General features: G+C 65.7%; 53 protein-coding genes, 1 tRNA gene and 2 pseudogenes. 37 read left to right on the plus strand and 19 right to left on the minus strand.

Going from position 1 to position 56813, the window contains the following annotated elements; all coding sequences use genetic code 11:
• Window positions 1-149: 149 nt before the first annotated feature.
• From AC3A3W_RS13030 to AC3A3W_RS13040, 3 genes are all read right to left on the minus strand, one after another.
• Window positions 150-1829: a formate--tetrahydrofolate ligase gene (locus AC3A3W_RS13030; RefSeq protein WP_487443402.1), complete on the minus strand. Its 1680-nt coding sequence runs from the start codon at window positions 1827-1829 to the stop codon at window positions 150-152.
• A gap of 37 nt (window positions 1830-1866) precedes the next feature.
• A complete protein-coding gene (gene mshA, locus AC3A3W_RS13035) occupies window positions 1867-3144 on the minus strand; it encodes a D-inositol-3-phosphate glycosyltransferase (protein ID WP_487443404.1) in 1278 nt (425 codons plus the stop codon).
• Window positions 3145-3373: 229 nt separating this feature from the next.
• Complete coding sequence (locus tag AC3A3W_RS13040; RefSeq protein WP_487443406.1) at window positions 3374-4246, minus strand: SDR family oxidoreductase; 873 nt, start codon at window positions 4244-4246, stop codon at window positions 3374-3376.
• Window positions 4247-4346: 100 nt separating this feature from the next.
• On the opposite strand from AC3A3W_RS13040, the gene AC3A3W_RS13045 reads away from it, so the two are divergent.
• Entirely contained in the window at window positions 4347-4748 is a 402-nt protein-coding gene (locus AC3A3W_RS13045) for a winged helix-turn-helix transcriptional regulator (protein ID WP_487443407.1), read from the plus strand.
• Here AC3A3W_RS13045 and AC3A3W_RS13050 read toward each other — a convergent pair.
• A complete protein-coding gene (locus AC3A3W_RS13050) occupies window positions 4745-6223 on the minus strand; it encodes a family 4 glycosyl hydrolase (RefSeq protein ID WP_487443409.1) in 1479 nt (492 codons plus the stop codon). The two genes, AC3A3W_RS13045 and AC3A3W_RS13050, sit on opposite strands and share 4 nt — an antisense overlap.
• A gap of 132 nt (window positions 6224-6355) precedes the next feature.
• Between AC3A3W_RS13050 and AC3A3W_RS13055 the strand changes: the two genes are divergently transcribed.
• From AC3A3W_RS13055 to AC3A3W_RS13085, 7 genes are all read left to right on the plus strand, one after another.
• Window positions 6356-7450 carry a PfkB family carbohydrate kinase gene (locus AC3A3W_RS13055; RefSeq protein ID WP_487443410.1) on the plus strand — a complete coding sequence of 365 codons (1095 nt, stop codon included), beginning with the start codon at window positions 6356-6358 and terminating at the stop codon, window positions 7448-7450.
• An 83-nt stretch (window positions 7451-7533) separates the two neighbouring features.
• Window positions 7534-8784, plus strand: a complete 1251-nt coding sequence (gene alr, locus AC3A3W_RS13060) for an alanine racemase (protein WP_487443412.1) — start codon at window positions 7534-7536, stop codon at window positions 8782-8784.
• Window positions 8781-9374 (plus strand): tRNA (adenosine(37)-N6)-threonylcarbamoyltransferase complex ATPase subunit type 1 TsaE, encoded by a 594-nt coding sequence (gene tsaE, locus AC3A3W_RS13065; protein ID WP_487443414.1) that lies wholly within the window; start codon window positions 8781-8783, stop codon window positions 9372-9374. Before alr ends, tsaE begins: the two co-directional genes overlap by 4 nt.
• A complete protein-coding gene (gene tsaB / locus AC3A3W_RS13070) occupies window positions 9374-10045 on the plus strand; it encodes a tRNA (adenosine(37)-N6)-threonylcarbamoyltransferase complex dimerization subunit type 1 TsaB (protein ID WP_487443416.1) in 672 nt (223 codons plus the stop codon). Before tsaE ends, tsaB begins: the two co-directional genes overlap by 1 nt.
• A 53-nt stretch (window positions 10046-10098) precedes the next feature.
• Window positions 10099-10623 carry a ribosomal protein S18-alanine N-acetyltransferase gene (rimI, locus tag AC3A3W_RS13075; protein ID WP_487443553.1) on the plus strand — a complete coding sequence of 175 codons (525 nt, stop codon included), beginning with the start codon at window positions 10099-10101 and terminating at the stop codon, window positions 10621-10623.
• Window positions 10620-11738: a tRNA (adenosine(37)-N6)-threonylcarbamoyltransferase complex transferase subunit TsaD gene (gene tsaD / locus AC3A3W_RS13080; RefSeq protein ID WP_487443418.1), complete on the plus strand. Its 1119-nt coding sequence runs from the start codon at window positions 10620-10622 to the stop codon at window positions 11736-11738. Before rimI ends, tsaD begins: the two co-directional genes overlap by 4 nt.
• 44 nt (window positions 11739-11782) lie before the next feature.
• A complete protein-coding gene (locus AC3A3W_RS13085) occupies window positions 11783-12457 on the plus strand; it encodes a VOC family protein (protein ID WP_487443420.1) in 675 nt (224 codons plus the stop codon).
• 40 nt (window positions 12458-12497) lie between these two features.
• Here the strand turns inward: AC3A3W_RS13085 and AC3A3W_RS13090 are convergent, their stop codons facing one another.
• Window positions 12498-13649: a glutamate--cysteine ligase gene (locus tag AC3A3W_RS13090; protein WP_487443422.1), complete on the minus strand. Its 1152-nt coding sequence runs from the start codon at window positions 13647-13649 to the stop codon at window positions 12498-12500.
• A 135-nt stretch (window positions 13650-13784) separates the two neighbouring features.
• Complete coding sequence (locus AC3A3W_RS13095) at window positions 13785-14102, minus strand: hypothetical protein (protein ID WP_487443424.1); 318 nt, start codon at window positions 14100-14102, stop codon at window positions 13785-13787.
• On the opposite strand from AC3A3W_RS13095, the gene AC3A3W_RS13100 reads away from it, so the two are divergent.
• Together AC3A3W_RS13100 and AC3A3W_RS13105 are read left to right on the plus strand one after the other, a co-directional pair.
• On the plus strand, window positions 14101-15537 hold the full coding sequence (locus AC3A3W_RS13100; RefSeq protein ID WP_487443426.1) for a glycoside hydrolase family 3 N-terminal domain-containing protein: 1437 nt from the start codon (window positions 14101-14103) through the stop codon (window positions 15535-15537). The two genes, AC3A3W_RS13095 and AC3A3W_RS13100, sit on opposite strands and share 2 nt — an antisense overlap.
• Before the next feature lie 76 nt (window positions 15538-15613).
• A complete protein-coding gene (locus AC3A3W_RS13105) occupies window positions 15614-16432 on the plus strand; it encodes a shikimate 5-dehydrogenase (RefSeq protein WP_487443427.1) in 819 nt (272 codons plus the stop codon).
• Between the two features lie 22 nt (window positions 16433-16454).
• On the opposite strand, the gene AC3A3W_RS13110 is transcribed toward AC3A3W_RS13105, so the two are convergent.
• A complete protein-coding gene (locus AC3A3W_RS13110) occupies window positions 16455-17684 on the minus strand; it encodes a THUMP-like domain-containing protein (RefSeq protein ID WP_487443429.1) in 1230 nt (409 codons plus the stop codon).
• Between the two features lie 53 nt (window positions 17685-17737).
• On the opposite strand from AC3A3W_RS13110, the gene AC3A3W_RS13115 reads away from it, so the two are divergent.
• The 14 genes from AC3A3W_RS13115 to AC3A3W_RS13180 all read left to right on the plus strand — a co-directional run bounded on the left by AC3A3W_RS13115 (window position 17738) and on the right by AC3A3W_RS13180 (window position 37399).
• Complete coding sequence (locus tag AC3A3W_RS13115; protein WP_487443431.1) at window positions 17738-18139, plus strand: hypothetical protein; 402 nt, start codon at window positions 17738-17740, stop codon at window positions 18137-18139.
• A gap of 255 nt (window positions 18140-18394) precedes the next feature.
• Entirely contained in the window at window positions 18395-18691 is a 297-nt protein-coding gene (gene groES / locus AC3A3W_RS13120; protein ID WP_205655517.1) for a co-chaperone GroES, read from the plus strand.
• Between the two features lie 87 nt (window positions 18692-18778).
• Window positions 18779-20389 (plus strand): chaperonin GroEL, encoded by a 1611-nt coding sequence (gene groL, locus AC3A3W_RS13125; RefSeq protein WP_487443433.1) that lies wholly within the window; start codon window positions 18779-18781, stop codon window positions 20387-20389.
• Between the two features lie 143 nt (window positions 20390-20532).
• Window positions 20533-22632 (plus strand): acyltransferase family protein, encoded by a 2100-nt coding sequence (locus AC3A3W_RS13130; RefSeq protein WP_487443435.1) that lies wholly within the window; start codon window positions 20533-20535, stop codon window positions 22630-22632.
• A 201-nt stretch (window positions 22633-22833) separates the two neighbouring features.
• Complete coding sequence (gene guaB, locus AC3A3W_RS13135) at window positions 22834-24345, plus strand: IMP dehydrogenase (protein ID WP_487443437.1); 1512 nt, start codon at window positions 22834-22836, stop codon at window positions 24343-24345.
• Between the two features lie 105 nt (window positions 24346-24450).
• Window positions 24451-26325: an ABC transporter ATP-binding protein gene (locus tag AC3A3W_RS13140; protein WP_487443439.1), complete on the plus strand. Its 1875-nt coding sequence runs from the start codon at window positions 24451-24453 to the stop codon at window positions 26323-26325.
• Window positions 26322-27458: a GuaB3 family IMP dehydrogenase-related protein gene (locus AC3A3W_RS13145; RefSeq protein ID WP_487443441.1), complete on the plus strand. Its 1137-nt coding sequence runs from the start codon at window positions 26322-26324 to the stop codon at window positions 27456-27458. Before AC3A3W_RS13140 ends, AC3A3W_RS13145 begins: the two co-directional genes overlap by 4 nt.
• A 90-nt stretch (window positions 27459-27548) precedes the next feature.
• Window positions 27549-29300, plus strand: a complete 1752-nt coding sequence (locus AC3A3W_RS13150; RefSeq protein ID WP_487443442.1) for a glycerol-3-phosphate dehydrogenase/oxidase — start codon at window positions 27549-27551, stop codon at window positions 29298-29300.
• A 50-nt stretch (window positions 29301-29350) separates the two neighbouring features.
• On the plus strand, window positions 29351-29839 hold the full coding sequence (locus AC3A3W_RS13155; RefSeq protein ID WP_487443444.1) for a PTS sugar transporter subunit IIA: 489 nt from the start codon (window positions 29351-29353) through the stop codon (window positions 29837-29839).
• 84 nt (window positions 29840-29923) lie between these two features.
• Window positions 29924-30766, plus strand: a complete 843-nt coding sequence (locus tag AC3A3W_RS13160) for an SURF1 family protein (protein ID WP_487443446.1) — start codon at window positions 29924-29926, stop codon at window positions 30764-30766.
• Complete coding sequence (locus AC3A3W_RS13165; RefSeq protein ID WP_487443448.1) at window positions 30763-31266, plus strand: DUF3817 domain-containing protein; 504 nt, start codon at window positions 30763-30765, stop codon at window positions 31264-31266. The genes AC3A3W_RS13160 and AC3A3W_RS13165 overlap by 4 nt, the downstream gene beginning before the upstream one ends.
• Window positions 31267-31341: 75 nt before the next feature.
• Window positions 31342-32931: a glutamine-hydrolyzing GMP synthase gene (gene guaA, locus AC3A3W_RS13170; protein WP_487443450.1), complete on the plus strand. Its 1590-nt coding sequence runs from the start codon at window positions 31342-31344 to the stop codon at window positions 32929-32931.
• Window positions 32932-33089: 158 nt separating this feature from the next.
• Window positions 33090-37181: an AAA family ATPase gene (locus AC3A3W_RS13175; protein ID WP_487443452.1), complete on the plus strand. Its 4092-nt coding sequence runs from the start codon at window positions 33090-33092 to the stop codon at window positions 37179-37181.
• Complete coding sequence (locus AC3A3W_RS13180; RefSeq protein WP_487443454.1) at window positions 37178-37399, plus strand: hypothetical protein; 222 nt, start codon at window positions 37178-37180, stop codon at window positions 37397-37399. The genes AC3A3W_RS13175 and AC3A3W_RS13180 overlap by 4 nt, the downstream gene beginning before the upstream one ends.
• Before the next feature lie 18 nt (window positions 37400-37417).
• On the opposite strand, the gene cpaB is transcribed toward AC3A3W_RS13180, so the two are convergent.
• The 3 genes from cpaB to AC3A3W_RS13195 all read right to left on the minus strand — a co-directional run bounded on the left by cpaB (window position 37418) and on the right by AC3A3W_RS13195 (window position 39316).
• Window positions 37418-38158, minus strand: coding sequence for a Flp pilus assembly protein CpaB (gene cpaB / locus AC3A3W_RS13185; protein ID WP_487443456.1), 741 nt, complete (start codon window positions 38156-38158; stop codon window positions 37418-37420).
• A gap of 130 nt (window positions 38159-38288) precedes the next feature.
• The gene (locus tag AC3A3W_RS13190) at window positions 38289-38555 is read right to left on the minus strand and encodes an FmdB family zinc ribbon protein (protein ID WP_205655504.1); all 267 of its coding nucleotides are present in this window, start codon (window positions 38553-38555) and stop codon (window positions 38289-38291) included.
• A 149-nt stretch (window positions 38556-38704) separates the two neighbouring features.
• A complete protein-coding gene (locus AC3A3W_RS13195) occupies window positions 38705-39316 on the minus strand; it encodes a 5-formyltetrahydrofolate cyclo-ligase (RefSeq protein ID WP_487443458.1) in 612 nt (203 codons plus the stop codon).
• A gap of 89 nt (window positions 39317-39405) precedes the next feature.
• Between AC3A3W_RS13195 and galU the strand changes: the two genes are divergently transcribed.
• The 6 genes from galU (at window position 39406) to AC3A3W_RS13225 (ending at window position 43548) form a co-directional block, all read left to right on the plus strand.
• Window positions 39406-40311, plus strand: a complete 906-nt coding sequence (gene galU / locus AC3A3W_RS13200) for a UTP--glucose-1-phosphate uridylyltransferase GalU (RefSeq protein WP_487443460.1) — start codon at window positions 39406-39408, stop codon at window positions 40309-40311.
• Between the two features lie 6 nt (window positions 40312-40317).
• Window positions 40318-40938: a GNAT family N-acetyltransferase gene (locus tag AC3A3W_RS13205; protein WP_487443462.1), complete on the plus strand. Its 621-nt coding sequence runs from the start codon at window positions 40318-40320 to the stop codon at window positions 40936-40938.
• 313 nt (window positions 40939-41251) lie between these two features.
• Complete coding sequence (locus AC3A3W_RS13210) at window positions 41252-42049, plus strand: hypothetical protein (protein WP_487443463.1); 798 nt, start codon at window positions 41252-41254, stop codon at window positions 42047-42049.
• 33 nt (window positions 42050-42082) lie between these two features.
• Complete coding sequence (locus tag AC3A3W_RS13215) at window positions 42083-42883, plus strand: SDR family oxidoreductase (protein WP_487443465.1); 801 nt, start codon at window positions 42083-42085, stop codon at window positions 42881-42883.
• A 45-nt stretch (window positions 42884-42928) separates the two neighbouring features.
• A tRNA-Ala gene (locus AC3A3W_RS13220) sits at window positions 42929-43001 on the plus strand.
• A gap of 238 nt (window positions 43002-43239) precedes the next feature.
• Window positions 43240-43548 carry a hypothetical protein gene (locus tag AC3A3W_RS13225; protein WP_487443467.1) on the plus strand — a complete coding sequence of 103 codons (309 nt, stop codon included), beginning with the start codon at window positions 43240-43242 and terminating at the stop codon, window positions 43546-43548.
• Window positions 43549-43553: 5 nt separating this feature from the next.
• Here AC3A3W_RS13225 and AC3A3W_RS13230 read toward each other — a convergent pair whose 3' ends face one another.
• The 4 genes and pseudogenes from AC3A3W_RS13230 to AC3A3W_RS13245 all read right to left on the minus strand — a co-directional run bounded on the left by AC3A3W_RS13230 (window position 43554) and on the right by AC3A3W_RS13245 (window position 45411).
• Entirely contained in the window at window positions 43554-44345 is a 792-nt protein-coding gene (locus AC3A3W_RS13230) for a hypothetical protein (protein WP_487443469.1), read from the minus strand.
• Window positions 44346-44448: 103 nt separating this feature from the next.
• Window positions 44449-44754: pseudogene (locus AC3A3W_RS13235) on the minus strand (ATP-binding protein); the annotation flags it as partial.
• Between the two features lie 30 nt (window positions 44755-44784).
• Window positions 44785-45228 carry a hypothetical protein gene (locus AC3A3W_RS13240; RefSeq protein ID WP_487443471.1) on the minus strand — a complete coding sequence of 148 codons (444 nt, stop codon included), beginning with the start codon at window positions 45226-45228 and terminating at the stop codon, window positions 44785-44787.
• Complete coding sequence (locus AC3A3W_RS13245; RefSeq protein WP_487443473.1) at window positions 45229-45411, minus strand: hypothetical protein; 183 nt, start codon at window positions 45409-45411, stop codon at window positions 45229-45231.
• A gap of 638 nt (window positions 45412-46049) precedes the next feature.
• On the opposite strand from AC3A3W_RS13245, the gene AC3A3W_RS13250 reads away from it, so the two are divergent.
• Complete coding sequence (locus AC3A3W_RS13250; RefSeq protein ID WP_487443475.1) at window positions 46050-46406, plus strand: hypothetical protein; 357 nt, start codon at window positions 46050-46052, stop codon at window positions 46404-46406.
• 114 nt (window positions 46407-46520) lie between these two features.
• Here AC3A3W_RS13250 and AC3A3W_RS13255 read toward each other — a convergent pair whose 3' ends face one another.
• Window positions 46521-47390 carry a DUF2637 domain-containing protein gene (locus tag AC3A3W_RS13255; protein WP_487443477.1) on the minus strand — a complete coding sequence of 290 codons (870 nt, stop codon included), beginning with the start codon at window positions 47388-47390 and terminating at the stop codon, window positions 46521-46523.
• A gap of 107 nt (window positions 47391-47497) precedes the next feature.
• Between AC3A3W_RS13255 and AC3A3W_RS13260 the strand changes: the two genes are divergently transcribed.
• Complete coding sequence (locus AC3A3W_RS13260) at window positions 47498-47821, plus strand: hypothetical protein (RefSeq protein WP_487443479.1); 324 nt, start codon at window positions 47498-47500, stop codon at window positions 47819-47821.
• Window positions 47822-48178: 357 nt separating this feature from the next.
• Window positions 48179-48493 carry a helix-turn-helix transcriptional regulator gene (locus tag AC3A3W_RS13265; protein WP_487443481.1) on the plus strand — a complete coding sequence of 105 codons (315 nt, stop codon included), beginning with the start codon at window positions 48179-48181 and terminating at the stop codon, window positions 48491-48493.
• Between the two features lie 280 nt (window positions 48494-48773).
• On the opposite strand, the gene AC3A3W_RS13270 is transcribed toward AC3A3W_RS13265, so the two are convergent.
• From AC3A3W_RS13270 to AC3A3W_RS13285, 4 genes and pseudogenes are all read right to left on the minus strand, one after another.
• Window positions 48774-49109 carry a leucine-rich repeat domain-containing protein gene (locus tag AC3A3W_RS13270; RefSeq protein WP_487443482.1) on the minus strand — a complete coding sequence of 112 codons (336 nt, stop codon included), beginning with the start codon at window positions 49107-49109 and terminating at the stop codon, window positions 48774-48776.
• Window positions 49110-49156: 47 nt separating this feature from the next.
• On the minus strand, window positions 49157-49519 hold the full coding sequence (locus AC3A3W_RS13275) for a hypothetical protein (RefSeq protein WP_487443484.1): 363 nt from the start codon (window positions 49517-49519) through the stop codon (window positions 49157-49159).
• 139 nt (window positions 49520-49658) lie between these two features.
• Window positions 49659-49943, minus strand: coding sequence for a hypothetical protein (locus AC3A3W_RS13280; RefSeq protein WP_487443486.1), 285 nt, complete (start codon window positions 49941-49943; stop codon window positions 49659-49661).
• 148 nt (window positions 49944-50091) lie between these two features.
• Window positions 50092-50321 (minus strand): annotated as a pseudogene (locus AC3A3W_RS13285) (transposase); the annotation flags it as partial.
• 301 nt (window positions 50322-50622) lie between these two features.
• Here AC3A3W_RS13285 and AC3A3W_RS13290 point away from each other — a divergent pair.
• The 4 genes from AC3A3W_RS13290 (at window position 50623) to AC3A3W_RS13305 (ending at window position 55728) form a co-directional block, all read left to right on the plus strand.
• A complete protein-coding gene (locus AC3A3W_RS13290; RefSeq protein ID WP_487443488.1) occupies window positions 50623-53553 on the plus strand; it encodes a Clp protease N-terminal domain-containing protein in 2931 nt (976 codons plus the stop codon).
• 193 nt (window positions 53554-53746) lie between these two features.
• Complete coding sequence (locus AC3A3W_RS13295; RefSeq protein ID WP_487443490.1) at window positions 53747-54028, plus strand: hypothetical protein; 282 nt, start codon at window positions 53747-53749, stop codon at window positions 54026-54028.
• Between the two features lie 708 nt (window positions 54029-54736).
• Window positions 54737-55039: a hypothetical protein gene (locus tag AC3A3W_RS13300; protein WP_487443492.1), complete on the plus strand. Its 303-nt coding sequence runs from the start codon at window positions 54737-54739 to the stop codon at window positions 55037-55039.
• Entirely contained in the window at window positions 55039-55728 is a 690-nt protein-coding gene (locus AC3A3W_RS13305) for a GIY-YIG nuclease family protein (protein ID WP_487443493.1), read from the plus strand. The genes AC3A3W_RS13300 and AC3A3W_RS13305 overlap by 1 nt, the downstream gene beginning before the upstream one ends.
• Window positions 55729-56813: the final 1085 nt, after the last annotated feature.

The following is a 56813-nucleotide window of genomic DNA, read 5'->3' on the forward strand; positions in this document are numbered from 1 at the left end:
GGCGGCGGGGAGTGAGGGAGGGTTGGGGGAAGGGCGGCGGGAGGTGAGGGAGGGTTGGGGGAAGGGCGGCGGGGAGTGAGGGAGGGTTGGGGGAAGGCGGCGGGGAGTGAGGGAGGGTTGGGGGAAGGGCGGCGGGAAGTGAGGGAGGGTCAGAAGAGGCCCACCGGGTTGCCGTCGTCGTCGACGTCCATGCGCATAGCGGCCGGAACGGCCGGCAGGCCGGGCATGGTCATCACGGCGCCGGTCAGGGCCACGATGAAGCCCGCTCCGGTCTTGGGGATGAGGTCGCGCACGTGGATGGTGAAGCCCTTGGGCGCGCCCAGCCGCGAGGCGTCGTCCGTGAACGAGTACTGGGTCTTGGCCATGCAGACCGGCATCCCGGACCAGCCGTTCTTCTCAATATCCGCTAGCCGCCTCAGCGCCGGCACGGAGAAGTCGACGCCGTCCGCGCCATAGATTTCCTGCACAATCATCCGGATCTTGTCCTCCACAGCCAGCTCCAGCGGATACAGGTGCCGGAACGAGCCAGGTCCGGCCACCGCTGCCGCCACCTTGGCCGCCAGTTCGTCGCCGCCGTCGCCCCCGCCGCCGCGGCCCCAGACATCCGCCGCCGCGGCCTGGATGCCTTCGCCGGCGCACCAGTCCAGGAGCCAGTCGAGTTCCTCCTGCGTGTCGGAGGAAAACCTGTTGATGGCCACCACGGGGGTGACGCCGAACTTCTCCACATTCCGGACATGCCGGCGCAGGTTGGCCACGCCGGCCGCCAGTGCCTCCACATTCGGCTCCTGGAGCCGGTCCTTGGCCACCCCGCCGTGCATCTTGAGGGCCCGCACCGTGGCCACCACGACGACGGCGGAGGGCGCCACATCCGCGACGCGGGCCTTGATGTCCATGAACTTCTCGGCGCCGAGATCAGCACCGAAGCCTGCTTCCGTCACCACGATGTCAGCCAGCCTGCGCGCGGTCTGGGTGGCGATGAGCGAGTTGCAGCCGTGGGCAATGTTGGCGAAGGGGCCACCATGAACCAGTGCCGGGGTCCCCGCGATGGTCTGCACCAGGTTGGGCCTGATGGCCTCCTTCAGCAGCAGGGTCAGTGCGCCCTGCACGCCCAGGTCCGCAACCGTGACGGGCGTCCGGTCGTAGGTGTATCCGAAGGTGATGCGGCCCAGCCGTTCGCGCAGATCCGCCACGCCCGAAGCGAGGCAGAACACCGCCATGATCTCCGACGCCACGGTGATGTCGAACCCGTCCTGGCGCGGGATGCCCTGGGTGGGGCCGCCAAGCCCGATCACCACTTCCCGGAGCGCGCGGTCATTCATGTCCAGTACCCGCTTGAACGTCATGCGGCGCGGGTCGATGTTCAGCTCGTTGCCCTGGTAGATGTGGTTGTCCACCAGTGCCATGAGGGCGTTGTTGGCCGACGTCACGGCGTGGAAGTCGCCTGTGAAGTGCAGGTTGATCTCATCCATGGGCACCACCTGGGAGTATCCGCCGCCCGTGGCCCCTCCCTTCATGCCCAGGATCGGGCCGAGCGACGGCTCACGCAGTGCGATCATCACCTTGTGGCCGGCCTTGGCCAGCGAATCGGCGAGCCCCACGGTCGTGGTGGATTTTCCCTCGCCTGCGGGCGTGGGCGACATCGCCGAGACCAGAACCACCTTCCCCGAGGGTGGCCCGGCAGACAGCTTCGCCGGATCGATCTTCGCCTTGTAGCGGCCGTAGGGTTCCACCGCCTCGGCATCAATACCGGCGGCGGACGCGATTTCCTCGATGGGACGCAGCACGGCGTTGCGGGCTATCGCGAGGTCACTCAAGGGGCTGTCAGACATCGTTGTCCTCCATCGTTGGGGCTAAAACCGAGTGCGCTCAGCCGGTGAGCCGTGGGGCATAGCCGGCTGGCAGCTTCCGGCCGGCCGCGAATTCCTCGACGGCGGCGTGGTAGCTTTCCAGCGTAATGGCCGCCGTGCGCTGCCATCCGGAGCTCTGTGCATGGACGGCCGCCGCACGGCCCATGTCCTCCCTCGTGGCGGGATCGTCGTAGAGGGCTTCGAGCGCGTCGGCCCAGTCGGCAGCGCGGTGGCCATCCACGAGCAGCCCGGTGCGGTTGTCGTAGATGGCACGGGAAAGGCCGCCCACCCTGGTTGCCACCACCGGCGTGCCGCAGGCCTGGGCCTCCAGCGCCACGAGACCGAAGGATTCACTGTACGAGGGCATTACGACGACGTCGGCCGCGCGGAACCAGGCGGCAAGCTCAGACGGGGAGACCGGCGGATGGTGCGTGACGACGTCGTCCAGTCCCGCGGCGGTGACCAGCGACTTCAGGTTGAAGTCTTTCGCGCCGCTCAGTGCTCCCAGAATGGTGAGCTTCAGGTCGATGTCCGGACGGCGTTCACGGAGCAGCGCCGCCGCCTTCACCAGGATCTGCGGGCCCTTGAGGCGCTGGATCCGGCCGGCAAACAGCAGATGGAACGTGCCGGGGCGGACGCCGCGCTGGGAGCGGGCGCGGCTGCGGAAGGCGGGGGTGAAGACGGAGAGGTCGACGCCCGGGGGAGCGGCGTCGATGTGGTCGAAGTCGGCGTTGTAGTGCGACACGAGTTCGGCGGCTTCCGTGGTGGTGTTGGCGATGAGCCTCGTTGCCCCGTCGACGATGTGGTGCTCGCCCAGTTCGCGCCGGCGCGGTTCGGGCTTTTCCCCGGACTGCAGCAGGAGGTTCTTGACCTTGGCCATCGTGTGCATGGTGTGGACCAGCGGCACGCCCCACAGTGTGGACAGCTCAAGCCCGGCCACACCGGACACCCAGTAATGGGAATGGATGATGTCGTAGCGCCCGTGGGGCTGGCGCTCGCGGATTCGCTCGATTTCGGCGACCATGCTGTGCAGCAGTTCCGGCAGCTCCTCCTTCGGCAGCTTCCGCGGCGGCCCGGCCAAGACGTTGTGGACGCACACGCCGGGGTCCGGATGTTCGACGGCGGGCTGGCGGGCGTCCGTGGACCGGGTGAAGATTTCCACTTCCACCCCGTTTTCGGCGAGGGCGGAGGCCAGGCCCCGGATGTATACATTCATGCCGCCGGCATCACCGGAACCGGGCTGTTCCATCGGAGAGGTGTGCAGGGACAGGAAGGCCACACGCTTGATCGCGGTCATGGCTCTCCTCTCGGTCTACGCGAACGCATCCTTCCCGGCGCCACAGCGGCGCCCAACCGGGAACTGCATCCGGTAAAACACTACTCCTCAGGCGCCCTCGCCTTCATGGCTCCCGCTCTGTCGCCAACGTGCGGCGACACACCGACGCCCTTACAGGCAACGAAGCCCTGACAGGCAACGGGACCCCGGCAGGGGCCCCGTTGCCTTGTCTGGTCTCACGCGCCTGGTCTCACGCGCCGAGCTGGTTGCGCACCGCAGCCTGCACGGCTTCGCGCATCGGAGTAACGGGTCGGCCGATGAGCCGGCTGAGGTCGCCGCTGGTCACGAGCAGGTCGCCCCGGGCGATGCCGAGGTCGCTGTCCGCCAGAATGGCCGCGTAGGCCTCCGGCAGGCCTGCGTCCACGAGCACCTGGGTGTACTGTTCCGCTGGCAGGTCCTGGTACACCACCGGCTGGCCGGCGGCTGCGCTGACTTCGCCGGCCAGCTCGGACAGCGTGAACGGCACGTCGCCGCCGAGTTCGTAGACCTTCCCTTCCTGGCCCTCGCTGAGCAGCACGGCCGCGGCAGCCTCGGCGTAATCTGCGCGGGCGGCGGCACTGACACGGCCGTCGCCGGCACTGCCCAGGACGGCCCCGTGCTGGAGCTGAACGGAGAGCTGATCGGTGTAGTTCTCCAGATACCAGCCGTTGCGGAGCAAGGCGAAGGGGACGCCGGAATCGCGGAGCACGTCTTCCGTGGCCTGGTGTTCCGCGGCCAACTGCATGGCGGTGCTGTCGGCGTTGGCGACGCTGGTGTAGGCGATCAGGCTGACACCGGCGTCTTTGGCGGCCTTGATGGCGTTCCGGTGCTGGGAGAGCCGCTGGCCCACCTCACTGCCGGAAACCAGCAGGACCTTCTCGGCGCCCGCGAACGCCTGGCGCAGGGAACCGGCGTCGTCATAGTCGATCCGGCGCACCTGGACGCCGCGCTCGGCGAGATCGGCGATCTTGGCCAGATCGCGGCCGCCCGCGACGATTTGCCCGGCGGGAACATTGCGGCTGAGGAGGGCTTCGACGACGAGACGGCCGAACTGGCCGGTGGCTCCGGTGATCACGATGGTCATGGTGGTCCTTTCACGGGTGGATGACTGTCACCTGTGCCAACATCACCGCATGCCGGTTACTTCCCGAAAGAGAGTACGCACTTTAAGGTAAGGTACTGGTATGAAAGTAAGTATCCCGGAGGCGGCGCCTGTTTTCCCGTTTGCGGACGGGATCTTTCCCGCGGGATGCCCCAGCAGAATCGTTCTGGACCACGTCACCAGCAAATGGGGCGTCCTGATCCTGGTGGCACTGTCCGAGGGGCCGCAGCGCTGGAGTGAACTGCGCCGGCGGGCCGAGGGCATCAGCGAGAAAATGCTGGCTCAGACGTTGAAGACCCTGGAAGCGGACGGGTTTGTGCGCCGCGAGGCGCAGCCGATCATTCCTCCCCGCGTCGATTACAGCCTGACCGTCAGCGGCCAGGAGCTGGCCGCGCTGCTGCTGCCGCTGGTCTCCTGGATCGCGGGGCACGCTGACACCATCGTCGGGCGGTCAGCGCGGAAAGCGGCCGGCGCAGCGGACTAGGCTCGCCCCCGCCAAAGCCCCGCGAGGAAGGGGAATACGGCCTCGTATCCGGACAGCAGCTGGACCGCGAGCTGCGCAGACCCCACCAGCGGGTGTTCGGCAAAGGCCTCCAGCGCGGCCCGGCGGTCGCCGTGGCTGGCCGCCCGGACGGCCAGCAGCTCCACGCGTTTCACGCGCTGCATGAGCTCCAACTGCGGCGCGGCGGGCAGGTCCTGCGGGATGGGTACAGCGCCCGCGGCGGTCACCGTGCAGGGAACTTCGACGACGGCGTCCGCCGGCAGCCCCGGAATCGCCGGCTCAGCACCGCGCTCCCCGGTAACGCCCTCCCGGGCACCGGCCGCGTTCCGTGTGTTGAGGATGAGCTGGCTGCCGCCCGCACCGGCCGGGGAGTCCGCTGCTCCGCCTGTGAGCGCCCGCATTACCGCCAGCGCCACCTGCTCGTAGCCGCCGCCGGCCAGGTCCTCGGCATCGCGTGCCTCGTCGCCGGTGCGGGCTTCGGCCAGATAGCCCTCCTCCCGGGCCCGGCGGGCGGCGTCCCACAAGTCAAAGGCGGCGGGTCCGGCTGCGGCGAGCCTGGGATACAGCTCGGACTGTTGGCCGTGGATGGACTCGCCGCGGGTGGCGTCCATGGCCCGCATGGCCGAGGCCGCCCGCGCCGTCTCGTAGTAGTAGAACAGGTATTCGTTGGGCAGGACCCCGCGTTCCTGCAGGAACGGCTGGGGAAACAGCCGGCCTTCCTCAAACCCCGCCAGCGCGCCGGGGTCCGCCAGCAGGTCCGGGAGAAGGTCGCGGCCGCCGGACTCAAGGCGGTACAGCCAGCCGAGGTGGTTCAGGCCGTAGTAGCCCACGCCGTCGAGCCTTCCGGCCGGCAGCGGCGCACCGGCCGCCCGGGCGGCGCGGTGGACGAGCGCGCTGGCGGAATCGCAGATGCCAATGACCTTCCGTCCCAGTACGGGCACCAGCGCCTCGGTGACCATGCCCGCCGGGTTCGTGAAGTTGACCAGCCAGGCGTCCGGGCAGAGCGTCCGCATCGACCGTGCCAGCTCCAGCATGGCGGGGATGGATCGCAGCGCATACGAGATGCCGCCCGCCCCGGTGGTTTCCTGGCCCAGCAGCCCCAGATCCTGGGCCACGCGTTCGTCGGCTATCCGCCCTGCGGTCCCGCCCGGCCTGATGGCCGCGAACACCACGTCGGTGCCGGTGAGCGCCTCGCGGAGCGACGTGGTTGCGGTGACGGCCGGGGGAGGCCCGACGGCGGCGCTGCGGTCCGGCGCGGAGCGCGCCGTGGGCATGGACCGCGCCGTGGCCTGCTGGATGGGCATGGAGCGCAGCACCGCGGTGATGGCCCCGAGGCGGCCGGGATCGACGTCGAACAGCACCAGTTCCCTGACCAGCCCGGCATAGGGTCCGGCGCAGAGCGCCCGGTACACAAGGGGAACCCGGAATCCGCCGCCACCGGCAATCATGAGCCGCATGGAAGGGAGTCTATCCGGGAACGCGGTCCGGCCACCCCGGGCGCCGATGGCGTGACAGCCCGTTTCCGGCACGTCCGGTACCCCCAGATTTCGGGGTTCCCACCCCAAGGCACACGGCGTAGTGTGCCGAACATGGATGCGATTCCCGCAGGCCGCTTCGATCCGCTCGCCGCCGTCCGAACTCCGACGGCCGGTGGCTTCGACTTGCTGCTGGCCGGCACCGTGTTCCAGGACATCATTTTCACGGGGCTGCCGCACGCGCCGCAGCCCGGGACCGAAATCTGGAGCGAGGGGATGGGAAGCTGCCCCGGCGGCGTGGCGAACCAGGCCATCGCAGCGGCCCGGCTGGGGCTGCGGACCGGGCTGGCGGCTGCCTTCGGCGACGACGGCTACGGGGACTACAACTGGAAGATCCTCGCCGGGCAGGAGCATGTTGACCTCTCCCTGTCCCGGCGCGTCGCGGGCTGGCATTCCCCGGTGACTGTTTCCCTCAGCGTGGACCACGACCGCTCCATGGTGACCCACGGCCATCCCGCTCCCGTGACGCCGTCCGAACTGATCGGGCAGCAGCCGCCCCCCGCGCTGGCGGCGGTGGCGGACCTGGGCCACGAACTGGAACCGTGGGCGCTCGCGGCCCACTCCGACGGCGTGAAACTCTTCGGCGATGTGGGCTGGGACCCCAGCGGCGAGTGGTCCCAGACGCGCCTGGACAACCTGCAGTACTTCTATGCCTTCATGCCCAACCAGCGTGAGGCCATGGCCTTCACCGGCAAGGAGAATCCGTGGGCCGCGCTGTACTCGCTGGCGGACCGTGTGCCCGTGGCCGTGGTGACCCTCGGACAACAGGGAGCCATGGCCGTCGACTCGGAGACCGGCGAGGAGGAATGGGTGCCGTCGCTGCCGGTGACCGCGTACGACCCCACCGGGGCCGGGGACTGCTTTGGCGCGGCGTTCGTGGTCGGCTGCCTGGCAGGGTGGCCGCTGGGGGACAGGCTGCGCTTTGCCAACCTGTGCGCCGCGCTCGCCGTGCAGGAAGTGGGGGGCTCGCTCGCGGCGCCGGGCTGGGGCGACATCGCCGACTGGTGGAAACGGGCCAACGCCCGGCCGGAACGCCGCGGCAGCCAGTGGCTGCGGCGCTATGCGTTCCTGTCAGACATCGTTCGGGACGTGCCCCCGGAAGCCCAGAGGCGGGCGGCCGCCACGATCGCGCATCTGTCCGACGCCTAACCGGTTCGGCACCCGACCGGCACGGCACCCCACCGCCCGGCCGGAATTATCCGGCCCCGGACGCCAGCACTAGAATCACTAGGGTGACATACCCCGCAGCAACAGGTGACCTCCCCCCGGCAGCAGGGCCGGTGCCGCCCCTTTCGCAGGAACGGACCTCCCAAGAACGGTCCTCCCAGGAGCGGACTTCCCAGGAACGGTCCGCCATCGTGGACCTCGAAGCCATCCGCCACAACGTCCGGAGGCTGGCGGCTGCCGCATCTCCGGCGCAGGTCATGGCTGTGGTCAAAGCGGACGCGTACGGGCACGGTGCTGTTCCGGTGGCGCGGGCGGCCCTCGAAGCGGGGGCCAGCTGGCTGGGCGTCGCCCACATTTCCGAGGCGCTGGCCCTCCGTGCGGCCGGCATCGACGCACCGCTGCTCGCCTGGCTGCACACCCCCGAGAGCAACTTCGGCGCGGCGGTGGCCGCCGGCGTCGACATCGGATGCTCGGGATGGGAGCTGGAACGGATCGTGGCCGCTGCCCGGGAGCAGGAGCGGCCCGCGCGCGTGCACCTCAAAGTGGACACGGGCCTCGGCCGGAACGGCGCCCCCGTGGACGTGTGGGACCGCCTCGTGGGCGAAGCCGTGGAATACCAGGACCAGGGACTGCTGCGCGTGGTGGGCATCTTCTCGCACCTCGCCGTGGCCGATGAACCCGAACGGCCGGAAACCGACGACCAGCTCGCGGCCTTCCGCGAAGTCCTGGCCATCGCCGAGGACGCCGGGGTGGACCCGGAAGTCCGGCACCTGGCGAACACCCCGGCCACGCTGTCCCGGCCGGACACCCACTTTGACCTCGTCCGTGTGGGCATAGGCATCTACGGCCTCTCACCCTTCGAGGGGCAGTCGTCCGCGGAACTGGGGCTCCGCCCGGCGATGACCTTGCGCACCGTGGTGTCCCACTGCAAGGACGTCCCGTCGGGCCAGGGCGTTTCCTATGGCTTCAACTACCACACCTCGGGCGCCAGCACGCTGGGACTCATACCCCTCGGCTATGCGGACGGAATTCCCCGCGTTGCCACCGGCGGCCCGGTCCGGGTGGAGGGCGTGACCTACCCGGTGGTGGGCAGGATCGCCATGGACCAGATGGTCATCGACCTCGGCCCGCGGCACGTCTCCGAGGGCGGCCACAGTGTCCTGGGGGCCGAGGCTCAGCTCTTCGGCGACGGTGCCGACGGCGGCCCCACCGCCGACGACTGGGCACGCGCCGCCGGCACCATCAACTACGAGATCGTCACGCGGATCAGCCCCCGCGTGCCCCGCATGTTCATCAACGAAACGCCGGCGCCGTGAGCCTGCCGGCAGCCACGGACGCACCCCACTGGGTCCAGGCTTTGACAGTCACGACGGCGGAGCAGACCCATGCGCTCGGCGCGGCGCTCGCTGAGGTGCTTCGGGCTGGGGACCTGCTGGTCCTCACCGGCGAACTGGGCGCCGGCAAGACGACGTTCACCCAAGGCCTGGGGGAGGGGCTGGGCGTGCGGGAGGGCATCATTTCGCCCACGTTCGTGCTCGTCAGGATCCATCCCAACCTTCCCGACGGCCCGCGTCCCGGCGGTCCCGACCTGGTCCACGTGGATGCCTACCGGCTGGGATCGGCGTCGGAAATCGATGACATCGACCTTGAAAACACCCTGGACTCATCCGTCACCGTGGTGGAGTGGGGGCGCGACCGCGTGGAACACCTGAGTGACAGCCGTCTTGAGGTGGAACTGCACCGCTCCACCGGAAACGGGGCAGTCGGCGGAACGCTGGAGACAGATGGTGTCCTGGACTTCGATGCCGAGGACGACGACGAGCCCCGCACCATCATCATCCGCGGCTTCGGCCCGCGCTGGGCTGACCAGCCGGCCCTGAACCTGGCATCCGAAGGGACCCCCTGATGCTTATCCTTGCGATCGATACCTCCGCCGTGGCGAGTGCTGCGCTGGTTTCCGACGATGCGCTTGAAGGCGTGGTGGGCAGCTTCTCCACCGAAGACACGCGCAGCCACGCCGAGGTCCTTGCCCCGGGCATCGAGAAGCTGCTGGCCGACGCCGACGTCACGGGTGCCGACATTGACGCCATCGTCGTCGGCGTCGGGCCGGGGCCGTTCACCGGGCTCCGCTCCGGGATTGCCACGGCCAGGACCCTTGCCTTTGCCTGGGGGAAGCCGCTGCACGGGCTGATGAGCCTGGATGCCGTCGCCTTGGAAGTGGCTGAGTCCACGGAGGCCCCGCGGGAGTTCCTCGTGGCGACCGACGCCCGGCGCAAAGAGGTGTACTGGGCCCGGTACACGCTGCAGGAGGGCCAGCTTCCCCAGCTCGTGGACGGGCCGCACGTTGGCTTCGCCGCCGATCTTCCCGACCTCCCCGCCTACGGTGCCGGCGCCGGCCTCTACGCGGATGTCCTGCGGGCCGACCCGGACTTCAGCGCGGAGCAGCCGGATGCGCTGTACCTGGGGCAGTTCGCCCTGGTGCGCCTGGCGGGGGGAGGGGAACTTCTTGACTCCACGCCCCTCTACCTCCGTGAATCCGATGCGCAGGTCCCCGGTCCCCGGAAGCGCGCCCTGTGAGCGGCCTGTCCGGAGCGGGCACGCTGATCGGCCCGGGCATATCGGTGCGGGACATGGTGGCGGCCGACATTCCGGCTGTCCATGAGCTCGAAGTGCGGCTCTTCCCCGTGGACGCCTGGCCACTGCAGATGTTCGTGAGCGAATTGGCGCAGCCCGAGACCCGCCGCTACCTCGTCGCAGAGGCGCCCGGCGGCATCATCGGCTACGCGGGCGTGATGTGCATCGAGCCGGTCGCGGACGTCCAGACCATCGCCGTCGTCCCCGAGTATGAAGGCAGGGGCATCGGAACCGCGCTGCTCACGGAACTCATCAGCGAGGCCCGGCGGCGCGGCGCAGCCGATGTGCTGCTGGAGGTGCGGGCCGACAACCCCCGTGCCCAGCAGCTCTACCGCCGGTTCGGATTCGAGCAGATCCACGTCCGGCGCAAGTACTACCGCGACGGCGTCGACGCCCTGATCATGCGGCTCGAGCTCGCCGATGTCTTCGGGGTGCACCAGGACATCGTGCAAGAGGACGCGGGACAACCCGGCGCCGGGCAGCACGGCCAGACCACACCCACGGAGGAAGACCAGCAATGAACCGTTCCCAGCCGCTTGTGCTCGGCATCGAGTCATCCTGCGACGAGACCGGCGTCGGGATCGTCCGGGGAACGGACCTCCTGACCAACACCGTGTCCTCCTCGATGGACGAACACGTCAGGTTTGGCGGCGTCATCCCGGAGATTGCCTCCCGTGCACACCTCGATGCGTTCGTGCCGACGCTGCAGGCAGCGCTCACGGAGGCCGACGTGACCCTGGACGACATCGACGCCATCGCCGTCACGTCCGGTCCGGGGCTGGCCGGAGCCCTGATGGTGGGCGTGTGCGCGGCGAAGGCCCTGGCCGTGGCCACGGGGAAGCCGCTGTACGCCATCAACCACCTCGTGGCCCACGTGGGCGTCGGGCTGCTGGATGCACGAGCCGAGAACCTCCTGCCCGAGAACCTTGGCGCGCTGCTGGTCTCCGGCGGCCACACCGAAATCCTGCGGATCCGGCGCATCACCGACGACGTCGAGATGCTCGGTTCGACCATTGACGACGCCGCCGGGGAAGCCTACGACAAAGTGGCACGGATCCTTGGCCTGGGCTATCCCGGCGGTCCGGCCATTGACCGGCTGGCCCGTGAGGGCAACGCCAAGGCGATCCGCTTCCCGCGGGGACTCACCCAGCCCAAGTACATGGGCACCGCGGAGGAGCCCGGCCCGCACCGCTACGACTGGTCCTTCAGCGGGTTGAAAACCGCCGTGGCCCGTTGCGTGGAGCAGTTCGAGGCGCAGGGCGAAGCCGTCCCCGTGGCGGACATCGCGGCGGCATTCCAGGAGGCCGTGGTGGACGTCATCACGTCCAAGGCGGTCCTTGCGTGCCGGGAGCAGGGCATCACCAACGTCCTGCTGGGAGGCGGCGTGGCGGCCAATTCGCGGCTTCGCCAGCTTACGGAACAGCGCTGCTCCGCCGCGGGCATCACGCTGCACGTCCCTCCGCTGGATCTCTGCACGGACAACGGGGCGATGGTGGCAGCACTCGGCGCGCAGCTGGTCATGGCGGGGATCGAGCCCAGCGGCATCTCCTTTGCCCCTGATTCGTCCATGCCCGTGACCACCGTGTCAGCGCCGGCGCCGGCGCCGGAGCCGGTCAGGACGGCTGCCCGGGCCTAGCAAGCGGACTCAGCCGGGAGACGGAACAAGCGTACGGTTGAGTCGTGAACGCCGTTATCGATCACCTGGTCATCGCCGCCGATTCGCTGGAACAGGGCGCAGCCTGGTGCGCGGCAACGTTTGGCGTTCAGCCTTCCGGTGGCGGCAAGCACCCGTTGATGGGTACTCACAACCGGGTGATGGCCATCAGCAGCGAGAGCTTCCCCGACTGCTACCTCGAGGTCATCGCGATCGATCCCGATGCGCCGGCGCCGGGGAGGCCGCGCTGGTTCGGGCTCGACCACCCCGAGGTGCGCGAGGCTGTCCGCGAATCACCTCGGCTGGTGCACGCAGTGGCGCGTACGCGCAAGATCGAGATGCTGCGCCGGGACCTTGCCAACTTCGCCCTCAACCCTGGCACCTTGCTGGCCGTGCAACGCGACACGCCTTACGGACTGTTGAAGTGGCGAATCACAGTCCGCGACGACGGCCGCACTGAATGCGCAGGCGCGCTGCCCAGCTTGATCGAAGGGCAACATCCGTGTGCCCACATGCCCCTCACTGATGTGGCGCTGCAGGGCCTGATGCTGCGCGGCGTTCCGACCCAGGCGGTCAACGTGCTGAAGCTTCCGGCCGTTCACACGAGCCCGATCGAGGCTGTGCAGAACGCACCGCTCACCGCGACGCTGGAATCGCCGCGTGGCCGTGTTGTGCTCGATGCGTGGCACTTCGGAGGCTGAACAGTGCTGAAGCGGCAGAGGGCGGGCCGGTAGATACGGCCTAAGCTGTGGGGCCGTTCCGCATCTGCTTCACCAGGTCCAGCACTACGGCCTGGAGGTTTCCGCCGTTTTCGGCGGCCACACGGCGCTGGCGCTGGTACCCCGCCCCGCGGCTGATGATTTTCTCGACGTCGGCCAGCTCATCCGGGCAGCCGAGCTTGGCGGCGATGGGCTCGAGCCGGTTCAGCGTTTCGAGCACGTGGTCCGTGACCAATTGCTCGTTGCCTTGCGCGTCCAGGATGATGATGGCCTCCATCCCGTACCGGGCGGCGCGCCACTTGTTTTCCTGGACGTGCCACGGCGGCATCGTGGGAATGCTGCCGCCGTTGTCCAGCGTGGTGGAGAATTCGTGGACCAGGCACTGGGTGAGCGCGGCCACGGCGCCCACCTCCTCCAGCGTCGCCAGCCCGTCACAGATGCGCATCTCGATGGTGCCCAGGTTCGGCACGGGCCGGATGTCCCAGCGGATCTCGGAGAGCGTGTCGATCACGCCCGTGGTGAACATGTCCTGGACGTAGGATTCGTATTCCTCCCAGGTGCGGAACTGGAAGGGCAACCCGGCCGTGGGCAGCTGCTGGAACATGAGGGCGCGCTGGGAGGCGTAGCCGGTGTCTTCGCCGCCCCAGAACGGGCTCGAGGCGGACAGCGCCTGGAAGTGCGGGAAATAGTTGACCAGGCCGTCCAGCACCGGGAGCACCTTGTCCCGCCGGTCGAGCCCCACATGGACGTGGACGCCATATATCACCATCTGACGGCCCCACCACTGGGTGCGGTCAATCAGCTTGGCGTACCGTTCCTTGTCCGTGACGGTCTGCAGCTGCGGAGGGCTGAAGGGGTGGCTGCCGGCGGAGAAGACCTCAACGCCCATCGGGTCCGTGACTTCGCGGACGGCGGCGAGGGACCTGTTCAGGTCCTCCTTCGCCTCGGCGGCGGTTTCGCAGATCCCGGTGACAAGCTCCACCGTGTTCAGCAGCAGTTCCTGCTTGATGTGCGGGTGTTCGTCGTCCTCGTTCAGCTCCGGGTGCTTCGCGGCCACGCCACGCAGGACCTGGTTCGCCACGGAGGCCAGTTCACCGGTTTGCGCATCAACCAGCGCGAGCTCCCATTCCACACCAAGAGTTGATTGCCGGGATGAAGCGAAATCAATCTTCATGCGTTCCTCTCGCTGTTCTGCTGTCCGGGTGCTGGCCGTTTCTGGCAGAACGGCTGGCAGGTGAACGGTCTTTCAAGTCTAGTGCAGGGGTACCATCGGGATGATGGCCTGGCTACATAGAGCGCGTGACAGTTTTCACACAACGGCTTCCGCCAACCCCGCCAATAACCGACCCAAGAACAGGCACGCCATGGCTGCGGCAGCCCTGGCCGTGCTGTTCGCGTCGGCATCCTGTACGCCCCCGCCGCCGCCCTCTGCACCGGAGACGTCCGGTTCGGCCGCGACGCCCAGTCCGCCGGCAACCCCCAGTCCCAGGCAACAGCGGTCGACGGCGGTGCCCCCGGCGCCGGCGGCAACCCCGCCGAAGACTGCGGCCGAGAAGGGCGCTGCGCCCCTGGGGTGGGGGCCGCAGCAGCGCGACCAGGATGCGGCGGCCGCAGCCGTGAAGAGCATGACGCTAAGCGAGAAAGCCGGGCAGGTGCTCCTGCCGTTCTACACAGGCCTGCGCCACGAAGCCCAGGCGGCCACCGTGGAGCGGCTGCATCTTGCGGGCTCCATCATCATGGGCGACAACGTCCCCCGCAATGCCGCCGGCCTCGTGGACGTCCACGGCATGGCGGCCGCCACAAAGAGGCTGGGGGAGGCCTCCCGGTCCGGCGGCAGGACATGGACCGGCCTGATTGCCGTGGACCAGGAAGGGGGAATGGTGTCCAGGCTGGGCGCCCCGCTCACCCGATGGCCGGCGCCCATGAGCTACGGGGCAGCCCGGAGCGTGCCGCTGGCAACCGATGCGGGCAAGGCCTTGGCCGGGGAACTCGCCGCCCTCGGGTTCACCGTGGACTTCGCTCCGACCGCCGACACCACCCTTGGCCCGGCCGACCCCACCATCGGCGCCCGTTCCATGTCCTCCGACCCTGCGGCGGCCGGAAACCTGAGTGTCGGCTTCTCCCGCGGCATGCTGGCGGCCGGGGTGCTGTCCTCCGTCAAGCATTTTCCCGGGCATGGTTCCGTGACCGTCGACTCCCACAAGGACCTGCCGGTCCAGAACGCCACGGCGGCGCAGCTCAAGGCCCGGGACTGGAGGCCCTTCCAGGCTGCCATCGCGGCGGGCTCACCGATGATCATGACCGGACACATCGCTGTCCCCGCCCTTGAACCGGGCGTCCCGGCGTCCCTGTCCAAAGCAAGCTATGCAGCGCTGCGGGGCATGGGGTTCAAAGGAGTAGCCGTCACGGACGCCCTGAACATGAAGGCCGTGAGCGCCCGGTATCCCCGGGGCACCGAGGCCCCGGCGGCACTTGCCGCCGGCGCGGACCTCCTGCTGATGCCAGCCGACGTCAACGCGGCCCACGCTGCCATCGTCAACGCCGTTGCTGCCGGAAAGCTGCCGCTGCCCCGGCTGGAGGAAGCTGCCCGCCGCGTAGTGACGATGATGATCTGGCGCGCCCGTACTGACACCCGGCAGCACCGGGCTGCCCCGGGCAGTGCGGAGACCCTTTCGGCCAAGGTATCGGCCGCTGCGGTGACCGTTCTTTCCGGCCCGTGCCGGGGGCCGCTAGTGCCGGGCCGCCTCCGCCTGTCAGGCGGCACGGCCCTGGACCGGGCGTACTTTGCCGCTGCCGCGAGGGACGCGGGCATCACGCTCGGTGCGGGCCCGCTGGTGAGCCTCATCGGCTACGGTGGCGCTCCGGCGGGAGGAGACATCGCCGTGGCCCTCGATGCGCCCTGGCCGCTGGCCCGCTCATCCGCGCCCACGAAGGTGGCACTATTCGGACGGACGCCGGGGGCCTTCAAAGCGCTGCTGGCCGTGCTGGCCGGCAAGGCGACAGCCCCCGGCAAGCTGCCGGCCGCCGTCGGGCCTTTCCGCCCGGGCTCCGGCTGCCGCTGAGGCCCGCTGAGGGCCAACATTCGGGTGATTCCTTCAAAGTCCCGCCCGCCGGGCCGAATGCCCCTTTAATGGAGGGGTGCCGATTCTGAATAAAGACATGACCCTGTGCATCTCGCTCTCGGCCCGGCCGAGCAACAACGGGACCCGCTTCCACAACTACCTGTATGACCAGCTCGGACTGAACTGGATCTACAAAGCCTTCGCGCCGACCGACCTCGCCCAGGCAATCGCCGGCGTCCGCGGCCTCGGCATCAGGGGCTGCGCCGTCTCCATGCCCTACAAGGAAGACGTGATCGCCCTCGTCGACGCCATGGACCCGTCAGCGAAGGCCATCGACTCGGTGAACACCATCGTGAACGACGACGGCCGCCTCACCGCCTACAACACCGATTACACGGCGATCGAGCAGCTGCTGGAACGCAACGCCGTTCCCAATGGGTCCTCCGTGCTGCTCAGGGGCGCGGGCGGCATGGCGAAGGCCACGGCGGCCGCACTGAGGGACGCTGGCTTCAAGGACGTCACCATCCTTGCCCGGAACGAGGCCTCCGGCCGTGCGCGCGCAGACCTCTACGGATTTGAGTGGCGTGCCGAGCTCGGAGATGCCACGGCCGACATGATCATCAATGTCACGCCGATTGGCATGGCAGGGGGCGCCGAAGCCGAGTCACTGGCCTTCCCCCTGGCCGCCGTCGACGCCGCGAAGGTGGTGTTCGACGTCGTGGCCCTGCCGCCGGAGACACCGCTGATCAAGGCCGGCCGGGCGGCCGGCAAGCAGGTCATCACGGGCGCGGAAGTGGCCACCATCCAGGCGCTGGAGCAGTTCGTGCTGTACACCGGCATCCGCCCCACCGACCAGCAGGTGCGGGACGCCGAGGCGTTCGTTCGCGCCCAGTAGCCCCGCAGGTCCAGCGAACTGGCTAGACCGGCTCCACCGAGACAGCCACCCGCTCGTCACCGATTCTGGTGAGGACCAGGGTGGCTGTTTTCTTGCCGGCCTTCTTCCCGCTGCCTTTGCCCGCCGGGAGGAGCTGTTTCCGCAGCTCCTCGGGAGTGACGGACGTGCCGCGCTTCTTGATGTCCAGCACGCCGATGCCGTTCTCCTTCACCCAGGCCTTGAGCCCCTTCACGCTGTAGGGCATGACCTCCAGGACTTTGTAAGCCCGGGCGAAGGGCGTGTCCACGGCGTCCGGCGCGCAGATGTAGGCGATGTGCTCGTCCACGAGGTGCCCGCCCAGCTGCAGGGCAAGGTCAGCCACGAGGCCCGCGCGGATCACGGCGCCGTCGGGCTCGTAGATGTAGCCCTCGACCGGGCCCACGGGCGCAACCGGGCCGCCGTCGAAATCCTCCGCGCTGGTGAGCTCCGCAGCCCCCTGGGGACCGAGCAGCAGGGCGGCCCTCCGGATCCCCGGCCGGGCAACCGCGTTGAACCAGAGCGTTACCTCGGTGACGTCGCCGCCCACCGAAACCCACTGGGCCTCGCAGCCGGCAGGGATGGAATCATGCGGCATGCCCGGCCCCATCTTGACGCCCACCGCGTGCCCGGAGGCCGCGAGCGATTCGACGAAGGACAGCGGCGGCGAAAAGGCCTCCGGATCCCAGATCCTCTTGGTCCCGGAGGTGGAGGTGGTGCGGCGGGCCGGATCCAGCCACACGCCGTCGGCGTCACCGAGGGCAACAGACGTGGCGTCCGAATGCACCACCGTGGCGTGCGGAAACGGAATGAGGTTGATGGTGGCGCACGCGGCCGTGGTTTCGTCGACCTCCACGGCCGTCACATCGATATCCAGGGACGCCAGGGCCATGGAATCCGCTCCGAGACCGCAGCCGAGGTCGGCCACGTGGCGGATACCCGCCTGGGCGAAGCGCTGGGCATGCCTGGCCGCCACATTAAGCCGGGTTGCCTGTTCGAGGCCGGCCTGGGTGAACAGCATCTGGCGGGCGAATTCGCCGAACTTGGCTTCGGCCTTGGTGCGCAGCCTGGACTGGGTGAGGACCGCGGACACCAGGGCGGGGGAGTGACCCTGCTTCCGAAGGCGTGCATTGAGCGTGAAGGACTGGTCCTCGCGGTACGGACCCAGCGAGGCCAGCAACTGCCATCCTTCTTCGGTGAGGAGCTGGGCGATCTGGTCCTGCGGTGCGTCAGACATGCCCTCAAGCCTAGTGGAGGGCCAGGAGGGCGCTTGCCGATAGGGTGGACTGAATGGACGCCAGCGCAACTCCCAGCCCAGATCACCCTGCCCGCAACCCTGGCGGCGCCGCCCGGTATGCCCACCTGGCCCGGTACGCGCGTCCGGCCCTGATTGCCGGAGTGGCTGTCGCCATCGTCTGCCTCCTGCTGCTCGTGGTCATCTTCCTGCTGAACTCCTTCAACTCCACCGTCTACTCGGTGGGCGGCAAGAACATCAACGACGCAACCGATGAAGCCCGGCAGATCCGGGAGCTGTATTCCGGCGTACGCATCGGAGGCGTGGTGTTCCTGGCCGCCTCGGCGCTGACGGCCGCCGCGGCCGCCGTCGTGCTCGTCCGCCAGCGTAAGAATTCGCCCCAAAGCGACGACGACGGCGGTGAGGACGTCGGGTTCGATGCCCTCACCGGGCGGTGATTGATGCCCTCACCGGGCGGTGATATCCGTCTTACCGGCGCTCCGGCAAATGTTCACCGGAGATGAACTTCTGGCACTCGCCTTGACCGAGTGCTAATCCCTTACATAGAGTCATCGTTAGCACTCTCCCTAGGAGGGTGCTAACACATGAAGAACTGCCAGCCTGGCTGCTGCCGGCACCGCGACGACGGTTTGCACGCTGAGGCGCAACAGTTTTCCAGTCCACAAATTTGCTGACGAAAAGGAGAGGTCCGAGTGTCGGTCTCTATTAAGCCTCTTGAGGATCGTATTGTTGTCCGCCCGCTCGAAGCCGAGCAGACCACGGCTTCTGGCCTGGTTATCCCGGACTCCGCGCAGGAGAAGCCCCAGGAAGGCGAAGTTGTTGCAGTTGGCCCCGGCCGCTTCGATGACAACGGCAACCGCGTTCCGGTCGACGTAACCATCGGCGACGTCGTCATCTACTCCAAGTACGGCGGAACTGAAGTCAAGACCGGCGGCGAAGAGTACCTCGTGCTGTCTGCCCGCGACGTTCTGGCGATCGTCGTTAAGTAACTCTTTGGATCCCCGCGCCGCCGATCTTGTCTGATTCACGTCAGGCCGGTCGGCAGCGCGGGGTTTCTGTCTTGAAAGGACAAAACCATGGCAAAGCAGCTTGCGTTCAACGACGCTGCCCGCCGGTCTCTTGAAGCCGGCATCGACAAGCTCGCCAACACGGTCAAGGTGACGCTTGGTCCCCGCGGCCGCAACGTCGTGCTGGACAAGAAGTGGGGCGCCCCCACCATCACCAACGACGGCGTCACCATCGCCCGTGAAGTGGAACTGGACGACCCCTACGAAAACCTTGGCGCCCAGCTGGCCAAGGAAGTAGCCACCAAGACCAACGACGTCGCCGGCGACGGCACCACCACCGCCACCGTGCTCGCACAGGCCCTGGTCAAGGAAGGCCTGCGCAACGTTGCTGCAGGTGCCGCTCCGGGCCAGATCAAGCGCGGCATCGAGGTTTCCGTTGAAGCCGTTGCAGCCCGCCTGCTCGAGAACGCCCGCCCCGTCGAGGGCACCCAGGTGGCCAACGTGGCAGCAATCTCCGCGCAGAGCGACGAGGTCGGCGAGCTGCTGGCCGAAGCGTTCGGCAAGGTCGGCAAGGATGGTGTGATCACCATCGAGGAGTCCTCCACGACGCAGACCGAGCTGGTCCTCACCGAGGGCATGCAGTTCGACAAGGGCTACCTGTCCCCGTACTTCGTCACCGACGCGGAGCGCCAGGAGGCCGTCCTCGAGGACGCCCTGATCCTGATCAACCAGGGCAAGATCTCTGCAGTCCAGGAATTCCTGCCGCTGCTGGAAAAGGCGCTGCAGAGCTCCAAGCCGCTGTTCATCATTGCCGAGGACATCGAGGGCGAGGCCCTGTCCACGCTGATCGTCAACCGCATCCGCGGCACCCTGAACGTCGTTGCCGTCAAGGCTCCGGGCTTCGGTGACCGCCGCAAGGCCATGCTGCAGGACATTGCCACCCTCACCGGTGCGCAGGTTGTCTCCCCGGAGCTGGGCCTGAGCCTGGACACCGTTGGCCTGGAAGTGCTGGGCACCGCCCGCCGCATCACGGTCACCAAGGACAACACAACCATCGTTGACGGCGCCGGTTCGGCCGAGGACGTCGCGGCACGGGTTGCCCAGCTGCGTGCCGAGCTGACCCGCACCGATTCCGACTGGGACAAGGAAAAGCTGCAGGAACGCCTGGCCAAGCTGGCCGGCGGCATCGGCGTGATCAAGGTCGGCGCTGCCACCGAGGTTGAGCTGAAGGAAAAGAAGCACCGCATCGAAGATGCCGTGTCCTCCACCCGCGCCGCCCTCGAAGAAGGCATCGTGGCCGGCGGCGGTTCCGCGCTGATCCACGCCCTGAAGGCGCTCGACGAGGACCCCGCTGTTACCGCCCTCGAGGGTGACGCAGCAGCTGCCGTGGGCATCGTCCGCCGCGCGCTGGTCCAGCCGCTGCGCTGGATTGCCCAGAACGCCGGATTCGACGGCTACGTGGTCACCGCCAAGGTCGCCGAGCTCGAAACCAACAACGGCTTCAACGCCAAGTCCGGCGAGTACGAGGACCTGATCGCAGCGGGCGTCATCGACCCCGTCAAGGTCACCCGTGCTGCCCTGCGCAACGCGGCCTCCATCGCTGCGCTGGTTCTCACCACCGAGACCCTTGTTGTTGAGAAGCCCGCCGAGGAAGACGAGCACGCAGGCCACAGCCACTAGGCTGCAGCCATCCTGCACGTCCTGAAGGGGCGGTCCAGCGCTTGCTGGGCCGCCCTTTTTGCATGTCCACACAGGCGTGCCGGTTTGGCCCTGAAGATCACGAAACGGTAACATGGATGTTTTGTGCCGCCGGTCTTGAGGGGATGTTTGTGCCAGTAGCGAGAACGACGGGCCAGCGGGGCAGCGGCTCACGCCATCATGCCGGTGAGGTTACGCGGTCCGCCCAGGTCAAGGCCAAACAGGGTTACCGTCCCGAGGTCCAGGGGCTCCGGGCCCTCGCCGTGCTTATGGTGGTCACCTACCATGTCTGGCTGGGACGCGTCTCCGGCGGCGTGGACATCTTCCTGCTGATCTCCGCGTTCCTGCTCACGCTGTCCTTTGTCCGCAAAGTGGAAAACGGCAGGCCGCTGCGCCTGGTGAGCCACTGGCTGCACCTCTTCAAACGGCTGATTCCGGCCGCCGTCGTCGTAATTCTCGGAGTCCTGGCGGGCACCTGGCTGGTCATCCCGCAGAGCCGCTGGCCGGACGTCCTCAACGAGGCCTGGGCGTCGCTGCTCTACCGGCAGAACTGGCTGCTCGCGGACACCGCGGTGGACTACTACGCCCAGGACCACGCGGGCGCCAGTCCGCTGCAGCACTTCTGGTCCCTGTCCATCCAAGGCCAGGTGTTCATTCTGTGGCCGCTCATCTTCGCCGGGGCCGCCCTCGTGTTGCGGCTGCTCCGGCGCCGCCGGGAAATCAGTTACCGGCTGGTGCTGCTGGTGGCCTTCACCGGCCTCTTCATCGCCTCCCTCGTCTTCTCCATCGAGCAGACGGCCACGAACCAGGCCTACGCCTACTTCGATACCCGGACCCGGCTCTGGGAATTCGCACTGGGATCGCTGCTGGCGCTGTCCCTGCCGTACCTGAAGCCCGGCAAGACGGTGCGCGTGATCCTGGGCTGGGCCGGGCTGGCGGCCATGATCTCCTGCGGCCTGGTCCTGACCGTGGACCGGTCCTTTCCCGGCTTCATCGCACTGTGGCCCACGCTGGCCGCCGCGGCCATCATCATCGCGGGGCAAAGCGGCAGCCGGTTCGGCGTGGACCGGGTCCTGAGCTCCAGGCCGCTGGTTGCCCTCGGCGACAACTCCTACGCGCTCTACCTCTGGCACTGGCCCATCCTCGTCCTGGCCCTTGCAGGAACCGGAATCGAGAAGCCCAACCTCGTGCAGGGCCTGGCCATCGTGGCTGCGTCCGTGGTCCTTGCCGTGCTCACCACCCGCTTCGTGGAAAAGCCGCTGCGGGAGTGGCACTGGCCGCAGCTGCGGGCCTGGCGGACCGCCGTCGTCATCGTTGCCTGCGGCGCCCTGCTGGCCGGCCCCGTGGCCGTCTGGCAGACCAGGCTGACGGCAGAGGAGGCTGCTGCCGCCGCGCAACCGCGCGAACTGACGCCGGGTGCGGCCGCCCTGGCGCCCGAAAATGCCGGCAAACCCACCCCGGAGGCCACGGTCATTCCGGCCCCCGCGGCCATGAAAAACGAATGGGCCGACATCGACGGCCTGTGCACGGACGGCAACGTCCCCACCGACCCGCTCCTTTCTGGCTGCCTTCAGAACAGCAGGCCGGAGCATGTGAAGAAGCGGATCGTGGTGCTGGGGGATTCCCACGCCCAGCAGTACATGGCCGCTCTGGGACCGATCGCGCGGGACCACGGCTGGGAAGTGGTCACCCTGCTGAAGGGCAACTGCCGGTTCGGCGCGGAATCGCCGGAGCGGGATGCCGAGTGCAACGCGTTCAACCGGGCCAGCGCCGCCTACGTGATGGAACACAAGCCGGACGCCGTGTTCACGGTGGCGTCGCTGACCCACAAGGAGGCGCCCTTCGAAACCGACGTGCCCGGCTACGTGGACGGCATCAAGCCCTTCACGGACGCCGGGATGGACGTGGTGGGCATCCGGGACAACCCCCGCTTCGCCATCAACATGCCGGAATGCGTCCAGAAGTTCGGCGCCGAATCGGCGGAGTGCAACCCCCCGCTCGCCGAATCCCTCGCGGCGTCGTCACCGCTGGACGCCTACCGGGGCAAGGTGGACGGGCTTCACCTGATGGACATGAGCGACTTCATCTGCGCCGACGGAACGTGCCCCGCGGTGGTCGGCAACGTCTACGTCTACAAGGATGACAACCACCTCACCAAGACGTACGTGCAGTCCATGATCCCGATGTTTGAGAAGCGGCTGCTCGCCGCGACCGGCTGGAAATAGCCGGCTCGGTGCCACCGGCGTGTGCCACCGGCGTCGGCCGCCGCGTGCCATTGCTCACAAAGCCGTTCCGGAATATGGGGATCGCCGCGGAGGTTCTAGAATTTATTCAATACTTCTGCACAGGCCAGTCCCGTAATGACGGGCTGGTCATCGGCTGCAACCCCTACCCGTGACCCCACAACCAAGGTAAGAGGCGCACTCATGACCCAGCCCGAACACGATCCGTTCGGTTTCATCGGCCTGACCTACGACGACGTCCTGCTGCTTCCCGGCCACACCGACGTCATCCCGTCCGACGCCGACACGTCATCGCGGATCTCCAAGCGGATTACGGTGGAGACCCCGCTATTGTCAGCCGCGATGGACACTGTCACGGAGTCCCGCATGGCCATCGCCATGGCCCGCCAGGGCGGCCTGGGCGTGGTGCACCGCAACCTGTCCATCGACGACCAGGCCGACCAGGTGGACCGCGTCAAGCGCAGCGAGTCGGGCATGATCACCAACCCGCTGACCATCCGCCCCGAGGCCACGCTGCAGGAGCTCGACGAGCTCTGCTCCCAGTACCGCGTTTCCGGCCTGCCGGTGGTCGACGACGGCAACCGCCTTCTCGGCATTGTCACCAACCGCGACACCCGCTTCGTGCCCGAATCGGACTTCCCAATCCGCCTGGTCAGCGACGTCATGACGAAGATGCCGCTGGTCACCGGCCACGTGGGGATCAGCCGCGATGAGGCTTCGCACAAGCTGGCCACCAACAAGATCGAGAAGCTGCCGCTCGTTGACGAGCAGGGCCGGCTCAAGGGCCTCATCACCACCAAGGACTTCACCAAAGCCGAGCAGTACCCGCTGGCCACGAAGGACGACGAAGGCCGGCTGCGCGTCGGTGCGGCCATCGGCTTCTTCGGTGACGGCTGGGAACGCGCCATGAAGCTCGTCGACGCCGGCGTGGACGCCCTTTTCGTCGACACTGCCAACGGCCACTCCCAGGGCGTGCTGGACATGATCCGCCGCCTCAAGTCAGACCCGGTCGCGGCGCACGTGGACATCATCGGCGGCCAGGCCGCCACCCGGGAAGGCGCCCAGGCGCTCATCGACGCCGGAGCCGACGGCATCAAGGTGGGCGTTGGCCCGGGCTCCATCTGCACCACCCGTGTGGTGGCCGGTGTGGGCGTGCCCCAGATCACCGCGATCTACGAGTCCGCCAAGGCGGCCATCCCGGCCGGCGTTCCGCTGATCGCCGACGGCGGCCTGCAGTATTCGGGCGACATCGGCAAGGCGCTGGTCGCCGGTGCCGACACCGTGATGCTCGGATCCTTGCTGGCAGGCTGCGACGAGTCTCCGGGCGAGCTGATCTTCGTCAACGGCAAGCAGTTCAAGAGCTACCGCGGCATGGGCTCGCTGGGCGCCATGCAGTCCCGCGGCAAGAACACGTCGTACTCCAAGGACCGCTACTTCCAGGCTGACGTCTCCGGTGACGACAAGCTCATCCCCGAGGGCATCGAAGGCCGCGTGGCCTACCGCGGGCCCCTGGCCTCCGTCGCCTACCAGCTGGTGGGCGGGCTCCGCCAGACCATGTTCTACGTGGGCTCCCCGACCATTCCGGAACTGAAGGCCCGCGGCAAGTTCGTCCGGATCACGCCGGCAGGGCTGAAGGAATCCCACCCGCACGACATCCAGATGACCGTCGAGGCACCGAACTACGGCTCGCGCTGATCCCTGCCTGCGGTTGAGCCTGTCGAAACCGGCCGGTGGTTGAGCCTGTCGAAACCTGGATTTCGGCAAGCTCAATCACCGGGGCTGCCGGACTAGGCTGATGCCATGTCCGCACCACGCCATCCCCCCGAGCTGAACCCCAAACGGGACGCCCGGCGCAAGCTTGCTGTGAGGCCGTACGCCCGCGCGGTGGCGCAGGTGCTGCGTGTCAGTTTCCGGGCCTCGCCCGCCGCTGTCGTGATGAAAGTCGCGGGCTCGCTGATTTCCGCGACGCTGCCGCTTGTCACAACGTACTTCGCAGCCCTCACCACCACCGCTTTGGCCGCGGCGTATTCCGGCGACGCCGCCGCAGGCCAGCAGGCCGTCGTGTATGTGATCATCACGGCGGCCCTGGGCCTGTTTTGGGGCGGCTTCAGCAGCGTGGACCGCTACATCCAGCAACTGATGAGTTTCAAAGTGGGCGCGATCGTGGGCGACCTCATGTATGAGCGCTTCCTCGCCCTGGAATTCTGGCGCTACGACGACAAAGAAACCGTGGACCTCTACGACCGCGCCAAGAGGTTCTCGGATTCGTATGCCCGGGTCCTGGACCGGATTGCCGCGATCTTCACACAGCTGGTCTCGGTAATCCTGGCCGTCGGCGCCCTCCTGCTGGTCAGCTGGTGGATCGCCGTGATCGTCTTGGTCGCCATCGTGCCCAGCGTCTACCTGCAGTTCAAACTCTCCCGCGAACAGATTGCGCACTGGAACACGCAGGTGGATTCCCGCCGCCAGCGCAGGATGATCGAAACCAACCTCCTGCGCCCGCAGCACATCGCCGAAATGCGGCTGTACGGGATCGTGGGCTACCTCATGGAGCTGCGCTCCCGGCTCCGGGACGCCGACGAGAAGAGGCGGCTGGATTTCCAGAAGCGCTACATCCCGAAGCAGCTGGCAGCGGACGCCCTGCAGTACGGCGCGGAGGTGGTGTCCCTGATCTGGGTGGTCGGCCAGATCATCGCGCGGGCCCAGCCGGTGGGGCAGTTCCTTTACGTGCAGCAGATCGTCAGCCGTGCGCTGTCCACGGCCAACAGCCTGGTCTCCTCGCTGAGCTCCATCGACGAGGACCTCGCCAACCTCAAGGACTATGAGCTGTTCATGGCGCTGCCGGTGCACTCCGACCATTCGCCGCCGCTCCTCACCGCGCCGGGAACCGTTGAACTGCGCGATATCCGGTTCACCTACACGGGCAGCGAACTGGAGGTCATCAAGGGCATCTCCCTGACGATCAAGGAGGGGCAACACATCGCGATCGTCGGGGAAAACGGCGCCGGCAAGTCCACCCTGATCAGGATCCTGGCCGGGCTTTACCGGCCCGATTCGGGACAGGTGCTGCTCGACGGCGTTGACCTCGCCGCCGTCGACGTCACCTCGTGGCACCGCCACCTGGCGGTGCTCAGCCAGGAGTTCCTGAAGTATGAATTTGCCACCGCAGCGGAGAACATCTTCTTCGGCGACGTTGACTCACCCCGCGACGATGCCCGGATCCGCCGGGCCGCTTCGGACGCCGAAGCGCTCGACTTCATCAACAAGCTTCCCAACGGCCTGGACAACCACGTCAGCAACTGGATGGAGGATCCGCGGGGGCGGAAGGGCAGCGGCCTCTCCGGCGGGCAGTGGCAGCGGCTGGCCATGGCACGCAACTTCTACCGGAACGCCTCGTTCATGGTGATGGACGAGCCGACCTCCGCGATTGACGCACTGGCCGAGCACCGCATCTTCACCCGGCTCTTCGCGGACCGGAGCAGCACCATCATTGCCATCAGCCACCGCCTTGCCACGATCGAGAAAGCGGACATCGTCTACATGCTGGAGGACGGCCGGCTCGTGGAGCAGGGCACGCACAAGGAGCTCGTGGCGCTGCGCGGCCGCTACTTCAGGATGTTCGAATCGCAGCTGGAGCCAGGGAGTCCGCAGCGGTCAAGTAAAGTGGTCACGTGACTTACGAGATTGAGATTGGCCGTGGCAAGCGTGGGCGTCGTGCCTACTCCCTGGATGACATCGCGATCGTCCCCAACCGTCGTACGCGTGACCCCAAGGACGTTTCCGTCTCGTGGCAGATCGATGCCTACCAGTTCGACATGCCGGTCATCGCCGCGCCGATGGACTCCGCGATGTCGCCCGCGACGGCAATCGCCTTGGGCCGGCTTGGCGGCTTGGGAGTCCTGGACCTCGAAGGGCTCTGGACCCGGTACGAGGACCCGCAGTCGGTGCTGGACCAGATCGCTGTGCTCGACGACGAAACGAACAGCCCGGCCGTCACGCGGAAGATGCAGGAGCTCTACCAGGCACCCATCCAGCCTGACCTGATCACGTCCCGGCTGGCTGAAATCCGCGCCGCCGGCGTCACGGTCGCCGGATCCCTGACGCCGCAGCGCACACAGGAACACTACAAGACCGTGGTGGCGGCCGGCGTCGACATCTTTGTCATCCGCGGCACCACGGTTTCCGCCGAGCATGTGTCAAAGGACCACGAACCGCTGAACCTCAAGCAGTTCATCTACGAGCTCGACGTGCCCGTCATCGTCGGCGGTGCCGCGGGCTACACCCCGGCCCTGCACCTCATGCGCACGGGCGCCGCCGGCGTCCTGGTCGGCTTCGGCGGCGGCGCCACCTCGACCACGCGCCGTGCCCTGGGTATCCACTCGCCGATGGCATCCGCCATTTCCGACGTCACCGCCGCTCGCCGCGACTACATGGACGAATCCGGCGGCCGGTACGTGCACGTTATCGCCGACGGCGGCATGGGCGCCTCGGGCGACATCGTCAAGGCGATCGCGATGGGCGCCGACGCCGTCATGCTGGGCACCGCACTGGCCCGCGCCGACGAAGCACCGGGCAAGGGCTGGCACTGGGGCCAGGAGGCCCACCACCTGGAATCGCCCCGCGGCGACCGCGTCAACGTCGGCACGGTAGGTCCCCTGGAGGAGGTCCTTTTCGGCCCCGGCCACCACACCAACGGCACGTCGAACCTGATCGGAGCGCTGCGCCGCTCGATGGCGACCACCGGCTACTCGGACCTCAAGGAGTTCCAGCGGGTCGACGTCGTCGTGTCGCCCTACGCGGGGAACTGACGCCTCCGCCCTCCTCCCGTGCCCTGCCCATCGGCAGAGGTAGCAAGTAGTCTGGTGAACTACGACGTTCGATGAGGTTGGAGGCGCATCATGACCAGTTTCGCCGGCGGTTCGCCCGCGTCCAGGGGAGCCTTGGGGCCGGAGGCCCGGGAAGCTTCGCTCGAGGCCCTCAAGGCCACCACCCAGCCTGGCAAGGAACTCGACATCCTCATCGTCGGCGGCGGAATCGTCGGCTGCGGCGCGGCGCTCGATGCTGTCACACGGGGGCTCAGCGTTGGCATCGTGGAAGCCAACGACTGGGCGGCAGGCACGTCGTCCCGCTCCTCCAAGCTCATTCACGGCGGGCTCCGGTACCTGGAGATGCTGGACTTTGGGCTCGTCAAGGAAGCGCTGCAGGAACGCGGGCTGCTCCTTTCGGAGCTGGCGCCCCACCTCGCCCGCCCGGTGCCGTTCCTCTATCCGCTGACTAAGCCGTTCTTCGAGCGGCCATACATCGGCGCGGGCATTGCCCTCTACGACGCCATGTCCATCTCCGGCGGCCACAAGCGCGGCGTCCCGTTCCACAAGCACCTGACGCGGCGCGGCACCCTGCGGGCGGCGCCCAGCCTCAAGGACGACGCCTTCGTGGGCTCCATCCGGTACTACGACGGGCAGGTGGACGACGCCAGGTACGTGGCCAACCTCGTCCGCACCGCCGCCCACTATGGGGCCCACGCCGTCAACCAGATGGCCGTCGTCGACTTCCTCCGCGAAGGCGAACGCGTGGTGGGCGCCAAGGTGGTCAACCACGAAGACGGCTCCAGCTTCAAGATCCGGGCCAAGCAGGTCATTAACGCCACCGGCGTCTGGACGGACGAAACCCAGGCCATGGTCACGGAGCGCGGCCAGCTCAAGGTCCGCGCCTCCAAGGGCATCCACCTGGTGGTCCCGCGGGACCGCTTCCAGTCAACCGTCGGACTCATCCTGCGTACGGAGAAGTCCGTGCTGTTCGTCATCCCGTGGGGGCGGCACTGGATCATCGGCACCACGGATACCGACTGGCACCTGGACAAGGCCCACCCTGCGGCGTCCAGCAAGGACATCGACTACCTGCTCGAGCACGTCAATTCCGTCCTCAAGCGCCCCCTGACCCGCGAGGACGTGGAGGGTGTCTACGCGGGCCTCAGGCCGCTGCTGGCTGGGGAGAACGACTCCACCGCCAAGCTGTCCCGCGAGCACGTGGTGGCCCATCCGGTGCCCGGTCTTGTCGTGGTGGCCGGCGGCAAGTGGACCACCTACCGGGTCATGGCCAAAGACGCGGTGGACGAGGCCACGCGGAGCATGGACGAACGTGTGCCGCCGAGCTGCACGGAAACCATCCCGCTCCTGGGCGCCAGCGGATTCAAGGCGGCATGGAACCGCCGCAACAGGACCGCCGAGGAGACCGGCGTCCATGTGGCGAGGGTGGAGCACCTGCTCAACCGGTACGGGGCCATGACGCCGGAAGTGCTGGCACTCATCCACGACAACCCGGAGCTCGCGGAGCCCCTGCCCGGAGCCGACGACTACCTGCAGGCCGAGGCCGTCTACGCGGCAAGCCACGAAGGTGCCCGGCATGTGCAGGACGTGCTGACCCGACGGACCCGCATTTCCATCGAGTCCTGGGACCGTGGTGTTTCCGCCGCCCCGGTAGTCGCTAAACTTATGGGAGAAATTCTTGGCTGGAGCGATGCGCAGCGGGAAAGCGAAATCAAGCACTACCTCGCGCGGGTGGAAGCCGAAAGACTCAGCCAGCAGCAGCCGGACGACGAGTCGGCAGACGCCGCACGCCTGGGCGTAGAGGACATCGTGCCGCTGCGCTGAGATCGCCATTCGCCGCGCAAGTGGCCCGCGCCACACTGAAGGGACACGACTTGGCGGAAGCACTGGACCGTTACGACGCTGAGCTCACCACACCGGACATGGTGATTCTGGAGATGGACGCGACGGACAAGCTGGATGCGTCAAAGCAGCTTGCCCGCAAACTTTACGACGCCGGCCGGATCTCCGACCTTGAAGGCTTCCTCCAGCACGTCAACGCCCGTGAGCACCAGCTCGCCACCGGGCTGCCCGGGGGAGTGGGCCTGCCCCACGCCCGCAGCGAATTCGTGTCGCGGACGTCCATCGCCGTCGGCATTACCAAATACGGAAAGGCCCTCGACTTCGGCGCCACCGACGGTCCGGCCAACGTGGTGCTGCTCATTGCCACGCCCGCGAGCTCGTTCTCCGACCACCTGGAAGTGCTGGCCACCCTGGCGCGGTCCCTCTCCAAGGAATCCTTCCGGGACTCGCTGCGCAGGGCCTACGACGCCGAAGTGATCGCGGAGCTGATCAACTCGAGCCTGGTTTTCTTCGACCACTAACGGTTTGGCGCCGGCCCTTTGGTGTCGAGGCCGCCGCCACCAGCCGTTTCGTTGTTCTACACGGAGACGAAGTACGGTTAAGGGGTGTGGAAAACAGCCCTCCAGCCCCGGTGGATCGCAGGCCTGGTCTTTGCGATCGTCGTCTCCGGTGTCTTTGTGCTGCTCAGCCAGTGGCAGTTCGGCCGATCCACGCAGCCCGAAGTGCCGGTCAGTCCGACCACCGAGGAAGTCAAGGACCTCACGGGGCTGCTGCAGCCCGGGGAATTCTTCCGCGGCTCCGTCGCCGACCAGATGGTCACCGCCACGGGCAGCTACGACGCCGCCAAGCAGGTGATCATTCCGGGCCGGCTCAAGAGCGGGAAGACGGGCTACTGGGTGGTGTCGGCCTTCGCCGTCGACGGCGCCCCCGTGCTCAAGGGCGCGGCAGTTTCCCCGAAAACCTGGATCCCGGTGGCGCGCGGGTGGGTCGCCGACCCCGCTGAAGCCGAGGATCCGCCGTCGGGCACCATCCGCCTGACCGGACGGCTCCTGCCGTCCGAGGCGCCGGTGCCGGGCACGGCCCCCGCTCCGGGACAGGCCTCCGCCGTCTCCGTGGCCGAGCTCATCAACGTCTGGAACGTCAGCAGCTACCCGGCCTTTGTTTCCGCGACAACCGAGATTTCCGGAACGTCCGACGTCGGGGCTGCCGCCGCCGCGGGGGGCCTGGAGCCGCTCAACATCGGCGCACAGCCTCCGCCCGCCAAGGTCAACTGGCTCAACCTTTTCTATTCCGTGGAATGGATTGTCTTCGCGGGTTTTGCCCTCTTCGTCTGGTGGCGGCTGGTCAAGGACGATTACCAGCGGAGCCTCGAGGAGCATGAGGACAGCGGCCATGCCGGACCGGAACCCACCCAACCAAATGAGATCCAACAAAAGGTACAGCCATGATTGAACCCAAGCCTGCCGTCCAGCCGCAGCCGTCGAACTCAGCGGGAGCGAAGAAGCGGCGCTTCGGCGGCACGCAGGCGCAGATCCGCTCTGCCCTGAAGTTTTACAAGGTCATGGCCTACCTCACCGGTGCCATGCTCCTGCTGCTCTGCGCTGAACTGGTGGCACGCTACGGCTTTGGTCAGTACCTTTTCGCCGGCGGAACCAACGCCGTGACCGGCCAGCCGTTCGGGTTCGGGTTTGCCGACGCCGAACCCAAGGGCGTGCTCGGCGGCGTGAACCTGTCCGTGGCAGTGCTGATCGTCCACGGCTGGATGTACGTCGTGTACCTCATGTCCAACTTCCGGCTGTGGACGCTGATGCGCTGGCCGTTCGTCAAGATGATCCTGCTGGCGCTCGGCGGCGTGGTGCCGTTCCTGTCCTTCATCGTGGAGAAGAAGTTCCACGCCGAGGTGGAGGCCGAACTCGCAGCGAACCCGGAAGCGGCGAGCCGCTACTAGGCAGTTGACGTTTAGTGCGTCACAGCGGGGCCCCTCAAGGTGCGTCGGGGCAACGGCGCAAAGTAGTCTAGGACGGTGACTACTCCCACTGCATCCCAGACTTCCCAGAAGCCGGTGCTGGTTGTTGACTACGGTGCCCAGTACGCGCAGCTGATTGCCCGCCGCGTCCGGGAAGCGAATGTGTATTCGGAAGTGGTTCCGCATACCTACACCACCGAGCAGCTCCTGGCCAAGAACCCTGCCGCCATCATCCTTTCCGGCGGACCCTCCAGTGTCTACGCGGACGGCGCCCCGAGCGTCGGCGCCGACCTCTTTGAGGCGGGTGTCCCGGTCTTCGGCATCTGCTACGGCTTCCAGGCGATGGCCAACGCACTGGGCGGAAAGGTGGCCCAGACCGGGCTGCGCGAGTACGGCTCCACCGAGGCCACAGCCGTGGGAGGTGCACGCTCCATCCTGTCCGGTGTTCCCGAGGTGCAGAACACCTGGATGAGCCACGGTGACTCCGTCCAGGAGGCGCCCGACGGCTTCGATGTCCTCGCCACGACGGCTGGCGCCCCGGTGGCTGCCTTCGCCAACGAGGAAAAGTGCCTGTACGGCGTGCAGTGGCACCCCGAGGTCAAGCACTCGGCCTACGGCCAGCAGGTCTTGGAGAACTTCCTGTTCAAGGGCGCCAAGCTGGAACCGAACTGGACCACGGGCAACATCCTCGAGGAGCAGGTCGACCGCATCCGCAAGCAGATCGGCAGCGACCGAGTCATCTGCGGCCTGTCCGGCGGCGTGGACTCCGCCGTCGCCGCCGCGCTGGTCCAGCGCGCCGTCGGGGACCAGCTGACCTGTGTCTTCGTGGACCACGGCCTGCTGCGCGAAGGCGAGGCCGAACAGGTCGAGCGCGACTTCGTCGCCGCCACCGGCGTCAAGCTCTACGTCGCCAACGAGCAGGAGCGCTTCCAGGCCGCGCTGGCCGGAGTCAGCGACCCCGAGACCAAGCGCAAGATCATCGGCCGCGAATTCATCCGCGCGTTCGAAGAGGCGGAACTGGCCATCATCGCCGAGGCCGCGGCCCACGGCGAGAAGATCAAGTTCCTCGTCCAGGGCACCCTGTACCCGGACGTCGTCGAATCAGGCGGCGGCGAGGGTGCTGCGAACATCAAGAGCCACCACAACGTGGGCGGCCTGCCGGAGGACCTGCAGTTTGAGCTGGTCGAGCCGCTGCGTGCCCTGTTCAAGGACGAGGTGCGCGCCGTCGGCGCCCAGCTCGGCCTGCCGCACGAGATCGTGGGGCGGCAGCCGTTCCCCGGCCCCGGCCTAGGAATCCGGATCGTCGGCGAGGTCACCAAGGAGCGCCTGGACCTGCTGCGCAAGGCGGACGCCATCGCCCGGGCAGAGCTGACCGCCGCCGGGCTCGACAACGACGTCTGGCAGATGCCCGTCGTGCTGCTCGCGGACGTCCGCAGCGTGGGCGTCCAGGGTGACGGCCGGACTTACGGCCACCCGATCGTGCTCCGCCCCGTCTCCTCCGAGGACGCGATGACGGCTGACTGGTCCCGCCTGCCGTACGACCTGCTGGCGCGGATCTCGAACCGCATCACGAACGAAGTCGACGGCGTCAACCGGGTGGTGCTGGACGTCACCAGCAAGCCGCCGGGAACCATCGAGTGGGAATAGCGGTATAAGTGGCCGGTCTCCGACAGGAGGCCGGCCACTCCGCTTTAAGGCCCCGGGGCCATCTCCCGAACCTGGCGCCGGGTGAAATGCGCCGCAACTTAGCCCGTTCAAGTGTTGCGGTCTCTCACGGGCGGCCGTTTCCGGCTACGCTCGAAAGTATGCCCGTATGGTCCATGGCGTCACGTGCAAGCGCAGAAAAGAAGGCAGCAGTGTCAGTTGGTCAGGTCGACCCCGAAGGTTCGGAGGAGCTCAAGAAGTGGCTGTCCGCGCTTAAGCCCGTCACCGGGGCGGACACAATGCTGCGCTTCACGAAAACCCCTGAGGGTTCCATCGACCTGACGCACGCCCACCCCTCCGGCCTTGCCCAGCTCATGGCAGGACGCCGCACCAGGCTGTCCACCCTCATCCGCGACCACCAGCAGTACGTCGTGGCCGCCCGTGCATCGCGGAACCTTCGCTCCAAGATTTTCGAGCTGGCCAACGACCGCGGCATCGAGGCCGGGTACCTGTCTGCGGGCACCGTGGTGTGGACATCCGCCGTCGGCGGCAAACCGCAGCGCGTCTCGGCACCGGTCATGCTGACCGCCATCTCGCTGACCATTCGGCCCGGGGAGGACGACTACGAACTTCAGCTCACGGAGCAGGCCCGCATCAACCCCGCGCTCATCCGCCACCTGAAGACCGTCCACGGCATCGTGTTCGACGTCAACGCGGTCACCAGGATGGCCTACAGCACGGCCCGCTTCGATCCGCAGCCGGTGCTGGACAGGCTCAGCACCCTCGTCAAGCCCATCCACGGCGCGGAGGTGGAGCACAACCTGCTGGTGTCCACGTTCGCCGACCTCGCAGGCAACCTGGACGACCCCTGGATCAACGAGCAGAATGCCATCGTGGCGTCCCTGGCCCGGGCCGCCGCCGGGGAAGTGAAGGACGTCCCGGCCCTGGAACCCGGGCGCTTCCCGAGCGTGGACGAGCGGAATCCCGCCGACGAACTGCTGCTCCTCGACGCCGACGCGGACCAGCAGTACGTGATCGACGCCGTGCGGGCAGGGGAGTCGCTGCTTGTCAGCAGCCCGCCCGGGACCGGCCAGACCCAGACCGCCATCAATACCATCGGCGCGCTGGTGGACGAAGGCAAAACCGTCCTCGTGGTGGGGGACCGGCGCGCCAGCCTCAACGAGGTGGCGGCGAAGTTCGAAGGCCTGGGACTGGAGTCCATCCTGTTCCAGCTCTCAGGCAGCGCAACGCCCCAGCAACTCAAGGGGCAGCTGGTCCGGGCCATCGTGCGGAACGAGAAGTCGGCCGAGCCGCGCCTGGGCACCCTGCACCGGACCCTTACGGAGCACCGCCACGCCTTGATGGACCACGTGGCCTCACTCCACAACGTCCGTGAGCGGTGGGGGTGCTCGCCCTACCAGGCGATGCAGTCCCTCGCGGAGCTGACGTCCATCCAGCCCGCGCCGGCCACCACCGTCCGTCTGAAGCGCAGCGTGCTGGACAACATCCGCGACCGCGACGAACTCGCCGGCAGGCTGAAGCGCGCGGCGGAACTCGGCAGCTTCAGCAAGGCCTCGACGTCGAGCCCCTGGCACGGCGCCCGCCTCGTGACGCGCAAGGAGACCGAGGAGGCGCAGGACCTGGCGCGCTCGGTGGAGAAGAAACTGCCGGTGCTGCACGGCCGCATGAAGGACGTCGCGGACCACGCCGAGATCCGGCTCGGCATGAACTTTGCCGAGTGGGGCTCCCAGCTCCGGCTGCTCGTGGCCGTCCGGGAGAGCCTGGACAAGTTCACCCCGGACATCTTCGACCGGCCCGTCCATGACCTCATCTCGGCCACCGCGTCCTCGGCCTGGCGCCGGGAACGCGGCGTCGACATGCCCTCCATGCAGCGGTCGCGCCTGCGGCGGGTGGCCAAGGAATACGTTCGCCCGGGTGTGCACATCTCCGACCTTCACAGCTCGCTGGTGCTGGTCCAGGAGCAGCGTGCGCTGTGGTCGGACTATGCCACGACGCAGCGGCATCCCGCGGTGCCGTCCGGCCTGGCCGAGATCAGCATCATGTACCGCGGGCTCGCCCGGGAACTCAAGCAGCTCGGGGACGCGCTACGGCACACAGCGGCCGGCGGCGCACTCGAAAAGACCGCCTATCCGGACCTGATGGAGCGGCTGGAGCGGCTCGTGGCCGACTCCCAGACGCTCAAGACGCTTCCGGAGCGCACGCTCCTCATCGAGAACATGCGCGAGCATGGCCTGGGCGAGCTGCTCGCGGACCTGTCCGAGCGGGAGGTTCCGGCCGAGTCTGTCGCCGCCGAGCTCGACCTGGCCTGGTGGCAGTCCGCGCTCGAAGCGATGATCAGCGGAGACGACTACCTCGCGATGTCCGACGGCGACGCCCTGCGCCAGCTCGAAGCCGAGTACCGGCTCGCAGACAACGCCCACATTGCCAGCGGCGCCGGCCGTCTGCGGTGGCAGCTGGCCGAGCGCTGGCGCGAAGGGATCGCGGCGAACCCGCGCCAGGCGGACCTCCTCCGCAGCCTGCTCAAGGACGGGCGGGTCACCCTTGCGGCGCTGACAGCCCAGGCTCCCGCGCTGGTCCCGATGCTGGTGCCGGTCTGGTCCGTGAGCCCGTACCTCATGACCGGGCTCCTCCCGGCCGAGCAGAAGTTCGACGCCGTGGTGATTCTCGACGCCGAGGCGACGTCGCTCCAGGCGGTCCTGCCTGCCGTGGCCCGCGCCAAACAGGTCATTGCCTTCGGTGATGACAAGATCGCCAGCCCCCGCACCTTCACGGTGGCGGTGGAACGGCTTGCCGCCGGTGAACCGACGCACCAGAGCGTGGAGAGCGCCTTCAGTGCCCTGGCGGGCGTCCTTCCGACGTGGCGGCTGCATTCCGTCTACCGCGCCGTGGACGAAGACCTGGTGCTGCAGCTGAGCAAGGGCTTTTACGACGGCGGCCTCCGCCGGCTGCCCGAGGGCCAGTCCGCGACGGGCCTGGACCGTGCCCTGCTGGTGGAGTACCTGCCAGACGGCACCGGACTGCCCAGCGCCGACGACGAGGGCGTGGAATCGGTGGTGGCCGAGGTCAACCGCGTCGTGGAGCTGGTGTTCGAGCACGCCCGCCTCCGCCCGCGCACGTCCCTGGCTGTGGTCACGGCCAGCCTGCGGCATGCCGCGCGGATCGGCGAGGCCATCCGCCTGCAGCTTCCCAACTATCCGATGCTTTCGGGATTCTTCACGGCCGGCGAGGAATCGTTCCGCGTGGTGGATCTGGAACGTGCCCAGGGGCTGGTCCGCGACCACGTCATTTTCTCTCCCGGCTATGGCAGGACGCCCCATGGACGGGCCCTGCACAACTTCGGTCCGCTTTCCGCCGAGGGCGGCCGCGCCAAGTTCGCCCTGGCCATGACCCGTGCCCGGCAGTCGCTGCATGTTCTGACGTGCTTCAAGCCGGAAGACCTGGACAGGACCCGTCTGGCCCATGGTGCGGTGGACCTGTACGAGCTGCTGGACCGCGAGATTTCCGGCAACACAGACCTCGGCACGCCGGCTTCCCGGGCGGCGGCAAGCGAGCAGGCGCTGGGTGCGGATCCCCTCGTGGCCGACCTGGGGGAACGGCTCCGGGCCCGCGGGGCACGCGTCTGGCACCAGTATGACGGCGTCATTGACGTCGTGGCAGCAGCCGACCCCTTGAGGACGATGGGCCAGGATGAGGCCGAGATTCCGCGGCCGGTGGCCATTGAGTCCGACGGAACCGAACAGTACCGCCAGATGACGGTCCGCGAACGCAGCAGGCTCCGCCCGCAGCTTCTCGAGCGCCTGGGCTGGCGCTATATGCCGCTGTGGACGATCGAGGTGTTCACGGATCCTTCGGCCTGCGCCGACCGGATCGGCGGCTACCTCGGACTTGAGAAGCCGGTGCGCCCGGCCCGGGCCGTGGCCTCACCGGGCTTCTTCGACGAGGACGTCACGGGCCTGGGTGACGACTCCTACGGGCCGGCGGCAGACGAGGACGGCCAGGTCCAGAACGGCCAGGCCCAGGAGTTCCAGGGCCAGGAGTTCCAGGGGCGCGAGGACGAGGTGCAGGAGTTCCAGGCACTGGAGGACCAGGCATTGGAGGACCAGGCATTGGAGGACCAGGTCCTGTTGGAAGACCAGGACCACCGGCAGCGCCGTGACGAGTCCGACGGAAGCCTCGACGGCGAGAACGAATACGATGGCGGTATACCGGACAGGAAGGAAAACGCGCAGTGAGCCACGAAGCAGCAGACCGTGAGTCCCGCACGGGCCCCGCGGCTTCTGCCCCGCCGGCCAAGACTCCGGACCCGGCCAAGACCGCAGGTCCGCTGAAATCGGGCGGCGTGGTGCCCAACAAGGCCGCCGAGGACGACCCCCGGGCCTGGGGCGACGCAGAATCCGATAACGACCACGACGCCTGGCTCAAGGAACAAAAGCCTCCGCACTGGGGTTAGCCGCCGCACCCGGCAGGATCACCGGCGCGTGGAGCCCACGAGGACGAAGAAGAGCTTCCCCTGGGTTGACGCTCCGGCCAGCGCGCTTGCCTGCGCCGGAGTGGCAGCCACCACCATCAGGCCGTCGGAATCCCCGGTACCAAGCCACTGGCCGCCCTGCCCCTCCCGCGCAGAGGTCCAGAGCACCGGCACCGCCTTGGCCAGGACCTTGGACAGGGACTGCTGTTCGAAGCCCGCCCCGCCGGTCAGGACGATGTCCACGAGTTGCCCGGGGGAGACGAGCTGGATGGAGGAGGGGTCCGCCATGCGCAGCGGGACGGCGGCTGAGCCCGGGGGCGAACCAGTGAGCAAGCCAGGTCCCACGAGCTGGGCCTCGGAGACCAGCTGGCCCTTCCGCAGCGGTGCAGCCAGTTGCTGGCCGCTGAGTTGCGCAGCGTCGGTGAACGTGCCGGCGGCGAGCAGGAAGGGCGGAACGTCCACGGCAGCCAGGTCGCTGCCGCCCAGTGTGGCCCCGGCCGGCAAGTCACGTGCCGCGGCCAGGGCCGGGAGTGTGTGCGCGGGGGCCGGCGTCAGCTGATGGACCGTGATGCCGGCCGCGGCACACAGCAGCAGCGCCACGGCAAGCCGCCGGTTGCGGTTCAGCCAGCCCTGCAGGTGGCTGGGGCGGCGGCGTTCGGAAGATCCGGGCGCCGTGGTGCTGCGGCGCGTCCGGGCGGCGGGGCGGGAGGGTCTGGCGGGAGGCAGTCCGAGAGCTGGCATGCAGCCACGCTATGGAACCTCGGCCCCGGGGGGCAGTGCACGCCTGCGCTATGTGGAAAGCGTCCCGGGCAAGCGCCCGTATGTGGATTACCGCCGTGGGACGGACAGTCGCGGGAGTGGACGGTGCCGGTTAGCTCGCGGCAGCAGCAGGTGCGGCGGCAGGCGCAGCCGGCGCCGGTGAAGAGGCGGCAGGCGTGGGCGAGACTGAGCTGCCCTTCGTGTCCCGTGAATCCGTGCGGTAAAAACCAGAGCCCTTGAAGACCACGCCCACGCTGTTGAACTTCTTGCGCAGGGTTCCCTCACATTCGGGGCAGGACGTCAGAGTGCTGTCAGTGAATGACTGCACGATGTCAAAGGCATGGCTGCAATCCTTGCAGGCATAGGCATACGTGGGCACTGAAGATCCTCCTCTTGGACAAACGACAGGTCCCGTGCTGCCAAGGTGCCATGACGCGGAATTCCTTGCGGGATCTCCGTGCCGGAAACAGCTCCATTAGCAGTCGCAGGGCCTGAGTGCCAATTCTATCATCTTGCCCGCGCGTTGCATCATGTCAGGCGGACCAGGCCCGAGGGTGTGAGCACCGCGTCGACGGGACGGTCAAACCCCTCAACAGGAATGCTCGAAGCAGGCAGGAGCTCGGAGTCGTAAATGACCGCGGCCCTGGGTGCCTGCAGACCAGCGGCTTCGGCGTCCGCCAGGAACTTGTCGTAATAGCCGCCGCCCTGCCCGATCCTGTTTCCGCTCAGGTCTACGGCCGTCGCCGGCAGGAACAGTCCGGCCACCTCCCGGATGGCCTCCAGGCCGTGGCGTTCTCCGGCAGGCTCCTTGATGGGCGCGTACCGGCTGCGGACAAATTCGCACTCCGGATCCCAGAACACCCAGCTCAGCGCGCGGTCCGGCTCGCAGACCGGCAGCAGCACTTTGTGGCCTGCACCGTGAAGCGCCGTTATCAGCGGGAGGGTGGGCGGTTCGTGGGCCACGCCCAGGTATGCGGTAAACGTTGCCGGGGCCCCGTCCGCGATGGCGGCGGCCCAGGACAGTCCGTGACGGGCGATCCCGGCGGCGGCCGCTGAGAGGGCGTCGGGCTGCATGCCCATGCGGAATTTCCGGTGCAGGGAGCGGATCTCATCCTTTGACTGCAGGGTCTGTGGTGACATGGTGCGCCGTCCTTTGTCGCGCGGAATCCCGGCGTGGCCACTGCCGGAAGCATTTACGGTATGAATGTTCCCTCCGTTACATTAGTCGAGTGACTTCCACTAATCCTTCAGTCCGCAAGGCCGTCATCCCCGTAGCGGGACTCGGCACCAGGTTCCTGCCTGCCACCAAGGCCATGCCCAAGGAAATGCTGCCGGTGGTGGATAAGCCGGCCATCCAGTACGTCGTCGAAGAAGCCGTACAGGTGGGCCTGAGCGACGTGCTGATGATTACAGGGCGAAACAAGCGCGCCCTCGAGGACCACTTCGACCGGGTTCCAGCGCTGGAAGCAACGCTCGAGGCCAAGGGTGACACCGCCAAGCTCGAGTCCATCCAGGCCGCCAGCAACCTGGGCGACATCCATTACGTCCGCCAGGGCGACCCCAAGGGTCTGGGCCACGCGGTGCTGCGTGCGCGCCAGCACGTCGGCCACGAACCTTTCGCCGTGCTGCTTGGCGATGACCTGATCGACGCCCGCGACGAACTCCTGAGCATCATGATCGACGTCCAGGCGAAGACCGGTGGCTCCGTCGTGGCCCTCATCGAGGTGGAACCCTCCGAGATCAGCGCCTATGGCTGCGCGGACATTTCCGAGATCGAAGGCGAAGGCTTCGTCAAGATCAACAAGCTCGTGGAAAAGCCGGACGTCGGGGAGGCTCCCTCCAATCTGGCGGTCATCGGGCGCTACGTCCTCCACCCCGCCGTCTTCGATGTGCTGGAACGGACCGAACCGGGCCGTGGCGGAGAGATCCAGCTGACCGACGCGCTGCAGGAACTCGCCAGCAGGGACGGCGAAGGCGGCGGCGTGTTCGGCGTGGTCTTCCGCGGCCGGCGCTACGACACAGGCGACAAGCTCAGCTACCTCAAGGCGTGTGTCCAGCTGGCCGTCGACAGCGACGACCTGGGACCCGGCCTGCGCGACTGGCTGCCAAAGTTCGCTGCCGGCCTGACCCACTAGTTCCCCATGAGGGTCAGCCACATCTGGCCGGTCACGCTGGAGTGCGGCGACATCGTCCTGCGCCCCATCCGATACCGGGACCGCAAGGAATGGACTGCGGTCCGTTCACGCAACAGCGAGTGGCTGGCCCCCTGGGAAGCGTCCAACCCCGCCCCGGGCGGCGCACTTCCGGACTACCGCCAAATGGTGCGGTCGCTGAACGCCCAGGCAGCCCAGGGCACGGCGCTGCCTTTCCTGATCACCGCATGGACACCGGGGTTCCGTGATCCCGTCATCGTGGGCCAGCTGACGGTGTCCTCCATCGTCTGGGGCTCGGCCATGATGGCAACCCTGGGCTACTGGGTGGATGAAGCGCGGGCGGGGCAGGGCATCGCACCCACCGCAGTCGCCATGGCCACCGACCATTGTTTCCGGACCCTGGGCCTGCACCGCATGGAAATCAACATCCGGCCGGAAAACCGGCCCAGCCTGCGCGTCGTGGAGAAGCTCGGTTTCCGCGATGAGGGGTACCGGCCGCGGTTCCTGCACATTAACGGGGAGTGGGCGGACCACAGGACTTTTGCCCTGACATCCGAGGAAGTACCGGAGGGACTTCTGAACAGGTGGCTGCGTTCGAGGCCGGCCTGACAAGGGACCGCCGGGGAATAACCGGCCTTAAGTCCAATGATTTGAGAGGCAGGGGGCGACACACCGAGACGAATGCCACAACAGCTTGCCGATTGCTCATACGGTTTTGTGTGTGGACTTCCCTCTTAGCAGCTCAGTCATCCTTGTGGTCGCTGTTGCGCTCTGGATTGTATGGGTTGCCCCCTACGTGCTCCGAAACGGCCGCCACCAGTTTCAGGCGGCCGGCGATTTGATGGCGGAGAGCGTTGACCACGAAACTGCAAACCCGCAAGCCGGAACGGTCCTTCACATGACCGTCCAGCAGGAGAATCCCATGGACACCAGGAAGAGCAGCGAATCCGGAGCACGCTTCACGCCGGTCAAGCCCGGCGGCAAGCCTGCCGCCAATACCGGCGGCGCCTTCCGCATCCGCTATGGGCGTGCTGCCATCGCACTGGCCGGGCTCCTGCTGTTCGCCACTGCCCTCATATCCGGTGCGTTGGCGATCTTTGGACTGGCAAGCGGCTGGCTTCCGCCCGTGTCATTTCTGGCGGGTGTGGCCGCCGTCGTTCTTCTTCGCAGGCTCGCCGTGCGCGACCGCCGCAGGAAAGTCAACGCGGCCTTCTCTGCAGCCATGGGTGCACCTGCGACGCGTCCGGACCGCGCCGTTCAGCCGGCCGTTCCAGAGGCAGGGCAGGCAGAGGAGGAAACGGCCGCGCTTCGCGAAAGCACCCTCTTCGATGCCGAAGCTGCAGACCCCCAGCCCAAACGGCTGACCGCCGTCGAACTGCGTGAGGCTGCCCTGGCGGTTGCCCTCGCAGCGGGTGACAACAGCGGCCAGGCTTCCACGACGCAGGAAGCTGCCGCTCCGACCACTGACGAGTCCGCCCCCTGGGAGCCCGTCGAAGTACCTAAGCCCACCTATGTCGAGGCCGCGAAGGCGGATCGGCCCGCCCCCCAGCCCCTCGACCTTCCGGAGGCACCGAAGGCCGCCGGCAAGCCCTCGCTCAAACAGGGCAACGCCGCAGCGCCGGCCGTCGCCTCGCCGAACGCCGGGCAGGCCCGGCCGCAGGGCAAGGCGCAGAGCGCGTTGAGCAACCTCGACGACGTCCTGCAGCGCCGCCGCGCATAGCCTTGTGTTCACGGCCGAATGCAGCCGCGAAGCATGAGCCGCATCTGCGTTGCCGGGGGTACCGGCCAGGTTGGCCGGGAAGTTGTGCGCCAGGCCCTGAGCCGGGGGCACGCCGTCGCAGTCCTCAGCCGGAACCCTCCGGAGGACGGTGCCGGCGGGCAGCACGACAACGCCACCTACTTCCGCGGGGACGTCACCACCGGCGCAGGCCTGCCGGAAGCCCTGGCGGGCGCCGACGTCGTCATCGACTGCCTTGAGGGGCAAACCGGCAAGGCGCTCCGGCAATTTGCCGCCGGCGGCGCGATTCTGCTCGGTGCGGCGCTGGAAGCCGGCGTCCCGAAGGCGGTCCTGCTGTCCATTGTGAACTGCGACCAAAGCACTTACGGCTACTACCGGTCGAAGGCGGAGAAGGAGCGCGCGTATTTGGCTTCGGAGCTGGAGACCGTGGCGGTGCGCGCCACGCAGTTCCACAGCCTGCTGGCCCGGATCTTCGCCGCGGGGTCCCGCGTGGGCCTGGTTCCGGTGATCCGCGGCGCACGGTTCCAAACGATCGGACCCGGCGACGTCGCCGCGGCGCTGCTGGAAGCGGCACTCGAGCCGCCCTCCGGAGAGAGCCACCGGCTGCGGACGATCGGCGGCCCCGAGGTCACGGACATGGCGGCGATGGCGCGCACGTGGAAGCGGACCACAGGCTCAAAGGGACTGCTGGTAGCGCTCCCGCTGCCTGGCGCGATGGGACGGTTCCTGCGCGCGGGCAGCAATCTCGCCCCCGGGGAGCCCTATGGCAGGGAGACATTCGAGGCCTGGCTGGCAAACCGGCCGGAAAATTTGTAGCCTAGGGAAACCGGCGTTGCGGTTCCTCCCAGAGGCAGCGCCCCCGGGGTTATAGCTCAGTTGGTAGAGCGCTTCGTTCGCATCGAAGAGGTCAGGGGTTCGAATCCCCTTAGCTCCACAGATTTCACGGGCTTGAAGGTCTTTGAATCCCCGAAACAAACACTTTGATAACACTTTGGCCCAGAACTTGCCGCTGGGAGAGTTGTGGCTGTCATGGGCTCATTGTAGTGAGACTTGATACTGGGGAATCGATAGCGTTGAGGCCCCATCTGGGGCTGGAATCCAACGACGAAGAGACGATGGTCGATGTGCTTCTCGTCTCCATGCGCGCTGTCCGGTAGCCATACGATGGACCCGTGAAAACCAACACGATCAGCTGGCGGCAGGACGGCGCCGACTACACGTACGAGTCGATCGTCCCCGTGCTCGGCGACAGGCCGGTGCACCGCTTTAGCTACGGCCAGGAGCCCAAGCTGATCGCCGTGCTTCAGCTGCCTGACGGTGGGACGGTGGAGGGGCACGGCTACGCTGGCCACTGGCCTACTGAGGAAGTTTCCGTCACGTGGTCGGACGACAACATCAGCCACACCTCATGCTGGGTTCCCGTCAAGCAGGTCAGGCGCCCAGCAGAGGGTGAATGGCCCGGCAACTATGTGTCGCGCTGAGGCCGCTACGAGCAGTCGACGCCTTGGGGCCTGTTAGCCAGATTTAAGACATGGGCAGTCAGGGTCATGTTCATCCAGGAATCTTTCTTGGCGCACAGTTCTCGGCCCTTGACGTCGTCGCTGTTGGTCCAAAGCGGCTGGCGGAGTTTTTCAATGATCAGCGTCTTGCCCGACTGCTCCCCGATCACGTACCCCACCACGGGCTTGTCCGCTGACTGGAGCGTGATCCTTTCCAGCGGCTGCCACGGAATGCTGAGCATCGCCATCATCGCCACGCCCACGATCGTGGCCAGGAGCCACTCCTTGTCAACGAAGTTGTTTTTCTTGCCGGCAGCATTCGGGTCACTCGCCAGCTTTTTGCGTTTACGGCGCACAACCAACCAAGCAACGAGCCCGCCTACGGTGTAGCCAAACAGCAGGGAAACCGATAAGGACGCTGCGACAATCGGCGCTAGAGGAAGCCACACTATTCCGGTGCGCATCTTCGCTGAGAGAGAGGCACCAGTTTCGTTTCCCGCGAGCAACCATTTGCGCAGAGGCCCGAGGAAGATCAGGAGTGGGGCGAGAATCACCAGGCCGTTCAGGAGCGTAGATACCAGGACCTGCGTTCGGTTGGCTACGGAGAGCACGGTGAGCGCCACGTCCGGGCTCAACCCCGCAAAGTAGTAGACCCGGATAACCGAAAGCAGCACCAGGGAGGCAGACGCAGCAAGAGCAAAGTGCTCCTTGAAAAAGCCGACAGCCCCGGTCCGTTGCTGTAGTCGCTGACGTCGCACCGCCATTCGTCGCTCGCTCATTCGATGATCCTTACACAACTGCCGAGCACGCGCATGCGGCGCCTCGCTGCGCCTCTGGACCACCAGGCTCTGGCATGGTGGTCCAGCGACGACAACGTCTATTTCAGGAGATGGATGATGCTCGCTGAGAGGTCCAACACCCAGCTTTCGTTGAGGAAACCCTGACCCGGACGTTTTCACCATGAGGGGTTATGTGCTCTCCGAGCATTAAGGAGTTTGGTGGGCAAATGGTGTGTGCGAGGCGGTAGGAGTCGGTGCCGGTTTCGATGATGGCGCCTTGAACGTGAGCCGGTCCATGACTGCGGCGCAGAGGCGCGGGTCCGTGAAGGTTTTGGTCCAGCAGTTCGGCCCCGTGGCGATCCGGTTCCATGTAGCCGAGTTCGTCAATGCAAGGCAGGTCCACACGGCCGCCTGTTCCGACGTCCTGTCGTGTGAAGGGTTACGGGACGACCTTGTACCAGGACCCCTCAGAGTTGGCGAACAGACTACTTCCCACGACATCGATGGTCCCGCGAACGATGAAGAGCCCTTTCAGCTTCTCCCCGCCGAGGATCTGACTCACCGCATCCGCGTATTGCCCCCACGATGCCCACACGGCGAAGTCGGTCCATTGAAAGCGGATGCCGTTCCAGTGGTGATCCCGGGTTGTCATGTCCAACACAGAGTTGCCTGTGTATGTAAACCAGCTTCCCCGGTAGGGGTCCTGTCTCGGGTTTACCATCTGAAAAACTGCGTCGTACGAGAGCCCCGCCTTTACGAGGTCACTCGACACCTGGACCTGTATGACTATGGCGAAGGGATCAGTTGAGACAAAGGACGTCTTGGGGGTCCATACGTCTGCCGGGTCTGCCGCGTAGACGGCGGGTATTTGGACGAAAGGCATCTAACTGCCCTCCTCACCCGGGACACGGGGAGCAAGTGCGCCGGCCTTCTCCTCGGATTGCGTATCCGGCTCAACTTCTTTGAGCTCTTCAAAGAGCCCGCCTTCGCGAATTCGCTTAGTGGCCTCGGCAAGGGTTTGCGGTTCGGTTTTACGGTCTGGTTGCTTTTCAGAGGAGTCCGTCATTGGATTCGTCTCCTATTCTTAGCTCGCTACAGCTGGTGGAGACTAATGCTGGACCTGCTAGGAAGTTTTGTCCATGGTCCGAGAATGCCATTCAAGGAGACCCCCTATGTGGTTGCACTACTCAACGGTGCTGAGCTTCCGGCGTTGAGAAAAGGGGTACTCACGGCCGTAAGCGCTGTGCTGTTTGAGCGTTTTCTCGAGGCGAGAGGAAATGGTAGCAGCAAGGACGTCGCCGAAATCGGGGGGGGCCACAGTGCCCGGCGGGCGTTGGCCCTGGACCACCCGGTTATGGCTACAAGCTCGTCCAGAATCAATCCCTTGGCGTTCTTCGACGACTTGGCATAAGCGGCTGCGTACTTCTTTGTGATTTCCCTATGCGTTGCCATGGACAGCCTCAATTCTCCGGCTCGGAGGCGCCGGGTGAATCTGGAGTTTCGGGTGAATCTGGTGAACCTGGGAGCCGACTATTGAATGGCAACGGAAGGGTGAAGGCGTGTTCAGCAGCGATAACAGGGCGGCCCGCCGCCCAGTAGGTTGTCAGCAGCACCGGCTAGGTTTCGTCTGTGATGAAGATCGACGTAGGCGCCGTGATGCAGCTGCTGACAGGCATGAGTAGGTCGCGCGGATATATTAGGCCCATGCCCATTTTCACCCTGGCCGGAGTCGAGTACGACTATCTAACTCCGAAGATCGAGGGCGACCCGGAAGACGTGTATTCCTGGGAGTACGGGAGGTGGCCACGCGTAGAGGCTGCGGTTCCGCTCAAGACCGGTGGAAGCGTCAACGTCTACGGGGTAGCTATGCGCTGGGGTCACGACCACATCATTACCCGCTGGCTAGACGACGAGGGCCACACGCACACGGCATGGATCCCCAAAGATGATGTCCGCCGCCTCACTCCGTCAGAATGGGACATCATCGAATACCATCAATGCCCGCCCGCGCTGCGCTCCATCCGATGGGGCAAGCGGCTCCCCGGCTTCCTGCCGGAATAGCTCGTCGGATAGTCGAGCCAGTGCTCTTGAAAGTCTGGATAGTTCTTGTAGGCCGGCGAGGATGAACGCGCCCTGGACTGAGAGCACAGTCCGGGGCTCTCGTTGGCGGCGTGGCTATGCGGGCTGCAGTTCCGGTGCCGGGACGCGCTTGATGGTCGACACCGAGACGCCTACCTTCTTGGCGATGTTCGGGTTGGACATCCGTTCCTCTTTCAGCATCCAGACAAGCTCGCTCTTTTCGGCCTCGGAGAGGGCCGCCCAAGCAATACCCTGGTCCTTGACCAGCTGGCCCACGGGCCCCTTCCGCGGGGCCGGCACGGAGGCTGTCAGGGCCATCACAGGGGCTGCAGCTGGCCGTGGAGCTGCTGTGCGTGCCTCCGTCCCGGTCCGGGGAGGGGCAGTCGCTGACTCAACGGAGGGAAGGACCACGGCCGCAGGGACTGCAGCCTTTGGTACGGCCTTGACGACGACCGGAGCGGTGTGCTGTCGGCGCTCCCGGGCAAGTGCCGGCTCTGTCGTCTCCTGAACTGTGTCCTGGACCGGCGTAGGCCGGGCGATCAGGACGTTCTCTATTACCAGGCTTGCACCGAGTGCGGCCAGTGGCATGAGGGCAGATAGTGCGGCGCCGGCGAAGGTTCCTGCGGTCCAGGAGGACTGCGGACCGGCCGGGATGAGGACGTGGAAGATATTGGCCGTGATGGAAACCAGGGTCCAGAACCCGGTTGCCACGTTTGTCAGCACGGTCGATTCACCGCGGGATTTCCGCACGAGCGTGGCCAGGGTGAAGAGAATCAGGCCGAGATCCACGACGGCCGGGACCACGTACTGCAAATCGTGCGGGATCAGCATGTAGGCGGCAAGGGAGGCCTGTCCGAAGAATGAGCTGACGAACGCTCCCAAGTAGATCGCGATTGCCAGGCCTGCGGCGCTATAGGCGATGGGTCGGCTGTCAGGGCTGATACGGGCGGCCTTGGGGTGTGTCATTCTGCTCCAATGGCGTCTACATTAATTGCAATGAATCTGTTGCATTCAAAGTCTAGTTATGAAACATCTGCGTTGCAACTAATCTGGACCTCTGTGAAACTTGCGGGGTGCAACGACAAGAACCAAGGAACCTCCGGGGGCTGGTCCAGACGAAGGACATGGCCAAATTCTTGGGCGTCTCGGAGAACACCGTCCGCGCTTGGAGGAAGCGTCACCTGGACTGGGTGGCCAGCGGCCGCAAGGCGACGACTTCCATCCACGCGCACTTCCCGGGGGCCGTTGCTGACCCGCAGAACTCGAAGATGCCGTTCATGGTCAATGGCGGCCCCGTCTATGATGTGACCGACGTGGTGAAATTCCGTGAATACGTCGAACAACACGAGCGCAAAGTCGGGAACCCGCAATGGGTTAGGGCCACCCATAGCGGATAAGGAGTGCACGCAGGACCGCATGCGCTTCGGCGCCCGAAAAATGGGCACAGCGATCCATTCAGGCAGGCAGTAGCGGGCGCCGCACCCGAAGAGAAGCCGGCCGTCGAAAAGACGTATGCGAGTGCAGTCGAAGAACGCGTCATGGTTCGGGCCGCACGTCTCCGCCCGTCGCTGATGGATAGCAATCAGTACGCCACTTGTTGCCGATGCCAAAGGGCATTACGCCATGGGCCAGCCCTCAACCGGTTTAGACGTGGGCACGGTGTGAAGTTCGTCGGGGCTCATAATCGGCGGACTGTACTTCCCGTCCTCGCGTGGTTCATTGTGCAACGTATCTGTTGATGCCAGAGTGGATGCGTGATGAACAACGAGCCTGACGAGATGAATTCGGTGCGTGGCCTGCTGGACAGTGAGAGGGTTGCTGTCTATTTGGGCATACCCCGGGGAACGATCCGGTCCTGGGAGAACAGGAAGAGGGAGAACTTGCCCGGGGTTCATACGCGGTTTCCCAATCCGATCCCGGAACGGTTGGGCGGGACCACCCTGTGGGACGCTGACGACATCAAGGCATTCAAACCGGTCTTTGATGAGTGGCAGGGGCGGAGGGGTGCCAAGAAGGATGCGCCTACAGATGCAACGGATATGTTGCGATCTGATAAAGTCAAGCCATGAATACAGCCGCAGCAACCCTTGAGATCATGACGACTCCGGAAGTGGCGACGGTTATGAGCGTCAAGCCCGGCACCGTCCGAAGCTGGATTTTCCGGAAAGGCCGAGAGCACAGCTGCCCGGCTTCCCTGCTCCGCTGGGCAAGATAGCGGGTGGATGGATATGGCAGCGAAGTGCGGTCATGCGGTTCCTTGCCACGGGTTCGGCCAGCTGATCACCGTCTTCGGCACGAGACCCGGTCCGAATAGCGGACCGGGGTCTCTTTTTGTCTTGAACCAAATGATCAGGGGGCGGGGCGGCCTTCGACATTCGCCACGTGATCCACGGGTGCCCAGTCCGACACCAGGGTGTCCGCGGCGTTCAGCGTCTGCAGGGCATGCAGGTTGCTCAGGGGTCCCAAGTACCCCACATAGGTGTGGGAGATGTCGAGGTACATCAGGTTGGTAAGCCCTCCCAGTGGCCCGAGGTCGGTGAGGAAGGTGTTTCCGCTGACTGTCAGGCTGGTCAGAGACTTCAAATCCTGCAGTGGCACCAGGTCGCTGACGGGCATGGAGTTGATCGACAGTTCTTGCAGGCCGCTCAGGCTCGCCAGTGGCCCGATGTCGTCGAGGAAGCCCATGTTGTGCAGGGTTAGCTTCTTCAGTGCGGGGGCCTGGCCGATTCCGTTCAGGTCGCTGAGGTGTAGTTCATGACCGTCAGGGTTCCCAGTTGCGGAAGATCGCGCAAGTCTGTCATGTCCGGGTATGTGCCACATGACTGGCCATCCAGCAACAGTGTCCTGATGTTGGACGCCTCGGCGAGCCCTTCAAAACTCTCGATCTCATGGGCCCTGATGGTTACGTCGGTCAGGCCGGAAGCGTCCTGCAGCGTCAGGGGCCCGCATGGCTGGACGATGTCCGAGACGGCTCGCTGCAAAGTGCTGTCTGGGATAGTCCACACAGGGGATGTCTTGGTCGCGCCGCATATCTCGGTGAAGCCCGGAGCGGCGTACTTCTCCACTCCAGGCTCTGCTGTGGGCTCAGATGCCATGGGTGGAGTCTCTTCCACTCCAAGTTCAGGTGCTGCCGCTCCTCCGGAACAGGTGTCGCCGTTGCGGACACCGCCGTCACCGGCACTGATGGAGAAGACTCGGCCGGACCCGCTGACAGTGACGGCACAGAACCCCACTTCATCGGCCCCGACCCAAATGCGCTCGGACAGCTCGCTGACCCAGCCCCAGGGACATGAGTTCATCCTTGTCGACGTAGCCGTTGTGGTGTGTGCGCGCAGAGGCCTGTGCCGTCTGGATGGCCGGGAGGTCTTGCTTGGCAGAGCTGTCCTGGGCGAGTGGGATGACGCCGAAAACGGAAGCAAAGACGCTGGCGGCAAGGATCCCCACGACGACCGTGCCGGCCATGATTGAGGGCAGGTCGAACGCGCCGTGACCATTTCTCATTGGTGCTAGTGCTCTCATGCGGTACTCCTTCACGCGTCGTGTCAGTATTTCGGTCAAGGTGGTGGTCAGTTCCGCCGGACCATCGGAAGGTTCAATGGGATGTGGACAGGGGGTGGACAGAGGTGGACAACCGCCTTTCAAGGTGGATTAAAGTGGACAACCCGTTCTGAACGGAAAGCAGACGCTTGAGCCGGGCGTTCTCCTTCTCCAACTCCTTGGTCCGCTTGCGCCTCGGCGGTTTTTCTCGGACCCGTACTTGTTCAGCACACCGGTACCAGGTCGCCTCGGTGACCTGCAGTTCCTTGATGACCTCGACCATCGGACGTCCGTCGTTGAGCACTTCTGGCCCTGCCGGACCTTGGCGATGACCTGCCCGGGGGTGTGTCTACGGGCCATGATTCGTGAATTTCCTCCTGCGTCCCTTCTCGGACTCGAAACTCACACAAACACTGGACTCCTACACGGGGACCCAACCAGATGCTCCCCGGAAGGGCGAAACCCTCATCGTGTGGAAGTTCTGGGCCGTCTTGGCCGTAGCGTGAAGGACCTCCTGGATCCGGTTCAAAGGCATAGTCGCTCCTAACACAGGGCAAACAGCGCTCCTCAAAATTGCCGGATCCTCCAGCGCAAATGCTTATTAATTTCGTTGGCATCCGATTCAATTGGGAGGATCAGGACATAGCCTTGGAAGGCCATCATGTTTGAGCGATTTACGGACCGTGCCCGTCGCGTAGTTGTGCTTGCCCAAGAAGAGGCACGCATGTTGAACCACGATCACATTGGTACCGAACACATCCTCTTGGGTCTGATCCATGAGGGTGAGGGCGTTGCCGCCAAGGCTCTTGAGTCCTTGAGCATTTCGCTCGACGGCGTTCGCGAGCAGGTGCAGGAGATCATCGGCCAGGGCCAGCAGGCCCCATCCGGCGAGATTCCCTTCACCCCCCATGCCAAGGAGGTGCTGGAGCTTTCGCTGCGGGAAGCCCTGCAACTGGGGCACAACTACATCGGCACGGAGCACATTCTGCTGGGACTCATCCGTGAGGGTGAGGGAGTTGCCGCCCAGGTCCGTGTGAAGCTTGGTGCCGACGTTAACCGGGTCCGCCAGCGGGTCATCCAGATGCTGTCCGGCTACCAGGGCAAGGAAACCACCGGTGCCGGCGTCGGCCAGGGCCAGGCTGAAGGCACCCCTGCGGGCTCGGTGGTGCTGGACCAGTTCGGCCGGAACCTGACGCAGGCTGCCCGGGAGAACAAGCTGGACCCGGTCATCGGACGCGAGAAGGAGGTGGAAAAAGTCGTGCAGGTCCTTTCCCGCCGTACCAAGAACAACCCGATCCTGATCGGCGAACCCGGGGTTGGCAAGGCGGCCGTCGTAGAAGAACTTGCTCAGACGATTCTCCGAGGTGACGTCCCCGTCGCCATCAGAGACAAGCAGTTGTACATACTGGATCTCGATAGGTTGATGAAGAATACCGGCGGCTTAGAAGAAAGCTTGAAAAAAGTTGTCACCGAAGTCAGCGCCCGCGGTGACATCATCCTGTTCATCGATGAGATTCATACGCTGTTCGGTGAAGGAGCAGGTCTCACAAAGGATGTCTCCGGCCACATCATGCCGATGTTGCTTGAGGGGCATCTGAAGATCATCGGTGCGACGACGATGGACGACTATCGCATGCACATCGAGAAGAACTCTGCCTTCCACCAACTTTCAGCTTTGGTTACCGTTGAGGAACTCTCCGTTCCTGCCGCCATCGAGCACCTCAAAGTGATGAGGGAGGTACTGGAAGCTCACCACGGAGTCACGATCACAGACGGCGCTCTCTCCGCTGCCGCCCTGCTTGCTCATCGCTACATTCGAAACCAGTTTCTCCCGAAGAGCGCTATCGAACTGATCGATGAAGCCGGTGCCCGGCTAAATACTCGCCGATTGAACGCTCCGCCATATGTGAAGGCATTGGATGAGCGAATTGCGGTGCTCCAGAATGAAAAGGTGGCTGCAATCGACGCGCAGGACTTCGAGACCGCCGCTTCCCTGCGCGAAAAGGAGCAGAGACTCATACACGAACGTGCGGAGAAGGAACGCCAATGGCGGCACGACCAGGACCATATCTTGGAGGTGGACGAAGACGAAATTGTGGAGGTAGTAGCCTTCTTCTCCACCGTGCCAGTCCCACAGATCCTCGATACCCTCAGGCCGAGTGCCGAGTCGATCAAGCAGGACGGCTCCGGGTCCTATATTTTGCTTGGCGACCAGCCCATCAAAAATGCGAAGGACGACCTGCTTGGTGCCGCAGGGACCGCCAAGACCATAGCGTCGATTATTTTCGATTCTCGCGCCTCTTCTCCGTTCGTCATGGCAGTCGATGGCGGTTGGGGCATGGGAAAGAGCACCCTGCTGAACCAGATTGCTTCCTGCCTTTCAGATGCAGATGATGTCGAAATCGTGCACTTCAACGCATGGACGTCCCAAGGGGAGAAGGCGTTGGAGGGGCTGATCAAATCAGTACTTACGCGACTCGATCCGAATTCTCTCAGGCGTGCTCTAAACAAGGTGGTGAAGCGACGGCGGACCATACTCTTTGTGCGAATATTCCTCGGAGCCGTTGCTCGTTTCGTTGGGGTGGCTCGACTCGTTGATGAACTCTGGAACCAATTGGAGATCGATGCAAAGGGTCGCAATGAACTTCGATCGGCTATCTTCGACATGCTTTCAGAATGGGCTCACAAGGGGGAAACGGGCAAGCCAGGGAAATCACTTGTCGTTTTTATCGATGACCTTGATCGTTGTTCTGACGAAGTAATCATCCAAATCTGCGAGGCCGTAAAATTGTACCTAGACGCGCCAGGTTTGATATTTGTGATCGGTTGTGATCTCGCAGTGCTTAGACGTGGTGTATCTGCTGTGGACAGAGGAAACGAAGCGAGGATTTACCTTGAGAAGATCATCCAGGTAGTTCACCGACTCCAGTCGCCCAGGGACAGCCAAGTGAAAAGCCTGATTCGCGGCTACGCCGACCGTTCAGGAACGACTACTCTTATTGATGAGAATGTTGCAGAAATACTCTCAAAGCGGACGGGGCGAAATCCACGACGCATAAAAAGAGTTATAAACAGCTTTGTCCTCGAAAGTCATCTAAATCCTTCCTGGATCTATCCTGCACTAAAAAATGACCAACTGGTCAGGGCAGTTATTCTTCAGCATTTGTACCCATCATTCTATGAACAACTCATTGGAGATGGTTCCTTTGGAGAGGATCCCATTGGCGACTTTCTTGACTACGCAGATGTAAAAGGGAGTGCCGCAGACCCGCCGGCGACCAACGACGCGTGGTGGTCCACGAGTAGTAAATTGTTCCGAAGGCATGACATATCGCCACCTCCAAGATCGACGACGGACCGAGAACGCCTCGTCTCCGCCTTGGCCACGCTTGAGGCTGGCCTTCCAAGCGATTATCCTCTCCTTGCCCGAGACAAGGCGTTCATTTCAATCCTGCGAGGAGTAGGGGATGCTCATGCCCGAGCGGCACTTCGATCCCGCCTCATGAACCAACCGCTGGAAACTGAAACCTTTGCAGAGGTGCTGAGCAGTGAAAACCCGAGCGTATCCAAACCGAATGCCGTCGACGACTAGAGGCTCAGCCGAACAGGCGGCAACTGCGGGGCGAAGGCTGCCTAGATGAACAGTCGATTACGCGGTTGCGGCAGAATCGTTCCGGCTAGCGATCAGCCTGATCGTACGGGTACTGAATCTTATGAACGTGCTCCTGGTGGAAGCGGTGTCAGGGTACCTTGACAAACCGTGCCTGCAAGGTGACCCTGACAGCATGGCTAGATACAGCGGAGGGCCGGCCACCCATCGCGCGCTGACCGGGCCAAAACGGCGGTGCTCCGACATGACCGATCAGGCGTGGCAGCAAGAGTTGCTGCTCACACTGCGGTGCATCCAGGAGATCCGGCAGAAATGTGACCAGACCGAGTTGGGAACCGTGCGGCAGGCACGGAAGGCCGGACTGTCCTGGACCGAGGTCGCGGGTGCGCTTGGCGTGACTCGTCAGTCTTCGTGGGAGCGTTGGCGCGAGCTCGACAAGACGCTCGAGCGCGATTGAGACGCGGATCTCAGTCTGTTCAAGGCGGCCAATTCGGCCTGCATGCGATCCTTCCCCGTGGAGGCTGACCAGATAGGCCTCCCGGGCTTTGAGAGCTTCGGCTTTTTTGCTCCTCAGCCTGCCCTTGGCCTTGGCGACGGCTATGCCCTCACGGGTACGAGCGTGGATCATTGGCGCCATCAAGCTCTGAAGATCACATCGGCGGGGAGTCTGGCTGCCCGTTAGCCGGTCGTCCAGCGCGCAGCCAAACCTACTCAAGGCCCCCGTGTCTGCGACCAGGTCCAGGATGAATCCCGCCCCCTTCGTTTTTTGAACCATCGGACGTCCGTCGTTGAGCATTTCTGGCCCTGCCGGACCTTGGCGATGACCTGCCCGGGGGTGCGTCTACGGGCCATGATTCGTGAATTTCCTCCTGCGTCCATTCTCGGACACGAAACTCACACAAACACTGGACTCCTACACGGGGACCCAACCAAACGGTTTTGCCGGAAAGTTCCCTTACTGCGGAAATTTGACCAACCTCTGGCGTTCAACCCGGTCCTCACCCCGCCGCGGGGTCGTGACCCTGCACGCCCCCTCCCAGAGGCGTGCAGGGCAGGGGAGCCTCTCAATACGTCCCTTTGAATGCTGGATCAATGCCGAGGGATGTGCACACATTGGGTGGAAGCAGGAATCGCCTGCACACGACAGGCTACGGAGGAGATGGCAATGAAGGAATTTGCTCACGTGGAAGATGGACTCCCGGACAGCATCACCTGCGTCTGCGAAGGGATAATCCACGGCAACAGTGAGGGTATTGCCTTCCAGTTGTACGGCGGTGATGTTCCGGCAGGCCTGGCAGAAATGCCCGAGGACAGGAGTCGGTTCTACATGCTCTGCCCGTCCTGCGGCCCTGTCTACAGGGGCCAGAGCATCGTCGAGACGAACACCGCACCGGTGGCCGGAACGGTGGAAACGAAGTCCGCACCTACTGCTGAACCGATCAAAATCCACTGGGATCTCGGAAACTGATGGACGGCCAGATACCGGCAAAGGCACAAGCCGGCGTAGACAAATACAGCTACATCGACCGCCATCTGACGCCGGCCATTATTACCGACCTCGCGCCGAGACTCGTAAGGAGCTCAGTGTTCAGGCGGCTTGAGCTCATTGCCGTTGTGGAGGATTACCACGTCTCCCGAGGTGGCCTGGAATCGCGTTCCGACCCGACGTTGCAGGTGAAGAAGGCGCTCATTTCCATGGCTCAGAGAGGTGTGATCGAACCGGTCGATCATCAGGGCACTTGGCGTTGGGTGGAGGGCCCCAGCCAGGAATCCGACAGTGTTGGTCTGCTTCACCCCCTGAGTAGCGCTGTCGCGGAGGGTAGGGGTCAGGGATGCCTCTACGCCTATTACTTTCCCACCTACCGGGCCCTCGCCGAGGCTAAGGGGGAGTCAATCTGGCCGATAAAGGTGGGCATGACATCAGCCGATGACCCTGCTGTTCGCATCGCCCAGCAGGGTACCGCCATGCCGGAGAAGCCAGTGCTCGCGTATGCCCGCAGGACGGCAACTCCCGGGAGGCTTGAGAGGACGGTTCATTCCGTCCTGTTCTATCGAGGACGGTTGGTGAAAGAGGCAGCGGGATCTGAGTGGTATCGGTCGCGCCCTGGCGAGATCAAGGAAATCGTGCGCTGGATCCTCGGCAAGTCCAGTAAGTGACTCGGCAAATCCAGTAAGTGAATGGTGTCCCCTCAAAGAACGCGTAGTCATATGCCATTCCACTCGGTCCGGCCCCGGCAAAGATGCTTGACGCCCGGGCAGAAACCCGCGTCCGGTAGCAGAAGCATCACCCCCCTTTCCGATGGACGCGATGTCTTCAGGCGGTCCAAGAGAGTCCCCCTGCCCCTGGGGGTTCGGGGTTCGCCCCCCAAATCCGAGGCCTGGGGATCCAGCACCCAGGGTCGCGCAGACAGATCGACTTCCCGCAGACATCCCAACCATGGGCGGGTCACGCTCGGTGGGCCTCATCCGGGTCTCGGTGCTGAGCGTCACTGCGGAGGGCCGCCTGACGCCACAAGGGTCAGCGCCAGCCATGAGCCCGAACCGGTCCGCCCGCTAACTCCGCGGGCCGGTCCACGAAGAGGCGACCCGGCCACTCCTGGCAATGCCAGGGAGAGGCCAGACGCCCCTGTGCCGGCCCCGGAGAACCTCGATCAAGGGCTGGGCTCCAGAGGGTCAGACGGGCTTTAAAACGGCGTTCCAGGCCTTCCGATGACCTCTGGCGGGACCTGTGGCCTGAGCCGGTTGCGGCGGGTGACGAATGAGCCCGTGAGCTACCTCCGGGCGGGTCATTCAGATCCGCTTTGATCCGTCCTGACACCGTTGCTGGCCTGAGCCATGAACCCGGTCCACGGGCAGATCAGAGCGGTTCAAAAAGGGAGGTCCACCAGGTAATCCCGACCGCACCATGAACCACCGAGGACCGGTCCATGGACGGGTCATGCGCCCCGGTCGACGCCCCAGTGAGCCGGGTACAGGAACGTGGCGTGAACTGGTTCACTGCGGGATGAACCTGCCGGTTCCTGACCCTGCCGTTCACGACTTCGAGGCCACTGACCCAGTTCACCGATGAGCTGGCAGGGCTGACCCAGGGGCTCGGGCAGCTGGGCTGATCAGTCCACGACCCGAGATCGAAGAACCGGCCCAGGAGTTGGCCGGATGAGGGTGCGCTGGAGATGGATCCGGGCGAGGGTGAAGAAAGTTTGATGCGGCGGGGAGGAGGAGAGCCGAAGGCGAACCGGCTA

Source organism: Arthrobacter sp. Soil_N43 (assembly GCF_057655195.1).

Coding starts and splice junctions, on each gene's coding strand:
- AC3A3W_RS13030 (WP_487443402.1), bottom strand. CDS start 1,829: ATGTCTGACAGCCCCTTGAGTGACCTCGCGATAGCCCGCAACGCCGTG.
- mshA (WP_487443404.1), bottom strand. CDS start 3,144: ATGACCGCGATCAAGCGTGTGGCCTTCCTGTCCCTGCACACCTCTCCG.
- AC3A3W_RS13040 (WP_487443406.1), bottom strand. CDS start 4,246: ATGACCATCGTGATCACCGGAGCCACCGGCCAGTTCGGCCGTCTCGTC.
- AC3A3W_RS13045 (WP_487443407.1), top strand. CDS start 4,347: ATGAAAGTAAGTATCCCGGAGGCGGCGCCTGTTTTCCCGTTTGCGGAC.
- AC3A3W_RS13050 (WP_487443409.1), bottom strand. CDS start 6,223: ATGCGGCTCATGATTGCCGGTGGCGGCGGATTCCGGGTTCCCCTTGTG.
- AC3A3W_RS13055 (WP_487443410.1), top strand. CDS start 6,356: ATGGATGCGATTCCCGCAGGCCGCTTCGATCCGCTCGCCGCCGTCCGA.
- tsaB (WP_487443416.1), top strand. CDS start 9,374: ATGCTTATCCTTGCGATCGATACCTCCGCCGTGGCGAGTGCTGCGCTG.
- rimI (WP_487443553.1), top strand. CDS start 10,099: ATGGTGGCGGCCGACATTCCGGCTGTCCATGAGCTCGAAGTGCGGCTC.
- tsaD (WP_487443418.1), top strand. CDS start 10,620: ATGAACCGTTCCCAGCCGCTTGTGCTCGGCATCGAGTCATCCTGCGAC.
- AC3A3W_RS13090 (WP_487443422.1), bottom strand. CDS start 13,649: ATGAAGATTGATTTCGCTTCATCCCGGCAATCAACTCTTGGTGTGGAA.
- AC3A3W_RS13100 (WP_487443426.1), top strand. CDS start 14,101: ATGACGCTAAGCGAGAAAGCCGGGCAGGTGCTCCTGCCGTTCTACACA.
- AC3A3W_RS13095 (WP_487443424.1), bottom strand. CDS start 14,102: ATGCTCTTCACGGCTGCGGCCGCCGCATCCTGGTCGCGCTGCTGCGGC.
- AC3A3W_RS13110 (WP_487443429.1), bottom strand. CDS start 17,684: ATGTCTGACGCACCGCAGGACCAGATCGCCCAGCTCCTCACCGAAGAA.
- AC3A3W_RS13115 (WP_487443431.1), top strand. CDS start 17,738: ATGGACGCCAGCGCAACTCCCAGCCCAGATCACCCTGCCCGCAACCCT.
- groL (WP_487443433.1), top strand. CDS start 18,779: ATGGCAAAGCAGCTTGCGTTCAACGACGCTGCCCGCCGGTCTCTTGAA.
- AC3A3W_RS13130 (WP_487443435.1), top strand. CDS start 20,533: ATGTTTGTGCCAGTAGCGAGAACGACGGGCCAGCGGGGCAGCGGCTCA.
- guaB (WP_487443437.1), top strand. CDS start 22,834: ATGACCCAGCCCGAACACGATCCGTTCGGTTTCATCGGCCTGACCTAC.
- AC3A3W_RS13140 (WP_487443439.1), top strand. CDS start 24,451: ATGTCCGCACCACGCCATCCCCCCGAGCTGAACCCCAAACGGGACGCC.
- AC3A3W_RS13150 (WP_487443442.1), top strand. CDS start 27,549: ATGACCAGTTTCGCCGGCGGTTCGCCCGCGTCCAGGGGAGCCTTGGGG.
- AC3A3W_RS13165 (WP_487443448.1), top strand. CDS start 30,763: ATGATTGAACCCAAGCCTGCCGTCCAGCCGCAGCCGTCGAACTCAGCG.
- AC3A3W_RS13175 (WP_487443452.1), top strand. CDS start 33,090: ATGCCCGTATGGTCCATGGCGTCACGTGCAAGCGCAGAAAAGAAGGCA.
- cpaB (WP_487443456.1), bottom strand. CDS start 38,158: ATGCCAGCTCTCGGACTGCCTCCCGCCAGACCCTCCCGCCCCGCCGCC.
- AC3A3W_RS13195 (WP_487443458.1), bottom strand. CDS start 39,316: ATGTCACCACAGACCCTGCAGTCAAAGGATGAGATCCGCTCCCTGCAC.
- AC3A3W_RS13205 (WP_487443462.1), top strand. CDS start 40,318: ATGAGGGTCAGCCACATCTGGCCGGTCACGCTGGAGTGCGGCGACATC.
- AC3A3W_RS13210 (WP_487443463.1), top strand. CDS start 41,252: ATGGACACCAGGAAGAGCAGCGAATCCGGAGCACGCTTCACGCCGGTC.
- AC3A3W_RS13215 (WP_487443465.1), top strand. CDS start 42,083: ATGAGCCGCATCTGCGTTGCCGGGGGTACCGGCCAGGTTGGCCGGGAA.
- AC3A3W_RS13230 (WP_487443469.1), bottom strand. CDS start 44,345: ATGAGCGAGCGACGAATGGCGGTGCGACGTCAGCGACTACAGCAACGG.
- AC3A3W_RS13240 (WP_487443471.1), bottom strand. CDS start 45,228: ATGCCTTTCGTCCAAATACCCGCCGTCTACGCGGCAGACCCGGCAGAC.
- AC3A3W_RS13245 (WP_487443473.1), bottom strand. CDS start 45,411: ATGACGGACTCCTCTGAAAAGCAACCAGACCGTAAAACCGAACCGCAA.
- AC3A3W_RS13250 (WP_487443475.1), top strand. CDS start 46,050: ATGCCCATTTTCACCCTGGCCGGAGTCGAGTACGACTATCTAACTCCG.
- AC3A3W_RS13255 (WP_487443477.1), bottom strand. CDS start 47,390: ATGACACACCCCAAGGCCGCCCGTATCAGCCCTGACAGCCGACCCATC.
- AC3A3W_RS13270 (WP_487443482.1), bottom strand. CDS start 49,109: ATGGGCTTCCTCGACGACATCGGGCCACTGGCGAGCCTGAGCGGCCTG.
- AC3A3W_RS13275 (WP_487443484.1), bottom strand. CDS start 49,519: ATGGCATCTGAGCCCACAGCAGAGCCTGGAGTGGAGAAGTACGCCGCT.
- AC3A3W_RS13280 (WP_487443486.1), bottom strand. CDS start 49,943: ATGAGAGCACTAGCACCAATGAGAAATGGTCACGGCGCGTTCGACCTG.
- AC3A3W_RS13290 (WP_487443488.1), top strand. CDS start 50,623: ATGTTTGAGCGATTTACGGACCGTGCCCGTCGCGTAGTTGTGCTTGCC.
- AC3A3W_RS13295 (WP_487443490.1), top strand. CDS start 53,747: ATGGCTAGATACAGCGGAGGGCCGGCCACCCATCGCGCGCTGACCGGG.
- AC3A3W_RS13300 (WP_487443492.1), top strand. CDS start 54,737: ATGAAGGAATTTGCTCACGTGGAAGATGGACTCCCGGACAGCATCACC.
- AC3A3W_RS13305 (WP_487443493.1), top strand. CDS start 55,039: ATGGACGGCCAGATACCGGCAAAGGCACAAGCCGGCGTAGACAAATAC.